Origin of the sequence: Archangium lansingense (genome assembly GCF_026626635.1) — a bacterium.
Classification (GTDB): Bacteria; Myxococcota; Myxococcia; order Myxococcales; family Myxococcaceae; genus Archangium; species Archangium lansingense.
Genome location: NZ_JAPNKA010000001.1, coordinates 13,461,781 through 13,517,947, shown reverse-complemented (window position 1 = coordinate 13,517,947; position 56,167 = coordinate 13,461,781). Strand labels below are relative to the sequence as shown.

Here is a 56,167-nt window from a genome sequence, read left to right as displayed (position 1 = left end):
CCTCCCGGTGTAGACGTAGTCCTGGTCGTGCGCCAGTCCGCCAAGGATGCGTCGTTGACCGAGCTGTCGCGCGCCTTCGATGGTGTCACCCGCAAGCTGCAGAGGCTGTTTCCGTCCGGCCCCCGGGAGTCCGCCCGATGAGCCCTCTCGCTCGCCTGCTCGCGCTGCCCATCCGCCTCTACAAGCGGTTCCTCTCGCCCCTGCTTCCTCCGGCCTGCCGCTTCCATCCTTCTTGTTCCTCGTACGCCTTGGAGGCGCTCCACAAGCACGGAGCCCTGCGCGGCGTGCGCCTCATCGTCTGGCGCTTGTTGCGCTGCCAACCCTTCCACCCTGGCGGCTTCGACCCGGTGCCTTGACCGCCTCTGGCTCTCCCCTATGAACGATCTGGATCCGCTCTCGCCCAACTCGGCTGACTCCCAGCGGCGACTGATGATGGCGCTCGCCCTCGCGATGGCGCTCACCTTCGCCTACACCTACTTCTTCGCCCTGCAGGGGCCACCGCCCGGAGCTGGGGTCGCGGATGCGGGGCAGGTGGCCACGGCCGATGCCGGCACCCCTGCGCCTGGCGCCGGGATGGAGACGGCCGGGACGCCGCCGCCCGCGGGCTCGGGCACGGATGTTTCCGGGACCCCCTCCGAGGCCACTCCGCCCCTGCCGGTGCGCACGCTGGAGTTCGAGCGCCAGGTGGCGCACTACGCCTTCTCCACCCAGGGCGCGGGCCTGACGTCGGCCGAGCTCAAGGGCGAGAAGATGCGCGAGCAGCAGCAGGTCTCCATCGCCGATGGCTACAAGCTGCTCTTCGGTGGCAACGTGAAGCCGCCGCCGCAGATGAACCTGGCGCAGCCGGTGCCGGGCCAGCCCCTGCCGCTGTCCGTCTCCATCGCGGGCCCCTCGCCCCTGTCCGCCGACGCGCGCTACGCGGTGGCCGAGACGGGCAACACCGAGAATGGCGCCACGTTCACCGCGCGTCAGGGCCCGTGGGAGGTGACCAAGAGCCTCCAGTGGCCCAAGGAGGGCTTCGAGCTCATCTACACCCTCCAGGTGAAGAACACCTCGGCGCAGGCGGCCACCGGCGAGCTGCAGCTGCACTACAACCGCGCCATCGACCCCAACAACGAGCACGCTCCGTCCTTCTTCGGCGGCGTGGGCAACCTCAGCTACGCCTCGTGCCGCGTGGGTGAGGAGAAGCACAAGCTGGCCCCCGAGCAGGGCCTGCCGGACGCGGAGGACACGCGCGGCCTGGTGCACTACTTCGGGATTGATCAGCAGTACTTCCTCTCGGCGCTCTACCCGCTGGATGGCCCCATGCAGGGCCGCTGCGAGTTCGTGGCCACCGACAAGGCGCGCGCCGTCACCGCCAGCTTCCCGCTCACCGCGGCCCCCGGCGAGACGGTGACGCTGCGCTTCGGCGGCTACTTCGGGCCCAAGGAGGATGACCTGCTCGCCTCCGTGCCCAGCCAGGTCCTGCGCGACGCCACCGGCCTGGGCGCCACCACCTACAACCCGCAGCTCACCGAGACGATCGACTACGGCATGTGGGCGGTCATCGCCAAGCTGCTGGTGAGCATCATGAAGTTCTTCCACGGCCTGGCCGGCAACTGGGGCGTGGCCATCATCCTGCTCACCGTGCTGGTGAAGCTCATCCTCCTGCCGCTCACCCACCGCTCCATGGTCAGCATGGAGGCCATGAAGAGGCTCCAGCCTCGCATCGAGGAGCTGCGCAAGAAGTACGCGGACGACCGCGAGCGCCAGAACATGGAGATGATGAAGGTCTATCAGGAGGCCAAGGTGAACCCGCTCGGCGGCTGCCTCCCGATGCTCATCCAGATGCCGGTGTGGATTGCGCTCTTCACCGCCCTGCGCAACAGCTACGACATCTACCAGGAGCCCTTCTTCGGCCCGGTGTGGCGCGACCTGACCTTCAAGGACCCGACCTACATCCTGCCGCTCGCGCTGGGCGTGAGCATGATCATCACCCAGAAGCTCCAGCCGCAGATGGGCGATCCGACCCAGGCGAAAATCATGACCTGGTTCGTCCCCATCATCTTCACCCTCACGCTGCTCAACTACCCGGCGGGGCTCGCGCTCTACATCTTCACCAACAACATCCTCTCCATCGCCCAGCAGTACGGCCTGAGGAAGTGGCTGGAGCGGAAAGGCGGGGGTGACGGCGGACTGCCGGCGGGCACGGCCACGGCCACCGCGGGAGGCAAGCGCAAGTGAGCGACGTGCAGGCACCTGAGTCCACTCCGGCTCCCGGCGGCGGCGCGGACATCCGCCCGCGCGCGGAGCGGCTGCTCACCGACATCCTCGGGCTGATGGGCTTCCCCGCCCGGCTCGACTTCAAGGACGCCAGCGATGGCAGCCTCTCCGTCGCCCTGCACTTCCAGGGCGAGTCGCCTCCCGGCGTGGAGCCCGGCAAGCGCAGCCAGGTGGTGGACTCGCTGCAGTTCCTCCTCAACAAGATGCTCCACCGTCCGGGCAACGAGCGGCGCTTCCTCCTGGTGGGTGTCGGCACCCACCCGGAGCCCCGCAGCGAGCGGTTGAAGCGCGAGCAGGCCGCTGCCCAGGCCGCCGCTGCCCAGGCCGCAGCCCAGGCTCCCGCGCCCCAGCCGTCCGCGCCGGCTCCGGCCCCCGCACCGCGCCAGGCCAAGCCCGCTCGGGGACAGTCGGCTGCCGCCCCGCAGCAGGCTCGGACTCCCGCGGCCCCGGCCCGTCCGGGTGAGGCCGATGAGCGCACGATGGAGGTGGCCGAGGACCCTGCCCTGCGCGAGATCGCCCGCAAGCTCGCCGAGAAGTCGGCCTCGCTCGGCCGCTTCTACGCACTCGTTACACTGAAGCAAGATGACCGCGCGCGCGTCCTGAAAGCAGTAGAGGGTGTGCCGGGGGTGAAGGTCTCTTGCGAGGGCGAGGGCCGCAACCGGCGCGTGGTGTTCACTCCGGAGAAGCCTGCCCCGCTCCCCAAGCGGAGCATGCTGCCGGAAGACGATGACGAGGATGACCTCGAGGGCTGAGCCGCCCGCGAGGCTCACCAACGAAAGGGCATTCAATGGGCAAGGCCAAGTCGCTCAAGGACAAGCTATACGGCGCGGCCGTGATGAAGATGAGCTTCCGGCTGCGTGGAGACGAGGAGTCCCCGGCCTTCAAGTTCGTCTACCCCGGTGTGCTGAGGGACCTGGAGCTGGAGGACGCCGCGGTCGAGAAGTACATCGCAGAGAACCGCGAGACCGTCGAGCGCGCCGCCCGCGGCTCCATCCCCGCGCAGGGCTCGCGCAGCTGAGGTCCCCGGGGCGGTGCCTTCCGGTCTGATGCCCTGGAGTCGGGGGCCTCTGTCGGTTGGCGGGCTCGTCCCTTCCGCGGGCGCCGCTGGTGGACGTTCCGACGGCGCCCGCTCTCCGCTCGGCTGGACGCGGAGCGAGGGCACGCGTAGTTCCTGGAGGCTTCCGCCGGAAAGGTCCGGCGAACCGTGCCCCTCGGGCACAGGAGGGCCTCTCCATGCGGCACCTGGTCGTGCTCCCCATGTGCATCCTGCTCGCCTCCGCCTCCGGTTGTGAGGGGACCAAGGGAGACCCCGGGCCGCAGGGAGACCCCGGACCCGGGGGCGAGTCCCTCCCCGGTCCTCGCGGCGAGCCCGGGCCCAAGGGAGACCCCGGGCAGATGGGGCCTCCCGGCAACTTCGCCCGCATCCGCGTCGTGCCCCCGGGGGACAACCCCCTCCTCGGCGGCGAGAACCTGCGCAACGCCCTCCAGTCCATCACCAAGGTCTCCGCCGAGGAGCCCTGGCTCCTCTTCCTCGAGCCCGGTGTGTATGACCTCGGCTCCCAGGGCTTGCAGCTGCGGCCCTACATTCATCTCCAGGGCTCGGGGCAGCAGCTCTCCACCGTGCGCTCCCACGCTTCGGGTCCGACGCTGGTGACCGCGGACCACACCGAGCTGCGCTCGCTGACCGTCGAGCACGTGGGGGGTCCCGGTGAAGTCGTGGCGCTCTCCAACGCTTCCCCCCTGTTCCGTGCCCGAGATGTGGTGTTCTCCGCCCGTGATGGTTCGCAGCGCACCGTTGCCCTCGTGTCCTCCGCCGGCCCCGGCCCTGGAGGTTTCGAGCGCGTCCAGGCCAGCGCCTCCTCTCCTCAGGGCGACACCGTGGGCTTCTCGTGCGAGGGCTGCTCCGTGAAGGTGTCCGGCTCCACGTTCCTCGCCCAGGGTGGGGAGCGGGCCGTCAGCGTCGCTGTGCGAGACGGCACCGTGGAGCTGTGGGACTCCTCCGCCACCGGTCAGGGGGGTCGCTCGGAGGCCGTGGGGGTGCAGGCCGAGGCCTCCCGGCTCGCGCTCGTGCGCGCCGAGGTCTTCGGCGTGGAGGGCGGACTGTCCCTGGGCGTTCGCCTGGCCTCGACCCCCGCCACCGTGCGGGACAGCACCCTCTCGGGCTCCGGCAATCCGGGCCAGCAGGCCCGCGCCCTCGAGGTGCTTCGTTCCGACTCCGGCCCCCTGCTCGTTGATGTGCAGCGCTCGACCCTCGTCGGCGCCTCCCAGACCGTCCGTGCCGCCGAGGGTTATTCCATCCGCATCAGCGGCTCCCAACTCCGTGGTGGTCAGGTCGATGGCAATGGCATCGTGTCCTGCACCGGTTCCTACGACGAGAACTTCCACTCCCCCGCCTCTCCCGCCTGCCCGTAGCCCTTCCGTCTCTCTGGCGGGGCGCGGTGGGCGCCGAGGCCCTCCGACGCATGAGCTCTCCTCCCGCCACCCTCGCCGCGCTCGCCACCGCTCCCGCCGCCGGTGCCGTCGGCATCCTCCGCCTCTCCGGCCCCTCGGCCCTCGAGGTGGGTCGCCTGCTCGCTCCCGGCGTGCCGGCTGCGCCCACGCCTCGGCACGCCTACCTCGCATCCTTTGTCGATGCCTCCGGATCCGTGCTCGATGAGGGGTTGTTTCTGTTCTTCCGCGCACCCCACTCCTTCACCGGCGAGGATGTTGTCGAGCTTCAGGCTCACGGCAGCCCGCGTCTCCTGCGCATGCTGCTCGCTCGCGCCCTCGAGCACCCCGCTGTGCGTCCCGCCGGGCCCGGTGAGTTCACCCGCCGCGCGTTTCTTCATGGTCGCATGGACCTCACCCGCGCCGAGGCTGTTGCCGACCTTGTCGCCGCGGACTCCGAGGCTGCTGTCCGGGCCGCTGCCGCGGGTCTCGCCGGTGCGTTGTCTGCTCGTGTCCGGGAGCTGGAGGAGCCGCTTCGCTCCCTCCATGCGGACTTGGAGGGCGTGCTGAATTTTCCCGAGGAGGCCGAGGGCGCCGATGAGGGCGCGCAGGCTCGTGTCTCTTCGCTTCGCGCCGCCGCGGATTCTCTGCTCGCCGAGGTGGGGCGTGGACGGCTCGTGCGCCGCGGTGCTCGGGTTGCTCTCTATGGGCCTGTGAACGCGGGCAAGTCCACGTTGTTCAACAGGCTCGTGGGGGAAGCGCGCGCCCTCGTCGACGAGGAGCCCGGCACCACCCGCGATGTGTTGGAGGCTCGCGTCGAGTGGGAGGGGCTCGGTGTGTCTTTGCTCGATACCGCCGGGCTCCGTGAGTCTCCCGGTCGGGTGGAGGCGCTGGGCATTGCTCGGACTCGTGAGGTGCTCTCCTCCGTGGACCTCGCTGTGCTCGTGCTTCCTCCGGAGGCCAGTGATGGGGAGGCACGGCGGTGGCTGGGGGACGCGGGCGGGACTCCTGTTCTCCTTGTGGCCGGGAAGTGTGATGTCCGGCGCTCTCGGGACGGCGTTGACCCTCACCCTGACCCTCTCCCAGAGGGAGAGGGGATTGACTCGGGCTCAACCCGGGATGCGGATACCCTCACCCCGTCCCTCTCCCGGGGGGAGAGGGGTGGTGTTGGCGGTGGTGGTGTTGTTGGCGGTGGTGTTTGCTTAGAGGGTTCTGGAGGGTCGGCACTGCTCGTCAGTGGGCTTACCGGGGCGGGCGTTGAGGTGCTTCGCTCCCAGGTGCTCTCGCGCTTGTGGGGCGGTGGTGCTCCCTCCGCCGTCGCCCTCGTCTCCGAGCGTCATGCCGATGCCCTTCGTCGCACGGCTGATGCACTCTCGCGCGCTGAGAGCGCCTGCCGTTTTTCCACCCTCGAGGTCGTCTCCGGTGAGGTGGGGCTCGCCCTCGAGTCCCTCGGCGAAGTGTCTGGCACTTCCGCTTCCGAGGCCCTCCTCGACGCCATCTTCCAGCGCTTCTGTATCGGCAAGTAGACACCTGCCCGGCCGCCCGGCGCATGTCAGACCCCTCCCTAGAATGCGTCCCCTGCCCGGCCCCCACTCACCAGGGCCGGAGGAGGACAGGGTGATTCCGATGTGCAACAGCCAGGCTGCGTACTCGGCTCTCGAGGCGCTGCCCTTGGGATGGGTTGGGGAGATTGTCGACGAGGAGCTGGTGGCTTCGCCCCGGCCGGCGCCAGGTCAGGCCCGTGCCGCCTTCATGTTGGGAGTGGAACTCGGTGAAAGGTTCGATCCCCGCCGCGGGGGGTCCGGCCGGTGGTGCTTCCTGCGCGCCCCCGAGCTGCGGCTCGGCCGCGATGTGCTCGTCCCCGACCTCGCCGGCTGGCGCCGCGACAGGCTCGCCGAGGCTCCCACGCCCGAGGAGCCCTTCCTCACGCTCGCGCCGGATTGGATCTGCGAGGTCCTCACGCCGTCCACCGCCGCGCTCGACCGCACCCGCAAGCTGCCTGCCTACGCTCGCGCCGGTGTCTCCCACGTGTGGCTCATCGACCCCGCCGCTCACACGCTCGAGATCTTCCAGCGCGTCAAGCGCGGCTGGCTCCTCGTGGACACCTTCGAGGGCGAGGCCATTGTCCGCGCCGAGCCCTTCTCCTCGCTTCCGATCGAGCTCTCCTCGCTGTGGATGCCCACCGAGAGCCTCCTGGAGCTGGTGCGCTGAGCGCGTAACGTCCGAGGCGCCTCAGCCCGCAACCCGGAGCTGGGGCGTCTCGCCCGTCGCTCGCAGTCGCTTCGCCGAGGTCAGGAGCGGGGACGTCTCGCCCGCCGTGCGCAGCAGCCGCCTCACCGCCCGTAGCATCAGGTCCGTGTCCAGCGGCGCCGCCAGGAAGCCGCGTGCTCCCAGCGCCTGTGCCCTCACCACGTCCAGCTCCGGCACCTTGCCCGCTACCAGCAACTGCGCCACCGGCTTGCGCCGCAGCGCCTCCAGCGACGGCAGAGGTGAGAGCACCACCGCCCGCTCGTCCGCCGCCAGCACCTGCTCCGTGCTCGCCACGCTCGCCCGGAAGCCCGCCTCCCCGAGCACCCTCACCAGCCCCGCCGCCGCCGCCGCGCCCCAGCCATAGATGAGCACTGGGCTCGTCTCCGGCTCCGCCAGCTCCGTGAGCTCCAGCAGTCCCGCGAGCTCCTCGACGTCCAGCGGCTCCAGCAGGGGAATCTCCAGCGTCTCGCGCTCCGGGCTCAGGTCCGGCAGGAGGATGCCGCGCACCGTGTCGAAGCTCCCTCCGTCCGTCAGCGCCGCCATGCAGTCCTGGTGCAGCGCCATGTCCGCTTCCACTTCGGGCAGCGTGATGGCCTCCACCTCCGCGCGCCTCGGGGTCGCCTCCGCCTCTCCTTGGTAGAGCCGCTCGATGGCCCGGCCAATCGCCGCGTCCGTCGCCAGCCTCGGCACCACCCGCGCCTTGCGCGCCACGCTGCGCACCGCATCCAGCGAGTGCAGGCTCGCCGGCGCGGCAATGGCCACCACCAGCACCATGTCCCGAGGGCCTTCCAGCCGCAGCGGCACCACCCGGTGCATCTCCGCGAGCCGCCTTGGCACCAGGTCCGCGAGCTCCGGATTCATCCGCTCGGCGTCCAGGTCCATCGCCGGCACGCCCGTCTGGTGCGCCAGCGCCTCCAGCACCTGCTCCGCCGTGCAGAAGCGCAGGTCCACCACCACCTGTCCCAGCGGCACGCCCCACTTGCGCTGGTACGCCAGGGCCGACTGCAACTGCAACCCGTCCATCACCCCTAGTTCCACTAGGATTTCGCCCAGCCGTTTCTTCGTCTGCATTGGCCGCTCCCCCTGCGTGCGCGGCTCAGTAGAACATTTCCATTCGGGCTGTCTTGTCAGTTCGCGTCATCTGGTTGCAACTGGGCGCCACCCGTTGTCTGCCTTCAGGGGCTGTCTGGTTATCCAGGGCGCGCGACAGGCCCCGTGTCCACTGCCCGACGCTGGGGGGGGGGCAGGTGGTGGAGGGCCTCGGAAGACACCCTGGCCACAAACCCGGATGCGGGGGACCTTCCGGTCGCACGCGGCTCGAACTGGTCCGACCATCGGACCAGTTGCGCGAACTCGCGCCCGGAAGCCGCCTCTCTCCTCTGCGGGACTCTGTTCAAGAACTTCGAGGACACTCCTGGAGCGGGCCTCGGGAGCCGAGGGGGGCATGGCGTGCATGACCCCGGTTCCTGCGCGGGGGCCGCTCAGTACTCGAAGCGGTTCGTGAGAAGCCCACCGAAGAGATAGGAGGCCGAGCTGTCGTTGGTGTGCACGTAGCCCTTGAAGTAGTCGTACCCCAGGTCCGCGGTGCTCACGTAGAGGTAACCCTTGCACCCGGCGCACAGGGCGCCGCCATTCTTGTTCACGTCCCACTCACCGTAGACCTCATCGGCGGTGGCGGAGCTGAGGCGCACCAGCTTGAACTCGAAGGTGTCGGTCTGGGTCTTCACCTGCAGGTTGCCGAAGCCGTGGAGCGTGCCCTCCTGCCAGCTGAACGTCGCGTTGCCCCCCGTCGCCGTGTGGTAGGTGAACTGGGACCCGACGTGCTCCTCCACTCCGTTGACGGACTGCGACTGGACGTTGTGCACCCGGGGCAGGGTGCTCCACGCCACCACGGGAATGGCCACCGTCAGGGCCGCCAGGCCGTTGAAGACAGACTTGGGCATGTTGCTCAGCATGGGTCTCTCCTTGGGGGGTGAGGGCCGACGGGCTCCCGCCGGCCACCATGCTGTCTGTCTTTGTCACGGTCAGGAAAAGCACGCAATACGTGATTTTCCTGACCCGGGGCCGGAGGACTACCAGGTGGTGTCGGGCACCGGGGCGGACAGCACCTGCCGGCGCTCCTCTCCCACCACGCCGAGCTGCGTGCCCAGCCGGTACAGCGCCCGCGTCTGCTCGAGCACCGGCTGCCACGGCGCCGTCATCCGCACGCCGGCCGCTTCGTCCTCGCTGTTCTCTCCCTGCTTCTCGCCCAGCATCGACGAGAGCACCTCCGCCGCCCCCTTCTTGCGCGGGAACACCTCCACCCGCACCGGGCCCTCCAGCTTCGCCGCCTCCTTCGCCAGCTTCAGCGCCATCGGGAAGCCGCCCAGCTCGTCCACCAGCCCGCGCTCCTTCGCGTCCTCTCCCGTCCACACCCGCCCCTTGGCTACCTCCTGCATCTTCTCCAGCGGCATCTTCCGGCCCGCCGCCGCCCTCGACGTGAAGTCCGCGTACACCCGGTCCAGCGACGCCTCGTTCTTCGCGTGCTGCTCCGGCGTGAACTCCGCGTCCGAGCTGTACATCGTCGCGTTCTTCCCCACCCCCAGCGCCTCCCAGTTGACGCCCAGCTTCTCCCAGAACTCCGCCGTCACCATCTTCCCGTTGTAGACGCCGATGCTCCCCGTCAGCGTCCCCGGCTGCGCGACAATCTTGTCCGCGTCCATCGCCACGAAGTACCCACCGCTCGCCGCGTACGTCCCCATCGTCACGATGACCGGCTTGCCCTTCTCCCGCGCCCGCTGCACCTCGCGGCGCACCGTGTCGCTCGCCACGTAGCTGCCTCCAGGGCTGTCCACCCGGAAGACAATCGCCTTCACTCGCGAGTCCTCCACCGCCTTGCGGAACGCCGCCGCCACCGTGTCGCTCCCCACCGTCACGTCACCCGACATGGGGTTGGCTCGGCTCTGGCCTCGGGCAATCTCCCCCGCTCCGTAGATGAGCGCCACCGTCGGCGTCGTCAGGCCTCCCTGGTTCGGCCGCCCCGCCCGCTCCAGGTACTTCTCCAGGTACAAGAGGTGCGCGCCCTCGCCCGCCGCCTCCTTCACCTTCGCGTACACCTCGTCGCGGTACAGCAGCCCGTCCACCAGCTTCGCCTCCAACGCCTCCGAGCCTTGCAGAGGTGCCGCGTCCACCGCCGCCTTCACCTGCTCCTCGCTCAACCCCCGGCCCTCGGCCACGCCCTTCACCATCTGCCCGAAGAGGCTCGTGAGGAAGCGCTCCGTCTCCTCGCGGTGCGGCTCCGTGTACGTCTGCTCCAGGTACGTGTTCACCGCCGCCTTGTACTCGTGGCGCTTGCTCATCCGCGGCTTCACCCCGAGCTTCGCCAGAGCGTCCCGCGCGAACGGCGTCTCGATCGCCAGGCCCGTGATGGACAGCTCGCCCGAGGGCTGCACGTACACCTCGTCGAACGCCGAGGCCAGGTAGTACCCCCCCATGGCGTTGCCCGTCTCCCCGAAGGTGTCCGCGTACGCCACCGCCTTCTTCCCCGTCGCCCGGAAGGCCTTCACCGCGTCTCGCAGCTCCTGCACCACCGCCGTGCTCCCCGGCGGCCCGTTCACCTTCACCACCAGCCCCTTCACCCGCTCGTCTCCCCCCGCCTTCTCCAGCGCGTCCACCACGTCCCTCACCGTCAGCTGCTCCGAGCCGAACGCGCTCGCCAGCGAGTCCTCCGGCACGTACTCCACCAGCCGCTCGTCCAGCTCCAGCTCCAGCACCACCTGCTCTGGCACCCCCGGCTTGCTGGAGGCCCCGAGGATGAGGAGCACGATCAGGCCTCCGAAGAAGAAGATGCTCAGACCGCCCACCACCGCGAGCGAGCCAATGAAGAAGCGTTTCATGTACCAGGCTCCCGACACCTGCGTGTCCGTGTACGACGAGGGCTTACTACTAACCGCTCCACGTGACGACGCTTGCCGCTCGTGCCCCCCGGTGAGCCAGGCGGCCAGTCGTCAGCTGCTGCTCACTCTCTCGGCCCGCCTCCTGCAAGCAGGCGCTTCCCTTCGGCCTTCCAGGAAAGCGGATTGTCCACGGCTAGACCGGTATCCGGACGAAACTCACTTTCAATGAGAATTCCGGGGATGGGGGGGCTCCCGCATGTGCGGGGGATGCCTATTTCTAGGGAGGTCACCTACCAGACCCCCACAGGACCGCTCCCATGATGGACGAACTCCTCTCCCCCTCCGTGCAGATGCCTTCTCCGATGGCGCGGCCCCGCCAGGGTCCGGCTTCGACGGTGCTGGAGCCGCCCAATGCGTGGAGAGACCCGGAGAACGAGTCGCCCTTCTTCGAGCCCATCCCCGTGCGCGTCCATACCGTCGAGGGCGCGGGCGGCGTGGCGCTGCGCGTGTACGACGCGGGGGATGAGTACGGGCCGCCGCTGCTCTTCGTGCACGGCTTCTCCCAGTGCCACCTGGCGTGGCGGCGGCAGTTCCAGAGCGCCCTGGGCCTGGGCTTCCGGCTGGTGGCGCTGGACCTGAGAGGGCATGGGAACTCGGACAAGCCGCATGGGGCGTACGGGGATGGCCGGGTGTGGGCCCGGGATATCCAGGCCGTCATTCGTGCGCTCGACCTGGAGCGGCCCCTGCTGGTGGGCTGGTCCTACGGCGGCATGGTGGTGGCGGACTACCTGCGCCACTACGGCCAGGAGCAGGTGGCGGGCGTGCACTTCGTGTCGGCCATGGTGAAGAGCGGCTCCGAGGAGGCCTTCAGCCTGCTGTCGCCCGAGCTGCTCGCGCTCGTGCCGGGGCTGTTCACCGAGGAGTCCGGCGAGAGCCGCGCCACCTTGGAGACCTTCGTGTCGCTGCTGCACCACCAGCCGGTGTCGCAGGAGACGCGCCGCAGGGTGCTGGCGTACACGGAGCTGGTGCCGGCGTACGTGCGCGGGGCACTCGGCTCGCGAGTCGAGGATTATGACGACGTGCTGCACCGGCTCACCGTGCCGGTGCTCGTCACCCACGGGCTGGAGGACCGGATGGTGCTGCCCGAGTCCGGCCGCCACATCGCCTCGATGGTGCCGGGGGCCCTGGTGTCGCTGTACCCGGGCGCTGGCCACTCGCCCTTCTGGGAGGACTCGCGCCGCTTCAACCGCGAGCTGGCCGCCTTCGCCGCCCGGTGCTGGTAGGGCGCGGGGGAGGCTTCATACTTCGATGAAGCGCGTGCCGGTGATGCCCTCGCGCTCCAGGGCCTGCTTGAGGTCCTCGGAGATGATGAGGGCCTCTGGCCATCCCCAGGGACGGAAGAGGTGGGCTCCTTCTGCTTTCGACGGATCGATGCGCATTCCCCGCACGTACTTGTACTCGCCTACCTTCTCCGGCTGGCCGTCCTCGGGTGTGAAGTACCGCACCTCCGCGCTGCGGGCATCGTCGATGCAGCGGAGGGTGCGCAGCGCATTGAGGATGAACCAGGAGCCTGTATGACCCTCTATCTCGGCGGGGAGGAACTGAACGTCCTGGATACCCAGTCGCTCGAAGAGTTGGACGAAGGGGCTGTTAACCACGGGGATGGAGAATGAGGCCCAACTGAAGTCGAGCTCCACTCCGTCAGGTCTCACGGGGAAGCGGATGACTCCCAGGGGCTCGAGCCGCAGGCCCTCGGTGAACTGCCAGGGATTGAGCTTCTGCCCGTGCTCATCTACCGGAGTTCTCAGGTGCCAGCGTCCGGGGTGATGCAGGTCGTCTCTCAGTTGATGGTACCTGGACATGTCCTTCGCTTCGAACTCAATCCTGTGACTTCGTAATCAGCCGGTTGATGTGTGAGCCGGGAGTGCAGATTTCATCCGCGAGTTGCTTGAGGGCTGATACCAGCTTGCTCCTGCATTGAGCGATGGACCCGCAGTTCCTCATTGCTCGTTGGAGCCTGTCATATACCTCATCATGGTACTCCTCAGGATGAGGACCCTTGTGGCCCTTGAGGTAGATGAGGTTCTCCTTCGCATCCAGGCTCATCCCCGCCATCTCGAAGAAGTCCTCGAATCGGGGAGTCCACGGGCCACCTCTCAGGTTTGAAATGTCATTCTTGTTGGTGGCGAGATGGTGCCAGCGGTAGCCATCCATCTTCTCGGAGCCATCGGAGCAGGCGCTGCCCGCCGAGGCCGCCGCAGTGCCCGCTGCCACGCCCGCCACGACGACGGTGCCGTCGGCCACCATCTTCACCGCGGAGGCGCCCTCCAGTGTCACCCCCTCGGGCAGGGCGAAGCGTGGAGCGCGCAGCAACGTGGCGAGCCCACCCTCGGGCACCTGGGGCAACCCCCGGGCCACGCCCAGGCTGGCCACCAGCATCAGCACCCGCAGCCCCGTGCCGCCCAGCGCCTTGCCGAAGCGCTCGGCCACTGCCTCGAGCTCCTCGGGAGTCCTCGCGGCCTCGGCTTCCTGGTACAGCCGCACGCACGCCTGGGCCACCCGTGTGAGCTCCAGCACGCCCACCACCAGCGCCAGCCGCAGGGTCAACATCGCCGCGAAGGCCTTGGTGAACACCGGCTCGGGCACCAGCCAGGCGGAGAAGTAGAGGATCACCGAGAGGCCCACACTGGTGAGGAAGACGGGTGAGGTGAACAGCTCGCGCGCCGCCTCGCGGACGCCCGCGCCCATGTAGCGAGGGGATAGCTTCAGGGCCTGGAAGACAGGGCTCGTCTCCAGGGACTCGGGCAGGGGTAGTGGGGACGGACCGAAGCGGGACAACAACTCCTCACGCAGCCGCGACTGCCACCCGCCAGGGAGCGCACCGCCCGGGGCCGTCGAGGCCAGGACGAGCTGGAGCCGGGCTCCGTCCTTGAGTAGTGGGGACGCGTGCACGTCCGCGAGCACCGCCCGGGCCTGCTCCACCCGCAGCCGCTCCAGCGCCGGGTCGGGTGCCACCGGCTCGAAGGAGAGCCTCAGGCCACCTCCGGGCAGTGGACTCGTCCGCACCTGCTTCGGTTCCACCTGCTGGCGCCTGCCCTCGGGCGCTCCGGCCCGGAGAGGTGGCACATGAAGCGGACAGGATGAACCACAGCGCGAGCACCACGCGAGGCACGCCAGGAGCGTTCTTCATACCCCAGCAGCATGCGCGATATCCTGTGTGAGGGGCACTCGAAGCCTCATGTCTCCTCTGGCTTCGCCCGGCGAGCGAACACCCTCACCCTGGGAGGCTTGCCCCCCTTTGAACGACGGGGGGCTCCTCTCCCAGAGGGAGAGGGGATGGCACGAGTGCTCCCCTGGTCACTCTCGCTTCCCCGCTTCGTTCAGCCCTGGGCTTTCTTCCCCCACGCTTCTCCATTGGGAAGATGGCCGAGGCATGCCCGGTTGGTAGCCTCCAGATGCCTATGACCTTCCCCTCCCGCTTCCGCCTCCTCGTCGCGGCCCTGCTCGTCGCCTCCGCTCCCGCGCTCGCCAAGGGGCCCACCCCCGCTTCGCCCCCCGCCAAGGTTGCCTCCCAGCCTCGCGGCAAGGCCCAGGCCGGCTCTCCCTTCACCAGCGTCGAGGGCATCACCGAGTACCGGCTCGACAACGGGCTGCGCGTCCTCCTCTTCCCCGACCCCTCCAAGCCCACCGTCACCGTCAACGTCACCTACTTCGTCGGCTCGCGCCACGAGGGCTATGGCGAGACGGGCATGGCCCATCTCCTCGAGCACCTCCTCTTCAAGGGCACCCCCACCACCCCCAACGTGCCCCAGGCCCTCACCCAGCGCGGCGCCCGCCCCAATGGCACCACCTGGTTGGACCGCACCAACTACTTCGAGACCCTCCCCTCCTCCGACGAGAACCTCCGCTGGGCCCTCTCCTTCGAGGCCGACCGCATGGTCAACAGCTTCATCGCCAAGAAGGACCTCGACAGCGAGATGACTGTCGTGCGCAACGAGCTGGAGCGCGGTGAGAACGATCCCTCGCGCATCCTCTTCCAGCGCGTCATGAGCGCCGCCTTCTCCTGGCACAACTACGGCAAGTCCACCATCGGCAGCCGCGCGGACCTCGAGAACGTCCCCATCGCGCGCCTCCAGGCCTTCTATCGGAAGTACTACCGGCCCGATAACGCCATGCTCGTCATCGCCGGTGCTTTCGAGCCCCAGAAGGCCCTCGCCGAGGTGCAGAAGACCTTCGGCCGTCTGCGCAAGCCCTCCGAGCCCCTCCCCGCTACCTACACCGAGGAGCCCACCCAGGATGGTGAGCGGCTCGTCACCCTGCGCCGCGTGGGGGATGTGAGCGCCCTCGCCGCCGTCTACCACGTGCCCGAGGGTGCTCATCCCGACTTCGCCGCCATCGACGTGCTCACGCACATCCTCGGCAACGCTCCCTCCGGCCGCCTCTACAAGGCCCTCGTCGAGCCCAAGAAGGCCTCCAGCACCAGTGCCTCCAACTTCCAGCTCCACGACCCCGGCGTCCTCGCCTTCTCCGCCGAGGTCCGCGAGGGTCAGTCCCTCGATACCGCTCGCGACACCCTCCTGAAGACGGTCGAGGAGGCCGCCCGCACTCCCTTCACCCAGGACGAGGTGGACCGCGCGAAGACGGCCCTGCTCAAGTACGTGGAGCTCATGCTCAACAACTCGGAGAGCGCCGCCATCCAGCTCTCCGAGTGGGCCGCCATCGGCGACTGGCGTCTGTTCTTCCTCCACCGCGACCGCATCGAGGCCGTCACCGCCGCCGATGTCACGCGCGTGGCCGAGAGCTACCTCAAGTCCTCCAATCGCACCCTCGGCCAGTTCATCCCCACCGCGAAGCCCGAACGCTCCGAGATGCCCGCTCGCGTGGACATCTCCGCCATGCTCGAGGGCTATAAGGGCCGTGGCGAGGTCGCCGTGGGCGAGGCCTTCGACCCGTCCCCCGCCAACATCGAGAAGCGCGTGCAGCGCTCGCAGGCCGCTGGCTTCAAGCTCGCCCTGCTGCCCAAGAAGACGCGCGGCGAGATGGTCAACGTCACCCTCAACCTGCGCTGGGGCACCGAGAAGGCCGTCTGGGGCCGCTCGGACGCCGCCGACTACGCCGGCATGATGCTCATGCGCGGCACGAAGAAGCACACCCGCCAGGAGTTGCGCGACACCTTCGACAAGCTCAAGGCCCGCGTGGGCGTGGATGGCGGTGCCACCGGCGCCAGCGTCTTCATCGAGGCGCCTCGCAAGAACCTCCCCGAGGTGATGAAGCTGGTGGCCGAGGTGCTCCGTGAGCCCGCCTTCGACGCCAAGGAGTTTGCGCTCCTCCGGGAGGAGCGGTTGGCCGCGCTGGAGGCTCAGCGCAGCGAGCCCAACACCCAGGGCCGCATCGCCTTCTCTCGCGCGCTCTCGCCCTACCCCTCGGGCCACCCGTACTACGCGGAGACCCTGGACGAGTCGCTCACTGGCGTGAAGGACACCACCCTGGAGCAGGCTCAGGCCTTCTACCGTGAGTTCTATGGCGCCTCGCAGGGCGAGCTCGCCGCGGTGGGTGACTTCGACGCGAAGGAGCTCGAGCAGCAGGTCTCCGAGCTCTTCGGTGGCTGGAAGAGCCCCGCGCCCTATGCGCGCATCCCCGCGCAGCCGTACAAGGCGGGCACCCAGGCGCTGATGCTGGAGACGCCGGACAAGGCCAATGCGCTGTTCCTCGCGGGCCAGGGGCTCGGCGTGCGTGACGACAACCCGGACTATCCCGCGCTGGTGCTCGGCAACTTCCTGCTCGGCGGTGGCTTCCTCAACTCGCGACTGGCCACGCGCGTGCGCCAGCAGGACGGTCTCTCCTACTCCGTGGGCAGCTCGCTGAGCGCGGGCTCCTTGGATCCCGTGGGCTCGTTCTCCACGTTCGCCATCTACGCGCCGCAGAACGCCGCGAAGCTGGAGACGGCGGTGCGCGAGGAGCTGGAGAAGGTGCTGAGCAAGGGCTTCACCGCGGACGAGCTGGAGAAGGCGCGCGCGGGCCTGCTGGAGTACCGGCGCACGGGCCGCGCGGATGACGGAGGACTGGCGCGCACGCTGGCGTCGTATCTGTATTACGGGCGCACGCTGGAGTTCGACGCGGCCTTCGAGAAGCGCATGAGCGAGCTCAAGGCCGAGGACGTGCGCACGGCGCTCTCGAAGCACCTGGACTGGAAGAAGGTGACGGTGGTCAAGGCCGGCGACTTCGCGGGAGCGGAGAAGAAGGCCAAGGCCCCCGTCTCCACGCCGCCCGCGCCGTAGTCGTCGTCTCGCCCACGGTGGGCACATCCACCGTGGGCGCATCCACCGTGGGCATTTCCCTTGCGGCCATCTCTCCTGCGGCTATTTCCCCTCTCCCCCTGGGAGAGGGACGGGGTGAGGGTAGAGCGGACCCCGGGTTGAGGGGTGGACGTTCGTTGACCTTATCGGATAGGTTGGCCCGCGTCATGCGGAACATCTTACCTCTCCGGTCTGCCCTGCTGCTCGTCCTGATTGCGTCCGTGGCCGTGGCCAAGGGGCGCGACGTCAATGTGCGGAGTATCTACCTTCACGGCAGCCAGAACGAGCGGGTCGAGCAGGTGTACGTGACTCCCGATGTGACAACCGTGCTTCGGTTCGAGCAACCCTGCGTCGCGGCGGGAACGAAGATGGTGGGGTGGGAAGGCCGTTTCGAGCCGGTAGCGTGTGCCGGAAAGAGCGTGTTGATCGTGCCGCTCCAGCGGTTCGAGCCCGAGGACCGTTTCATTCTGGCGGTGATGCTCGCGGATGGGACTGAAGTGCCCTTCACCCTCTTGGGTGCCACAAGGAAAGCAGGAGAGTGGCCAGACCAGCAGGTGAACGTCTTCATCCAACCGGATACCCGCGAAGCACTCCAAGCGCAGCTCAAGGAAACCCGCGAGCGGGAGCGATTGCTCGAGGAATCAGCCTGGCGTCGCTACCAGGAGGACACGGCAGACCACGCGATCGCGAAGCTCCTGGTGTCGGGTGACATCAAGCAGACCTCGCTCGTTCAATGGGAGCAGCGGGTCCTCAAGGGGAGGTCCGCGCGAATCATCGCTCGGGTCTACGGAGGCAAGAGGAAAGCAGCGGTTCTCTTTACCGTGACGAACCGCGACCCCTCCAAGTCCTGGAGTCTGGCAGAGGCCCGCCTGCGGACCATGCGCCCGGGAGAGGACCAGCGCCCCCCCTTCTTGTTTGGCGAAGAGAGACCGTTTGCCTTGCGCGCCGACCGCGACGAGCTCGCCCCGGGCGAGACCGGGACCCTGGCGGTCGTCGTGGACCGGAACGCGTTCGAGACGGAGAGCGGGCTCGTGAAGACCCTCGCTCTGGAGATCTACCGCCAGGATGGCCTGCTGGATGCCCACGTCATCCTGGATCGCCGGCTTGTCCGCGAGTAAGAGCGCCTGACATGCCACCGACCCGAGCACCGCTCTTCCCTTGTGTGGTTCTCCTTCTTTCGACGGCCGGTTGCCCTGCCGGGAGCGTGCTCCTGCGGGCGGACGGTAGCCCCAGCTCGGAGAAGTGCTCGGAAGAAGCCCTGAAGACGATGCGGATTCTTCGCATGCACGTGAGTGACTCCGCGGACGTGGAGCTCGACGCCAATCAGTTCGACGCGAGCCCCATCACGCTCTACGACGGGCCCGTGGAGAGCTTCCTGGTCGGGTCGCTTGGCACGCTCGATCCAGGAACGCGCCTGTATGGACGCGTGTGGACGAGCGGGCCCCTGGTGGTCGTCCGGTATTACGAGGCGAAACCCCCGGACGGAGACACCGTGCCTATCTGTGCGGTGGCGCGGCTCGGCAAGGGTCAACTCGCGAAGCTCCCGGAGTCAAAGCCCGGGACTGCCATTCTCGATTACTCAGGCGCCTCGGTCTTCGTGGTGGACTCGTTCCGCTGAGTCCAATCCGCTCGGGACATTCCGCCTGCGCACGCCCGGCAGCCGTGCACCTTCACTCCGCTAATGCCGTCCCAGCTCCCTGTGCCAGGCCCACAAGGGCCCGCCCACCGCGTATAGATAGGCGCTGGAAACATCCTCGAAGTCCTCCGGGGGAAGCGCGCGGAGGCGCTCGCGCAGGAAGTCCGGGTCGCGGAGCGCCTCGCGGTGCTTCAAGTCGGCGTCCCTCTCCACCACGACAGGCATCACCCGGAGCACGGCCTCCATGCACTCTTCGCGGGTAGCGCGAGCCATGTGCTCCACCGTCAGGGCGAGGTGCTCGCGGACCGGGGCCGGGCCTCCGGGGCACCATGCCTCCAGGGTCTTGCCGTAGATTTCCTCCATGAGCTCGTCCAGCGTGTACTTACTACCGGGCCAGAACGCGTAGCGAGGGCCCTGGAGCACCTCCCAGAAGCGGAGCACCGAGGCGAGCTGGTTCGCCATGTGCACAGCGCTATGCGGCGGGAGCGGAGAGACGGCACGGTAGAGAGCCCCCCACGGAGTGCTCAGGCAGAAGGACTCGAACGCCGCTTCCATGCGTTGCCGCTCCTCCTCCGGGACACCTTCATTCAAGCCCATGAAGACTTCGCCGAACATGTGCAACCACCAGCGGGTGCGGCCCAAGTCGAATTCGCCCCCCGAGCGCACCACCAGCAACTCGCCGGGCAGCACCTGGCGCATCTTCCGGGGCTGGGGAAAGGCACCGGTCTCGAGGTACTCCCGGGCCCACCAGTGGCCCTCGGCTCTCACCTTGCGGAGGATGGCGGCGGTGGTGCCGTGGAGCCACGCTGGAAACTCGAGCACCGGGGACTGGTCCGTGGTCATGGCTTTTCGCGCTACCACAGCAGTCAGATGCCCCTCAAGCGCCAGGCACTTCGCGCGCACCAAGGGCAGCGGACGCCTCCCGTCCGCTTAGCGGCAGTCCACAGGCAGGTAGACCTGGCCCTGGAAGCCCTTGGGGCGTTCGCTCCCTTCATAGGCGGCCCGGATCGCCTGCTCGGCCAGCTCACCGCGCTGTTCAATTTCTTCCCTGGGCAACTCCTCTGCCTTCTGGGCCGCCCGCTCCTTCCAGGAAGCATTGGGCTTCTTGCGCCGGTAGCTCCAACGGTACAGCGTCACTCCGGGCTCTGGCGTGCGCCAGGACAACTGCCAGAGTGCTCCCCCGTTCTCGAATTCGAGGAAGAGAGACCCCTCGAAGCCGGTGCCTCCCACGAGCTTCTTGTCAGGTCCGGCAACCGCATTGAGCGCCGCCAGGTAGCGCTCCGCCTGTTCTGCATGCGCTGGAGCAACTCCCGAGCCTCCTCGGCCTCCGGAGCGTGCAGCTCGATGAGTTGCCGGAGTGCTTCCACATGACGCAGGTGCCTCCTGCGTTGCTCGGCCAGCTCATACGGACGCGGGTGGACCTCCACGGACGCGCCGCTGGCCCCGCTCCAGAGGGGAACCGACCCCCACGAGGACCCCGCCGAGCCGGCGTAGTATCGGGCTCATGCGCGCTTCCCAGAGATCGGCGGGCGCTCCACTCCCTGAAGCTCGGCACGGCTGCGAATCGTTGCTTCCCCGCGTGCGTTGCCGTCCACCGCGTAGGGCACTTCTTCACGGAACGAGATGAAGGCCTCGGGGTCGTCCACCGCGGGGTCGAGCAGCAGCGGGTCTTCCGCCGTCACATCCTCCTTGTGGCTTCGAGCCCGCCGCGCGGGGGCCTGTAAGGGGAAGAGGTTCTTCTTGAACTGCTGATTGCAGAGCGTGCAGGCCAGGAACAGGTTTGCCCACTCGTAGGCGAGCCAGTAGTAACCGGGCCGGTTCAATGACTCGCTTTCCTCCTGGCGCCACCCCGCCTTGGGGCGGAAGTGCTCGACGTCGCCGTAGGAGAGATGAGCGACCTTCGATTCGCAGAAGGCGCATTTGCCGTGCTGTGCTCGCAGGATCGCCTGCTTGACGCTCTCATGGGCGTAGATGCCCGGGTCGAACTCGAATGACTGCTTGCCCTTCTCGTAGCTCCGGGGGGCTCGCGAGTACGCCGTGCTCATGGACCGCCGGGCTCGCTCGCCTTTCGTCCGGAGGATTTCGGGCGGCTCAGCTGGCTTGCGGACGCGAATCACTTCCGGCCATCCCTCATGCGCTCGGCGGCGCGCTGGATGAGGTCGAGGGCTTCGCGTTCGGTCTTCGTCTCTCCCGTGGGCAAGGGACCGATTTTGGATTCCAGTTCCCGCAGTCTGGCTTTGTCCTTGGGCGTCAGCCGGGGTTTGGAGAGGAGCGCGGTCCGCTCCTCGAGGAGTTTCTCGAGCTGGGGAGGCCGGGCCGTCTCCAGCCCGAACAAATCGCTCGTGAGGATCTGATCCACCCGCCAGCCCCGGATGGATTCCACATCGTTGTCGATGACGACGTGATCGCCCTCCCGCTTCAGGATCACGATGTTCGCATCCGTAGCGCTCTGGACGACGAGCGGACTGTGCGCCGTCACGATGAACTGGGTGTTGGGGAAACGCTCGGTCAGGTAGCCGATGAGCTGGCGCTGCCACGTCGGATGCAGGTGGAGATCGATTTCATCGACGAGTACCACCGCCGGTTCGGCCAACGGGTTGGGGCTCTCCGGGTAGCGCTCGAACAGGCGGCTCGCGAGGTCTACCATCCAGGCGATGAGCGTGCGGTATCCCAGGCTCAAGCTCCGCATCGCGACCCACCCGTACGGAGTCTGGACCTCCACCCTGGCCGCCGGGTTACTCGCATCGGGAAGCGCGAAGCGCAGGTCGGTCACCTCGGGGAGAAGGTCGATCAGGAGTTGCTTGATGCGATCGCGCCGCTGTGAGGCTCCGCCCTGTTTGGGTGACTCCTTGCTGGCGGCGTAATCGGCCTGCAAGAGCCACTCTTCCGCGTTCCTCAGCGGTACATCCTCGAAGAAGAGGCTATCGCTGGGATGGGATTTCTTTGGAGTGGATAACGAGCCAGCGCCCATGCGGCGGGTGGCCGCATAGCCATAACACACAAAGGCGTGAATGGGCTCGACGGTACTCCTTGCACCGGTTGGGCCCTTGGGGCTCAACTGATAGTCTATCTGGACTTGGCGTCCATGGGGCTCAACGGCAGTCAGCAGTTGCCCAGCATTGAGCTTGGCGAAAAACCAAGCGTTTTCCGTAGGGTGCCGGACTGGCCACCATGGCAAACGCTCGTTCTGGAGGTATCCCCGGGGGAATAAGGCAGGGCCGCCGAAGAGCTCATCCCTGGCAGGCTCGACGGAGCTGAGTGCTTGGAGCAGGGTCGTCTTGCCCAGGCCGTTGTTGCCGAGAATCACCGTCCATCTCGCCGGGCGCCCCTTTTCATCCGAGAGCTTCAGCGTCTGCTTGGGCCCGAAGCAGCGCACGTTCTCAAGGGTCAACGAAAGGAAGTACACGGGCAGAGGCCGAGCGGGCGTCTGCTTTCGCGAGCCGGCCCGCACACGCTTCGCCTGCTGCGCTCTTCCCCGTGTCTTCGTGGCCATGTCTCTCCTCGAACGGTGTCCACCTCGGCGCCAGACGCGACCGGTGTACCACGGCACTCGCGCCTCGAAGCGGCCCTCGCTCGATGAGCCCCTCTCGCACGAAGGCCCGGCCACCTCCTCGGTGAGCCGGGCCTCTTTACTCCCGTGCTTCTTCCGCGGACGTCCGCGCTACCCGCCCATCTTCTCCATGCGCCGCTGCATCTCCTCGGGCGACACGTCTTCCACGTGCTGCGCGAGCGTCCACTTGTACCCCTCGGGGTCCTCCACCTGCGCCGTCCGGTCCCCGTAGAACTGGTTCTCCAGCGGCCTCACCTGCTTGCCTCCCGCCTTCAGGAAGCGCTCGTTCAGCGCCTCCACGTTCTCCGTGTAGATGCACAGCCCCACCGGCGTGCCGCCAAAGTCCTTCGCGCTCTTGTTGCCCCACTCCGGCATCGAGTCCGCCACCATCAGCCGCGAGTCCCCAATCTGCAGCTCCGCGTGCGCCACCTTCCCTCCCGGCATCGGCAGCCGGTACAGCTCCGTCGCGCCGAGCGCCGCCTTGTAGAACTCGATCGCCTTCGCCGCGTCCCGCAGCGACAGGTACGGCGTCAGGGTGTTGTATCCGTCGGGAATCGCCTTGGGCATGTGTTCTTCTGGGTGAGCCCCCGCTCCATTGCAGGGGGCCGCGAGACTGTGGGGCACTCGGCTCCGGGGCAAGCCTGCTGCCCTCCCCCCTCCGGCCGGTTTCTTGACGCTCCCTCACCTCGGCCGCTACGCGCCGCCCCCGCGCTTCGCCGTCCCTCCCCCCTCCCCTCTTGTGGCCACTAGTGGACACTCCGGGTCCAGGGTATATGGGTGGAACGCACCTGCTTCCGCACACATGTCGGATGAGAAGCCGAGAACATTGTGGGCTGGGGATTTTGACCTTCACGTAAAAATACACTATTACTGCTGTTGGCTGGTGATTCGGCGGGGGGATGCAGCAGGAGAGTCGCAGTCTTCTGAACCTTGAACCTCATCGAACCGGTGTCGGGAACGACCCGTTGGAGTGGAAGCCATGAAGCGCATTTCGGAGCGGATCGAAAAGAACAAGCAGAGCCTGGCGCAGACCGCGTTGATGCTCTTCGTCCAGGACCGCAGCATCGATCCCCGCCGCCGCTTCAGCTTCGTGCCCTGTATGGCCCCGTTCGTGATGGGCTTCTCGGACGTGAACAAGTACGGCCTGCGCGATGACGCCTCCGAGGACCCCGTCCAGCAGCTCATCAACGCGCACACCCGCGAGGACGACCACCACTGGGGCATGTACCTCAAGGACCTGCGCACCCTGGAGCTCAACTCCAGCCTGGACCTCAACGGCGCGCTGCGGATGCTCTGGGGCGAGGACCGCAAGAAGACCCGTCAGACTGTCTACGGGCTGATGGCCCTCATCGAGGACACGCACCCCGGTGTGCGCATGGCCGTGGTGGAGGCCATCGAGGCCACCGGCGATGTGGCCTTCACCCACTTCAGCCAGCTGGCCGACGAGTTCAAGGAGTCCACCGGCCAGGAGCTCTGCTACTTCGGCCACATCCACAAGGAGCTGGAGACGGGCCACGCCATGGGCACCGAGGACATTGAAGCCAAGCTGGAGGAGATTGCCCTCTCCCCCGAGCTGGAGCAGCAGGCCCTGGCGCTCGTGGACAAGGTCTTCGCGCTCTTCGCCAGCATGTTCGAGGAGTGGATGGCCTACGCCCAGCGCGGCACCCAGGTGCAGGTGCGCGCCTCGAACCTCCCGCTGCAGGTTCCCGCTCGCACGCAGCAGCCGCTCAGCGCCTAGGCGCAACCCCCGCCACTCCCCGGGTGCGCCCTACCTCCAGTTGATGGTGTAGGTGCAGTAATCGGCGCCCCGGGAGCGGCACCCCGCGGTCGAGTGCACCAGCGTGGCCGTGGGCTCGAAGCGCTGGGCCATGGCCAGCAGAATCCCCTCGTCGAAGCCGCACGGGTACGGGGTGTCGCACTTGCTGACAATCTGCTTCTTGCCCGCCACGCGCTCGAAGCCGTAGTGGCCGATGCCCTCCAGCATCTGCCCCGTCTGCGGAGAGAAGAGCGCCTTGCCCCCGATGGCGTGGTTCATGTGGTACGCCACGTCCACCGCCTGAAGGGCCGTGTCGATGTTGATGACGCTGGGCGGGAAGAGCGCGTTCTTCGGGATGGCCGAGCCCACCTGCCGCAGCGTGTAGGCGCCAAACTCCTTGGTGATGCGCTCGAAGGCCTTCAGGAAGGGATTGAGCGGATACCACTTGTCCTTCTGGAAGTGGGCCACTCCGTCCTTCTCGGTCCCCAGTCCCGAGTCCAGCAGCACTCGGCTGGCGATCAGGCTGAAGCTTCCAAATCCATCCATGATGGCTTGGAGGTTTGCCCCCAGCACATCGACCTTCGCGAGCTTGTCAGGTGTCCACATCTAGAACGGCCCCTCCGTGACACGGGATGGCACATTCCAGCACTCCCTGGGGTGATTCCCAAATCATGAGACCGAATAGGGCCCGGAGATGGGACGACCCTGGCTTATGCACCCACCCGGGCGGAGTCCACCGGGCGGGATGACGGGCTGCGTCGTGGCTCAGTTGGGCAGCACGGACTTGGGGTGGAGCCCCGCGCCCTCGGAGACCTGCCGGACGAGCGCGGGCTCATCCGCCACCGGGGACTCGAAGCAGGTGGCAATCATGAAGCCCGAGTCCGTGGGGGTGCAGCGCACCACGGCCATGGAGGTGGGGGGCACCTGCAGGTCAGGGATGCTGACCTCGAGCAGCGCGCCCGCCTCGACCCGCAGGTGGGCCATCAGCAGGCAGCCGCCCACCGAGGCATTGAGGACCTCGGCCTCCACCTCCTCGAGGCCGTGGCGCAGCCGGGCCCGGAGCCGCAGGGGGTAGCGCCGGAACTGGCGCCGCTCATGTTCGGACGACATGCGGGATTCTCCTGGGCTGCGGGCCGGAGCGGTTCCGGCGCGGACAGCCTACCCCATCCCCCTGCACGTCACCCGGAAGCGGCTCCCTTCCGTGGGAGCGCGGGCGGGGAGCAGGGCCTTGGCGGCCACCTTCGCACCGCTCCCCGCGCCGCGCGGTCCGCTTCAGGAGACCACGAAGGTGCCGTCTCCCGTCAGGTTCACCTCCGAGTACGTCTCGAGCTGCCGGGTGGTGGGGACAATGAAGCCCGGCGTGCGGGTGGTGATGCCCAGGGTCTTGATGGCCACGCGCTGGTCCTTGCCCGTGATGAGGGCGTTGGGAATCAACACGCTGAAGAGGATTCCCTCGGCGTCCGCCGCGTTCGACTGGAGGACGATGGTCACCAGCGTTCCGATGCCCACGTCCACCTGACGAATCTCGTCGCCGCGCGCGTTCACCTCGCGGCGGCGATCCCGGTAGTGCATGAGCGGGTCACCGGTGATGCTGGTTGTCGAGAAGCTCACGCGAATGTCCTTCCCGCGCAGCTCGAACTGGTTGGGGGCAACGGAAGAAACGGCCCCGCGCTCCGCGATGGGTTCCATCTGGTCCATATGGCTGCCTCTCCTGGCTGGGCGGCGTCCTCCACGAGCGGCGCCGCGGGTTACGCCGAGTCAGAGATGGCTCGCGGGATTCGTGACGGGGGCCGGGCTTCCGAGTCAGCGCTGCCAGAGCAGGCCCAGCTCCAGCCGCAGGGGCGTGAAGGGCTCGGCATGTACCTGTGCCTGGCCGGTGTGCGTGCCCAGCGGCTGCCAGCGGTTGCCCTCCAGGGCGTAGACCTCCAGGGACTGCCGCAGCGGGTCCACCAGCCACAGGTGGCGCACGCCCGCTCGGCCGTAGAGCTTCATCTTCTTCTCTCGGTCCAGAGCCGCCGTGGACGGGGAGAGCACCTCGCAGAGCCAGTCGGGGGCGAGTGTGAAGCCCACCACGTCGGGCATCTCCGGCATGCGCTCCCGGCGCCAGCCCGCGATGTCCGGCACGAGCACGTCCTCGCCGAGGTGCAGCTCGGGCTCGAAGAGGAGCAGCCAGCCGCCCGGGCCTCCCCTCCCCTGGTGGAAGGGGTTGTAGAGCTCTCCATGCAGTGCTGCGTGCGCGAGCGCATGGCGCGAGGCTGGCCGGGGGCTCAGGTACAGCTCGCCGTCCACCAGCTCCGCCACGAGGTGTGGAGGGGCCGCCTCCAGGTCCGCGTAGGTCGCTTTGCGTCTCTGGCCTCCACCCATGTCCCGAGCATGGGCAGCCGGGCGTGCTTCTTCAAGGGGAGTCCAGGGGACGCTGCTGGATTCAGGGTGCATGCGAGAAGACTACACCCTACTTCTGACATCAGGTAGTCCAGAGGGTTCTGAAACGTTGGCCTCGTTCTGGTGTCGTGAACCCTATGCGCTCGTGGTCGGCTGTCTCCCTGCCAGATGGTTCGAGGCCGTGGCTCCCGACCCGGCGGCTTGACGGGCGCATGGGTGCTTCCGTGTGATGTGTCCCCCGTTGTCCAAGTGAATGATTGGAGAAGGTGCAGCTTGTCTCCTCGTCTCAGTGGCCCGTACTCGACGGGCACGCGGCATCGCTCGTGGTCTCTCCTGCTCATTCCGGCGGTTCTCCTGCTCCAGTTCGCATGCGCCACCGACTCGGCTTGGGTCGCGTTCCCGGCCGGCATGGGCCCTCGCCCGGGTGGGGTTGGAAGGCCCCAAGGCGTCCCCTCGCGCTACGAGCAGTCCTGTGCGCTCAGCCCCGCATGCGCGGCTCCCACGGCTAGCGGAGAGCTCGTCGTTCCAACGGTGCACAAGTTGGTGGAAGTGACGCAGGTTGTTCGGGGCCTCATCACCCTCAAGGACTTCCTCGATGAGGCGGACGTGGCCCGTGTCGAGCAGATCCTCGTGGATTGCGTCAAGACGGCGGATTTCCAGGGCAACGAGCGGGAATATGGCCGCGGCAAATCTCCCAGCGATGCCGAGTGCGACCGGGTGGTCGACCATGACAAGAACGGCGAAGAGGTGACGCGTGCCATGCAACTCGGGACGATGAAGCATGCGGTGGCCTTCGCCTGCGTCGAGCAAGCGCTCGGCCCGGAGTTCTCGGGCCACGTCACCCGTGAACCGCGTTACGGCAAGAACCCCTCGACGGGAGAGTACGCTCTCACTGACAAGCTGAAGAGCTCGCTCGTCCCTGATGTCGTTCTGCACTTCATCCGCGACGCCAACAGGATTCAGCTCCTCTACGACTTCTACTTCCCCTGTACCTCGAACAAGAAGAGCAACCCTCTTGGGACGGCGGGGCGGACGCTGCGTGAGAAGTTGGATAAGTACGAGTCCCTCCGGGGACAGAAGCGGCCCGCGCTCGTCACCCCGCAGCTTGGAGTCAGCCGATGACCGGGCTCCCTCCCCGAATCCGTCAGTACCAGCGAGACGTGGTCAGGCTCGTGCTGCACCTGCCCTTCGACCATCATGACCTCGCGGACCGGGTGAGCCGTGCGTTCGAGGTGTACCTACGCGCTGTCGGCACGGGACGGGGAATCTTCTCCGAGTACTCCCTGGGCTACGAGCCCAACCCGTTGCGAGAAGACAGTTGGGAGCGGATCCGTGCCGCGCTCGCCCCTCCTCGTGGGGAACGTTTCCTCGATGACGAGCAGGACGAGGAGTACGTCGAGCGGCGGGTGAAAGCGCAGTGTCAGCGGACCGTCGAGCTGTCGAGCGGCGACGCGAGCGTCAGCGGCCATGGTTTCTTCTACTGGGCCCGCTTGCCCTGGCGTACTCCCGTGCAGGACGAGGTCAGCCTGGTGAGCTTCTCCTGGCCCACGGAGTACCTCGACGAGCATGGCCCCCAGCGGATGCGTGAGTTGGCCCTGGAACTGGCCTCGCTGCTGCCCTTCTCCTCCGGGCACGCGGGGCTCGCCTTCTATTCTCCCAACCTCTCCGGCGCATCCCTGGAGGGGATTCACGAGGAGGCCTTCCGCTATCCGGGGATGGATGTGACTCACGGCAGCAGGTTTCTCGGGCCCCGCGTGGACGGCGTGCACTGGCTCAACTTCCTGGGCCCGCCGGTGCTGGGGGAACTGGGCGCCGCCGCCGGCCTGCGTGCCCGGCTGCATTCCCCTGGAATCACTGTTCAGGAGATGGAACAGGAGCGGGTGCTGGTGTCGTTGGGACTGTGGCCCGAGGCCGGGGATTTGTCTCGGGGCGACAACCTCCCCGCCTACCGTGAGCTCGCGCGCGTGCTGGAGCCCTGGCTGTCCGAGTGCCCCAGGCAGCACTCCTTCCACGGCTCTACCTCCGAGGAGACCCGGCGGTGGTGGCGCCGGTTTCTCGATTGAGGCCACGTTGGTGGGCTTGGGTGTTGCTTCAACCGTGGGGATTCATGGGTCGTCAACGAACTCGTCGTGCAGTTTTTGGAGAAGATCCGAGCGGTTGATGCTCTCCCATGCTTGTCGTGCAGCGGCGACGTGATGACGACGCGCTTCGATGGCGAATGCTAGTCGGGCGAGTTTCCGATGTGTCTGCCCGATGGAAAAAGACTCTGGGATGAGTTCGTAAAGGGAAAGCGATTGCTCAAAGAGGAGCTTGGCTTCCTTGGCCTGCGAGAGTGCAAGGGCGATGTCGCCCAGACACTGGAGGCAGTTGGCTCTCCCGAGTACATCTCCTACCTGAGCGTAGAGGGTCAGTGCTTTCACACACTTGCGTTGAGCTTCCTCAGGCTGCGAGAGCGCAAGGGCGACGTCGCCCAGGCTCTGGATACAGTTGGCCTGCCCGAGTACGTCCCCTACCTGCTCGTAGAGGCGCAATGCCTCCTCATACCTGCGCCGCGCCTCCTCGTGCTGCGAGCGCATAAATGCGATGTCGCCCAGGCTCCTAATGCAGTTGGCCCTCCCGAGCACATCACCCACCTGCTCATAGAGAGGCAGCACCTCCTCGTACCTGAGCCGTGCCTCCTCATACTGCGAGCGTGAAAGGGCAATGTTGCCCAGGCTTCTGATGCAGTTGGCCCGCCCGAGCACGTCCCCCATCTGCTCATAGAGGGGTAGCACCTCCTCGTGTTTGCGCCGCGCCTCCTCATACTGCGAGCGTGAAAGGGCAATGTCGCCCAGGCTCTTGATGGCGTTGGCCCGTCCATGCACGTCCCCCACCTGGTCGTAGAGGAGAACTGATTCCTCGTACCTGCGCCGCGCCTCTTCATACTGTGAGCGCGACAGGGCAATGTCGCCCAGGCTGAGGGTACAGTTTGCTGCGCGTATGACATCCCCCTTTTGTTGGGCTGAACTGCGGGCTTCTTGAAGCACTCGCGCAGAGCCATGCCCGGAGAATCGCATGAAGGTGGACAAGGCCAGCGCGGCATCGATAGAGACCGCAGTTTTCTGCCCACCCAACTCTGCTTCAACAAACCTCTCGATGTTTGTTATCTCGTTGATGAGGAGGTTCACTGCCGCGTCTCCTCCTCTGCGGCCCACCTTCTTCCCGTGCGCCGAAGGCAGCCCGAGGTAGTAGGTGCTCATGCGCTCAAGGTCCTCCGGCCTTGGAGGCCGCGAGCGCTGTACGCGTTCGCGAATGGGCGTCAGCATTCGCAGACGTTCCTGCTCGAAAGATGCGAGCCCGATTTTGGAGAGCACCTGCGCAGCCCCGAGCCCCAGGCCCGGAAGGAGGCGATCCAAATCCTCCTGCGCCATCCCTCCAGGCAACCACGCCAGCATCGACAGCAGCCGTCTGGCTTCCTCTGTCATGCGCGGGCCCTTGACGGAGACCTCGAGCGAGGTGGCGAGGCTGGATTGTGCATCGGGCCTGCCCTGCCGTTCGTAGAGCGCCGCTCGCTCACGTTTCCAGAGCTGCCAGCTGTTCTCGAGCGAGGAGCCCTCCGCCGTCAGGGCGAGCAGCTTGATGGCGAGTGGGAGTCCATCTTGTTCGCTCAATAGCTGCACGAGGAGCGGAGCATTCCGGTCGACCTGCCAGGCGATGGAGCAGAAGAGCTCGCGAGCCGCCTCTGTATCGAGTCGCGTCACCTCGATGGTTGTGCTGCTTCGTGGCAGGTAGGGCCGCTCCCGGCCTCGTACGGAACAGATGAGCGCCAGTCCTGGAATGTCACCCAGTTCGGCCAGCAGGGCCTCCGTTCCGGTGCGATCCGCTTCCCAGGGGGTCTCGACGTTGTCGAGCACGAGCAGCGCTGGAGCCCCTCGCAGAGCGTGTTTCACTGCTTCCCACAGGTGGGTCTCCGATTTGATGCCGAGGGCCGCTGCCACGGCGCTGACCACCATGTCCTTTGAGGTGGCGCCATCGAGCCAGACGAAGTAGCGGCGGCTTCCGTACCGCTGGGCCACCTCGGGGTCGTGGTACGCCTCGATCGTCAGGGTGCTCTTGCCGATGCCCGGAGGTCCGAGCACCATCGTCGGGCGTGGCTCGTTGGCCAGTACCGCCGAGACGAGCCGGTGCGTCAGCTCCTCGCGGCCGAAGCAGTCCCTCCGCGTCGGGGGGGCCGCCGGTGCCGCTGTGCTGACAGGAGCAGGAGCAGCGGGAGTGCTCGTGGTGGTTCCCCGTGGGGAGCTGGCGAAGTCCTCGGGTTTGAAGAGCGGCCTCCGCGTCTGGTCGAGCTCCGCGAGGCTCCTCATCCGTGCACCGGCCTTCTCCCAGATGGCCGCGAAGGCACTCTCAATCGCGGGCTGCGGGCCGTGGCGGACGACGATGTCGTCGAACTCCTCGACGTGCTTCTTCTTCTTGTTCGCGTCGAGGAAGGCGACCTCGTAGGCGTCCTTGACGCGCTTCACGGCGAGGGCACCTGACTCGTAGCGCACATCCTGCCGTATCAGCCACGAGGCCAGGAACCGGTTGAGAATGCTGGCTCCCGCGCTCAGGGGGAACTCGTCCCGGCCGTTGAGGACGGCCGTGGTGTCCTCTCGTAGGTCCTTCCGGAGGCGCTCATCGAGCTCCTTGGGGACCGGAAGTCCCTTGTAGTGCCGGAAGAAATCCCGCTCCTGAAGCTGGCCCTTGAGGAAGGAGTCCTCCAGCTTCAGCAACTCCCTCCTCGCCTCTTCCAATGAGGCATCCTGGAGGTACTTCTCGACGATTCGCTCGTGACGGAAGTCCCGGAGGCGGACGCGAAGCAGGTCAATCAGCCCCCCGTCTCCCGTTCCCGAGATGAGATACCGCTTGGGCTTGTGTGGCGCTTGCAGGAGACGATCCAGGTCGTCGTTGGCCCAGTACGCCCGGTAGGGAGCTCCCTTCAGCTTCTTCTCCGAGCCGAAGCCCACCGCCAGGATGACGGCGTCGAACTCTCCCTCGTCGAAGTGCTTCGTGTTCCATGTGAGCCTGCGCCTGGGACCAGTACCGGCTGGAATCTGGAGTCTCCGAACCCCCCGGTGGACCTTGATGCCATACCGCTGCTCCAGTGGCGCCCACTGCGCGAGGAGCCGCTCCGCCACGCTCCCTGCGACGTCCGCCTCCCAATCGAGCACCGGTAGATTCGCGCGCTTCTCCTCCGAGCCCTCTTTGGGCCAGTCATAGATGTAGGGGTGGAGCCAGCGCTGCCGGTTGTTGCGGAACATGGGCAGCAGGTCGTGCGACTCCTCGAACAGAGTGACCTTGCTCCCACGGATGGCGGCTCCCGCCGCGGCCGTCAGCCCCGCAGCGCCCCCTCCGATGACCGCCAGCGCCGAGCCTTCCTTCTGCTTCTCCTCGGCGAAGAGCGCGTGGATGAGGTTGAGGGCTCGGACCTGCTGGGTGTAGAGCGTGATGCGCCGCTCGAAGCACCCGAGAACGTAGACTCCGGGTTCCTCGCGGACGGCCATCTGCTGGAGGATGTCGTGCGTCGTGAGCATGCCCTCTTCTCCGAGGAGGGACGCTACCAGACGCCCCCAGGCGGATCCTCCAGCCTGGTTGTCTTCAGCTCGCTCCACGCCTTCCAAAAGGTGTCCGACTGTTGGACACCTTTGTCTGGAGCGCGCGGCTAGCGCGACTGCTGCGTCTGGTTCGCCGCGGCCTTCTCGTCCTCAATCAGCTGTCCACTCGCCGCCGTCGCCGCCCCGAGCAGCGACGCTCTCGTCTGCGCGTCCTTCGGCTCGCACACGCACCCGGCCGAGCTGCTGATGATGACCATCGCCGTGAGCTTCATCCCCAACGCCTCGCAGTGCGATGCGCACTCGGTGGCGCGCTCCCTCGAGACCGAGCCATAGGTGGCCCTCGCCGTGGTGCAGCCAACGGACAGCAGACAGAGCAGCGGCAGAAGTTTGTTTCGCATGTCCGCCCTTCTCTTCGGGCCGGCTCGTACCGTCAAGGCTGGGCCTGGCGCTCCCAGTCCCTACTTGCTCGAATTCGACGGATAAGGGCCAGCCCCCAGGACCCCCCGTCGGGTGCGGCCTTCCGGAACAGGGGGTGCTATAGCCCGCTCCGTCCTCCGTCTCGCAGGGAAGGAAGTCATGAGCACCGCTCCCCAGTCCTCCATCACGCCCGCCTCCGATTCCTCCGCGCCGCGAGGGGGCTCGGGCGCCATGTTCGACATGATCGCCCCGCGCTATGACCTGCTCAACCGGTTGATGTCCTTCGGCGTGGATCAGCGCTGGCGCAACAAGACGGTGGACGCGCTCGAGCTCAAGCCCGGTGCCCGCGTGCTCGACCTGGCCACCGGCACCGCGGACCTGGCCCTCAAGGTGCTCCAGCGTCACCCGGACACGAAGGTGGTGGGCGTGGACCCCTCCGAGCGCATGCTCGAGGTGGGCCGGAGCAAGGTGGCCGCCAAGGGGCTCACCCGCGTGTGCGAGCTGCAGGTGGGTGACGCGCAGCAGCTCCCCTTCGAGGACAAGAGCTTCGACGGGCTGTGCATGGGCTTCGGCATCCGCAACGTGCCGGACCGCGCCCGCGCCCTCCGCGAGATGGCTCGCGTGGTCCGGCCCGATGGGCGCATCGCCATCCTCGAGTTGGGCGAGCCTCGCAAGGGTCTGCTCGGGCCCCTGGCTCGCTTCCAGATTCGCACCGTGGCGCCCTTCCTGGGCCGGCTGCTGTCCGGCGCCCGCGAGTACCGCTACCTCCAGCAGTCCATCTCCACCTTCCCCGAGCCCGAGGTGTTCGCCGGCATCATGCGCGACTCGGGTCTCGAGGTTCTGCGCGTCACGCCGCTCACCTTCGGCGTGTGCTGTCTGTACGTGGCTCGGCCGCGCTGAGCCTCGCGGCCCTGTTCGCCGCTCCAGTCAGCAGTCGCTCGCGGTTCGACAGTGACAGCGCGCCTGGAGCCGGCGCGCGTGCTCCTTAAGGAAGAAGACGTTTGGGGTGACGTCCTGGCAGCGGCTCGGCGGGGGACCTGTACGCGTGGGGGGAGGCGCAGTGTAGCGTCCACTCTCGGTACCGCACGCGGAAGGGGGGGCTGATTCATGTCCGTCGTCTGGCGGTTCGTCGTCCTCGTCCTCTCATTGATGCTGCTCGCGCCAGACGCGGTGGCCCGGGGGACTCCGGCGGACAGGCCCATGCGGGTGGTCTTCCTCGACAGTCTGGTGCCGGGCAATCCCTGGCGGCAGAACGTCCTGGCGGCCATGCGGGCCGCCGCGCGGGACCTGGGCATCGACTTCATCCACCAGCCCGTTGGCCACTGGCCGGGGGATATCCTCGAGCGGGCGCGCGAGGTGATGACCGGGCCCGGCAAGCCGGACTACGTCCTCCTCTCGATTCACCGGGGCGTTGGCCCCCGCCTCCTCGAGATCGCCGAGGAGAAGCGCGTCCCCGTCTTCGTCATCAACGCCGGGCTGCTGCCCGCGGACGTGGTGCGCTTCGGCGGACCTCGCGGGCACTTCCCGCACTGGCTCGGCCAGATGCTGCCGGACGAGAAGCACGCCGGCCAGGTGTTGGCCCGGCTCCTCCTCGAGGCCGCCACCCGGGGCCGCCCTCCCGGGGCTCCCGTGGGACTCGTCGCCCTCCAGGGGCAGTTCGGAGATGGCTCCTCGCTGGGGCGCACCGCGGGGCTGCGCCAGGCCGTGGTCGGGTGGGACGGCGCCGTGCTCCTCCAGGAGGTCTCGGCTTCCTGGCGGGAGGACGTGGCGCTGAGCAAGATGCGCCTGCTGCTGCGCCGCTACCCGGAGCTCCGGGTCATCTGGTCCGCCAACGACAGCATGGCGCTGGCCGCCCTGCGCGCCGTGGAGGAGGTCGGCCGCCACCCCGGCCAGGACGTCCTGGTGGGTGGCATCGACTGGACACCCCGCGCCCTCCAGGCCGTGCGCGAGGGCCGCATGGTGACGACGCTCGGTGGCCACTTCCTCGAGGGCGCGTGGGCCCTGGTGCTGCTTCACGACCACCACCATGGACGCGATTTCGTCTCCGAGGGGCTCGACTGGCGCACGACGCAGGCCCCCGTCTCGCGCGACAACGTGGAGGCCGTCCTCCGCTTCCTCGGCGAGGGAGACTGGGAGTCCATCGACTTCCGCGCCTTCTCCAAGGTGGCCAACCCCTCGCTGACTCACTACGACTTCTCCCTCCGAGCCCTGTTCGCTCAGCGGCACCTCCGCTTCCCGGACCACCTCCTGGATGTGTATGGATTCGCGCGCCCCGTCCCCTCCGAGCGCAAACCCTGAGGCCGTGGCTCCTCCTCGCTCCAGGCGCTCCTCGCGGGGGTGGTGGTTGAGTCCCGACAACCGGCTCGGCCGCCGGCTGCTCGTCGCCATCATGCTCTTCAGTGCTGTGGTCAGCCTCGCCAGCACCACCGTGCAGCTCGTCGCCGACTACCAGAGCGAGGTCCACGCCCTGGAGGCGCGGTTGGAGCAGATCCGCTCCAGCTACGCCCAGGGCCTCGCGCAGAGCCTCTGGTCGCTCGACGAGGAGCCGCTGCGCATCCAGCTCGAGGGGATTACGACCCTGCCGGACATCGTCCAGGCCCAGGTGGACAGCTCCTTGGGCACCCACTACGTGGCGGGTCAATCGCCTCCCCCGGGGAAGGCGCTGGAGCGCTCCATTCCGCTGCACCACGGGCAGCGCTTCCTGGGGACGCTCCGGGTGCGCGCCACCCTGGATGACATCTACTCGCGCCTGTGGGACCGGGTGCTCATCATCCTCGCCACCCAGGCCGCCAAGACGTTCCTCATCGCCCTGTTCGTCCTCTTCATCGTCCAGCGCATGGTGACGCAGCACCTGGCCACCATGGCGGCCTACACGCGCGGGCTCAATCCGGCGCACCTGAGCTCGCCCCTGGTGCTGCACCGCGGGGAGCGCGAGGGCGCCCTCCACGATGAGCTCGATGAGGTGTGCTCGGCCATCAACGAGATGCGCGAGTCGCTGCGCCAGGAGCTGGACGTGCGCCAGCGCTCCGAGGCCGCCAATGCCTTCCTGGCCCAGGCTGGCGAGGTCCTCCTCGCCTCGCTGGATTTGGAGAAGGTGCTGCCGCGTGTGGCCTCGCTGTGTGTGGGCCAGCTCTGCGACTGGTGCATCATTGATCTGAATGAGGACGGAGAGGTGCGTCGGGTGAGCGGAGCGCACGCGGACGCGGCGAAGCGGCCCCTGCTCGAGGAGCTGCAGCGTCGCTACCCACCCGGCCCCGGCTCGAGGTCCCTTCCGGGCATCGTTGTGCGCACGGGCCAGTTGAGTCTGGAGCCCCACGTCACCGAGGAGAAGCTGCGCGCCATGTGCGCGGATGAGGAGCACTTCCGGCTGGCGCGGGCGCTCGGCATCCAGAGCCTGCTGGTGGTGCCGCTGGTGGCCCGAGGCGCTCCGCTGGGTGCCATCTCACTCGTCTCGGCCACGCCGGAGCGCTACGGGCCCGCCGAGCTCGCCCTGGCTCAGGAGCTGGCACGCCGCGCCGCCATCGCCATCGACAACGCGCGGCTGTGGCGGCAGTCCGAGCAGGCCATCCGCCTGCGTGACGTCTTCCTCGCTGTGGCCGCGCACGAGCTGCGCACTCCCCTGCTGCCGCTGCAACTGCGCCTGCAGAGCCTGCTGCGGCGCGCCCGGAGCGGGGCCTCCGTGGAGCTGCCCCGGCTCTTGGACGAGGTGGTCTCCGCCGAGCGGCAGACGCGGCAGTTGGGGCAGTTGGTGGACCAGCTGTTGGACGTGTCCAACCTCAGCGCGGGCTACCCGTTGGAGCTGCGCCGCCAGCGGGTGGACCTGGGCGAGCTGGTGGCCGGTGTGCTGGAGGGGATGCAGCAACAGGTGGCAGCCAGTGGCTCCGAGGTACGGCGCGAGCTGGGCACGGCGGCCGTGGGCTGGTGGGACGCGCGGCGACTGGCGCAGGTGGTGACGGGCCTGCTGCACAACGCGCTGAAGTTCGGACAGGGCCGCCCCATCGACGTGCGCGTGACGTCGCGGGAGGGCTCGGTGCTCCTGGTGGTGCGGGACCACGGCCTCGGTATGTCGGAGAGCGAGACGGAGCGCATCTTCGAGCGCTTCGACCGAGGGGTGCCGGAGCGGCACTATGGCGGGCTGGGGCTCGGGCTCTACCTGGCGCGGCGACTGGTGGAGGCCCACGGAGGAAGCATCTCCGTCGAGAGCCACCCGGGCGAGGGCTCCACCTTCACGGTGGTGCTGCCGCTGGGTGAGGCCCCGGGCGTGGCGAGCGGCTCGAACGCTGTGGGTTGAGGGGCCTTCCGGGCGCGCGAGTCGCCAACTGGTCCGACCATCGGACCAGTTGCTCGAGCTCGGGCCCGGAGGGTCTCCCCTCCTCTGCTCCCTCCCTCGCGGAAAGGGAGCCCGCGCCTCACTTGGCTTGCCTTCCCGGGTGCTCCGCGTGAGAAGTGGGGCTCCCCTCTTCCCCTCCCCTGCCGACATGAAGCACGAGTACGACGTCATCGTGGTGGGCCTGGGCCACGCGGGCTGCGAGGCCGCCCTGGCCTGTGCTCGCATGGGCCTCTCCACCCTGGGCCTCACCCTCAAGCGCGAGCGCGCCGCCGTCATGAGCTGCAACCCCGCCGTCGGTGGCACCGCCAAGGGCCACCTGGTGCGCGAGCTGGACGCGCTCGGCGGGGAGATGGGCCGCGTGGCGGACCAGGCGGGCACGCACTTCAAGACGCTGAATGCCTCGAAGGGCCCGGCCGTGCAGGCCACCCGTGTGCTGTGCGACCGGGAGGCCTACGCGCGCACCATGCAGTCCGTGCTCTGGGCCCAGCCGAACCTCACCGTGCACGAGGCCGAGGTCTCCGCCGTGGTGGCCGAGGGCGGACGTGTGGCCGGCGTGGTGCTCGGGGACGGCACGCAGGTGGCGGCGAGCGCGGTGCTGCTCACCACTGGCACCTTCCTCCAGGCCCTCATGCACGTGGGCGAGAAGAAGGAGGTGGGCGGGCGGCTCGGCGACGAGGCGGCGAAGGGGCTGTCGGACTCGCTGCGCTCGCTCGGCTTCTTGCTGGGACGCTTCAAGACGGGGACGCCCGCGCGCCTGGTACGCGACAGCATCCACTGGGCCGCGATTGAGCCGCAGCCCGGAGACTACCCGCCGCGCCCGCTGTCTCTGCGCACGCGGTGGGGGCTCGGGGGCGGAGCGTTTCCGAACCAGCCCGCGGTGACGTGCGCGCTCACGTACACCACGGCCGAGACGCACCGGATTCTGCGTGACAACATCCACCGCTCGCCGCTCTTCCAGGGGGAGATTGTCGGGCGAGGCCCGCGCTACTGCCCGTCGCTAGAGGACAAGGTGGTGCGCTTCTCGGCTCGCGAGCGGCACCTGGTGTTCCTGGAGCCCGAGGGCCCCGAGTCCCCGCTGGTGTATCCGGCGGGCCTGAGCACGAGCATGCCGGCGGAGGTGCAGCTCGAGTTCCTGCGCACGCTGCCGGGGTTGGAGAAGGTGGAGGTGGCGCGCTTTGGCTACGCGGTGGAGTACGACTACGCGCCGCCCACGCAGCTGAAGGAGACGCTGGAGACGAAGCAGGTAGAGGGCCTGTACTTCGCGGGGCAGCTCAACGGGACGAGCGGGTACGAGGAGGCGGCCTTCCAGGGGTTGTTCGCGGGAATCCAGGCGGGGCTGAAGGTGAAGGGCGAGCCGGCGCTGGTGCTCGGCCGGGACGAGGCGCACGGAGCGGTGCTGGTGGACGAGCTGGTGACGAAGGGGGTGGACGAGCCCTTCCGCATGTTCACGAGCCGCTCGGAGCATCGGCTGAAGCTGCGCGAGGGGAACGCGGAGCTGCGGTTGGCGAGGCACGGGGCGCGGGTGGGGCTGGTGTCGCGCGAGGTGCTGGAGCGGGTGGAGGAGAAGCGGCGAGCGGTGGCGGACGAGGTGGCGCGGCTGAAACGGACGGGGCTGGCGGCGAGGCTGAAGAGGCCGGAGGTGACGTACGCGGCGCTGGCGGCGGAGAAGCCGGAGGGCTGGCCGGAGCTGCTCGGGGAGGTGGTGGAGGAGGTGGAGGTGGAGGTGAAGTACGAGGGCTACATCGTGATGGCGGAGCGGGCGGCGGCGCGGGAGGCGGAGGCGTGGGATGGGTGGAGGATTCCGGGGGACTTCGCGTACGCGGGGGTGAGGGGCCTGTCGGCGGAGGCGGTGGAGAAGCTGGAGAAGGTGAGGCCGGCGACGGTGGGGCAGGCGAAGCGGATACCGGGGCTGACGCCGGCGGCGTTCTCCCTGGTGCTGGTGGCGCTGAAGCGCAGCGGGTTGGGGAGTGGCGAGGGCCCTGGAGGATGCGGGGTCTGATCGCAAAGGGGGGTGTGGACAAGGTGTGGAGAAGTTTCAGGCACCGAAAGGTGCGAGACATTTCAAGGACTTGGAGTCCGAGTAGGGAGAGGTGGCTGTGGATAACGCGCGCTTCGGCGATCTGATTGGGCAGGGGAGCAGGACGTTGGGGGTGACGTTGGGGGAGGACGTGCCGCCGCGGCTGCACCGGCTGATGGGCGAGCTGTTGAAGTGGAACGCGAAGGTGAACCTGACGGCGATAACGGCGGAGGAGGAGGTGGTGGAGAAGCACTTCCTGGACTCGCTGGCGGTGCTGCCGGAGGTGGAGGGAGCGGGGAGCGTGCTGGACGTGGGGGCGGGGGCGGGCTTCCCGGGGTTGCCGCTGAAGATGGCGAGGCCGTCGTTGGCGGTGACGATGGTGGACGCGGTGGGGAAGAAGGTGGGGTACCTGAAGGCGGTGATTGCGGTGGCGGGGTTGGGGCTGACGGGGACGAAGGCGGTGCACACGCGAGCGGAGGGCAAGCCGGAGGCGGAGGGGCTGCCGAGGGCGGACCGGGTGATCGCGAGGGCCTTCATGGACCTGCCGGACTGGCTGGACCTGGCGCCGACGTACCTGGCGGAGGGCGGGCAGGTGGTGGCGATGTTGGGCAAGGCGCTGAGCGAGGACGAGCTGCGAGCGCAGGCCGAGAAGCGGGGCCTGAAGCTGGTGTCGGCGAGGGCCTACCGGCTGCCGTTCTCGGGAGCGGAGCGTCAGGTCGCCGCGTTCGCGAAGCAGTAGAGAAGGAGGGCGCCGCGGAGCATCAACCCCTCTCCCTCTGGGAGAGGGTCAGGGTGAGGGTATAGAGGTCCCCGGGTTGAACCCGAGCGAGACGCTACCCTGTCCTCCACCTTACGGAAGCGTCGCGAAGAGGCCCGTCACTGCGCGGTGACGGAGGCCGGTGCGCTCCCAAGGACTTAGACTTTTCAAGCACCGATGGGAGTGGCCGGAGGCTCGAGACAGGAGCCGGGCCAGCCCGTGAGTCGTCGGTTGCGTTCACAGGGGGGAACGCGACATGAGCACAGCGCCGGCGAAGGAGGCCATGGGGGGTCCCGAGCGGGACAGAAACAGCGGTGGCTCGAGCCGGGGCCTGGCGCTCTGGTCCGGCATCACCTTGGTGGTGGCCCAGGTGCTGCTGGTGGCCCATGCGTGGGGCAGGTGGGCCGCGGTGGGGGCGCTGTGCACGCTCTTCGCGCTCCGCTTCGGGCTGAACACGTTCATCTTCTCCCGAGCGAAACGGCTGGGGCGCATGGGGCGGGTGGAGACGTGCGTGGTGTTGCTCGGCAACATGGCCGCGAGCACGGCGGAGTCGCAGCTGATGCGGTGGAACCTGATGGGGTGGCTCACCGTGCTGCTCCAGGCTGTCTTTCTGAATGCCTTCCCCTCGAGGGACGCGCTCACGGAGAGACGGGTAGGGCTGGGCCTGTACCTGGCGGTGTCGGCGGGGCTGGGGCTGCGCGCTGGGGTGGAGCCGGGGACGGTGGGCCTGTTCTGCCTGGCGGCGTGCGCCTTCTACGGACTGGGAGAGGCGCGCTGCCTGCTGCTGAGCGATGCGCTGGAGGCCTCGAGGGAGAGTCACCGACGGCTGCAGCGGATGCAGCGCGAGCTGGTGACGCACGAGAAGCTGTCGAGCCTGGGGCTGCTGGCCGCGGGGGTGGCGCACGAAATCAACAACCCGATGGCCTTCGTGACGAGCAACGTGCGGTCGCTGAGTCGTGACCTGGCGGCACAGGAGGAGCTGCCGGAGGAGCTGCGCGAGTACGTGGACGACGTGTTGCCGGCGACGCTGGACGGAATCCGGCGGGTGAACGCGATTGTCGCGGACCTGAAGCGCTTCGCGCGGAACGACCCCGAGGAGCCGGTGGAGTTCGATCTGAACGCGGAGGTGTCCTCGGCGCTGAGGCTGTCACAGGGGGAGCGGAGGGGGCGCTGCCAGGTGGAGCTGGAGCTGGGCGAGCTGCCACCGGTGATGGGCCAGCCGAGACAGATAGGGCAGGTGGTGCTGAACCTGCTCGTCAACGCGGTGCAGGCGGTGCCGGGGCAGGGGGGCGTGGTGAAGGTGAGGACGCGAGCGGAGGAGGAAGAGGTGGTGGTGGAGGTGCGGGACAACGGGGTGGGGATGTCGAAGGAGGTGCTGGGGCAGCTCTTCCAGCCGTTCTTCACGACGAAGCCAGTGGGGGAGGGGACGGGGCTGGGGTTGGCGGTGGCGTACGGCATCATCACGGGACATGGGGGCCGCATCGAGGTGGAGTCAGCGCTCGGGAGGGGCACGTGCTTCACGGTGCGGTTGCCGGTCGCGGCAGAGGAGCGAGTCACCACCCCTCTCCCGCCGGGAGAGGGACGGGGTGAGGGTCTCCCGGCCCACGGGTTGAGCCCGCGCGAAGCCCCCTCTCCCGCTGGGAGCGGGCTGGGGTGAGGGTCTCGGCTCAATGCTGGGGGCGGAGGGCTCGGTGAAGGTGCGGAGGGCGGGGTGATGGCCTTCTCCCATGCGTGGTGTGCCCGGCGTGGATGCGCTTCGATGAGGCGGGCGATCCGGAGCGCCGAAACGTGCTCAGCCTGGGGCTCTCCACTGGGCTACGCCTTTCGAGTGAACGCGGGCCTGCGCGTCATGTCGGGAGTGGTGGTGGTGATGCCAGTGGAGCCGCGAGTGCAGGGGCAGTGGGTGCTGCTGATGAACGGCGAGCCGAATCTGCAGCCGGGCCTGGCCTTCCTGTTGGACCCGGTCCGCTGAACACGGCGCGAATCGATGGGTGGAAGGTGCTGCTCCTCATTCTGGTCTCCTTGGGAGCGGGTTCGTTCGTCTTCCGTCTGAGCCTGGAGGTTGCCTTGGCGCAGGAGGGCTCCGCGGAGTCCGGACCCGAGCTGTCGAGGGGCGGCTCGCAGCGGGCTCGCCCCGAGTCAGCGCGGTAGCAGGGCGGACGGCTCGGCGTTTTCCGGTGGCGCTGCCCCGCGAGGAGTACGGGGGGCTGCTGTGGATGCAGCAGTTTCCGGCGGGCCGGAAGCTCACGGGAGAGGCGCGACTTGGGGGCACGGGCGAGCTGCTCGGGTGCTCGGGGGTGTTCCACGTGGAACATCCGGTAGACCGGCTCATGCGAGGTCCGAGCGCGAACGGCGGGCGAGGGGAGGCAGAGTCGCTTCTGGGCACAAGTCCGGTGCAAGCCCCGGCGTGGGCCGAGGACGGATGGAAGGCCGGGGGGCTGCACGGAGCGCGACTCCGGATGGAGGGGGCCCTCATGGAACCGCGGTCCTCGGCCGGGTGGAGCAGGGGAGGGGAGTCGACGGGGTTCCTCTGGCGGGAGGAGAGGCTTTCGGGCCGGGGGATGTTCCACGTGGAACGGTGGACCCGACTCCAGGGCGGGCGGAGGGTCCACGAAGTCTTTGGACATGGTCCGAACCCGTGGATGTCCCCTCTCCCGCTGGGAGAGGGCTAGGGTGAGGGTCTTTCCGACGGTTCCGTGCCGAATGCGAGCCGGGTCGAGGAACACGAGGGAGACGACCCTCACCCCCCGCCCTCTCCCAGAAGGAGAGGGAGCATGCGCAACACGACCAGGTCCACGAACTCCGTGGACACTCCACTAGGGGGTGTTTCGGGCAGAAGGCTGGAAGCCAATCTCCTTCGGGGCCGTGGCAGAAGGGGAATGGGGCTAGTGCCAGGGAGGGGGGACCACATGCGCCCAGGGCCAAGCCGTCACAGACGTACTTGAAGGGGTCTCATCCCCTCTCCCGAGGGGAGAGGGGAAACTGTGTCAGCACAGGTTCCGAGGGGCACTCCTTCGCAGGTCTGCCTGATGGGAATGGGACGCGAGCCTTTCCGGCCAGGACTGTTCCACGTGGAACGTGCCGGTCTAAGTGTCTGTCCTCGGCACTGAGTCGGACGGCTCGGCCGGAAGGCCAAAGCAGACCCTTTGGGGCCTTTCTGGGGAGGGGTGTTCCACGTGGAACAACGGACCCTGGCAGGGCCGAGGTGGAGCAGGGTCTATCCGAGGACAACCCGAGGCCGGAAGACAGGCTCTCTGGCCAGAAGATGTTCCACGTGGAACGTGTCTGCTTGGGGGAAGGAGGCCGATCCCCGTGAGAGGCCTTTCTGGGCGTGGAGCGTTCCACGTGGAACAACGGGCTCTCGGCCAATAGGGGCGGGCGGAGTCGCTCCGGGGAAGGCTCCGAAGGGGGGGAGGAGCGGCTCGCGGGCCAGAAGATGTTCCACGTGGAACGTGTCTGCGTTGGGGAGCGCGGCCGGTCCGCGTGAGAGGCCTTTCTGGGCGTGGAGCGTTCCACGTGGAACAGCGCGCCTGGTTGGATGCGCAGGGCAGGGGGCTTCCCATGGCTTTCTGGCCGCGGGACTTGAGGCGTGTAGGCCAGGGCTTGTTCCACGTGGAACAGCCCCGTTCGGGTCCGGGGTCCTGTGTCCGCTGGCTGCTCCAATCCCTCACCCCAGCCCTCTCCCAGGGGGAGAGGGGGCTTCTCGCGGCTCCAACCCGGGGGCCTGGCACCCTCACCCCGTCCCTCTCCCGGGGGGCGAGGGGAGTCGGGCGCGGGGCGTTCGACGGGCGGATGTCAGGCAGGCGAGCTAGAAGTCTGATCCGGTCGCGGACTGGATCAGCCGACGATTTGATGGATCAATACGGGAGTCGGTACATGCCTCCCCCGCAGAGCCCCCGGGCACTCCCGGGGCGTCGCAAGGATGGGCCACGTGGGTCGAATCATCTGCATCTCCAATCAGAAGGGCGGCGTCGGTAAGACGACCACCGCTATCAACCTCGCCGCGAGCCTCGCTGCCGCTGAGCGCAAGGTGCTCCTCGTCGACATGGACCCTCAGGGCAATGCCGGCAGCGGGCTCGGGCTCAAGCGCGAGCAGCTCCAGGGCACCGTCTATGATGCCCTCCTCGGCGGCCGTCCCATGGGCGAGCTCCTCCACCCCACCGAGCTGCGCTTCCTCCAGGTGGTTCCCGCCACCCCGGATCTCACCGGCGCCGAGGTCGAGCTCGTAGGCCAGGAGCGTCGCGAGTACCGCCTCCGCGATGCCCTCCGCCCGCTCGCCGAGCAGTACGACTACATCATCATCGACTGTCCGCCCTCGCTCGGGCTGCTCACCCTCAACTCGCTGATCGCCGCGGACTCCGTCCTCATCCCGCTGCAGTGCGAGTACTACGCGCTCGAGGGGCTCTCTCAGCTCAACCACACCATCGATCTGGTGCGGCAGGCCTTCAACCCCGAGCTGAAGATGGAGGGCATCCTGCTCACCATGTTCGACTCGCGCGCGAACATCGCCAACCAGGTCGTCGCGGACGTGCGCGGCTACTTCAAGGAGCAGGTCTTCACGTCCGTCGTCCCGCGCAACGTGCGCCTGTCCGAGTGCCCGTCCTTCGGCAAGCCCATCCTGCTCTACGACATCAAGTCCAAGGGCTGTGAGAGCTACCTGGCGCTCGGCCGCGAAATCATGCAGCGCGAGCCCAACCCGCCCCCTGCTCGCAAGGTGGCCTAGCCTCCGGGCCGCCTCCCGCCCGCATCCTTATATATGCGGGGCGCGGAGCAGCCCTCCCTCGTCTGGCCGGGACTCATGGTTCCCACCTGCCGAGGGGCTGTCGAAGTGTTGAGCCGAGCTGGAGCGGGGTCCCCGTTCCGCTCGCCCCCGCCGGGCTCCCGCGTCCCCCCGGTCGAGGTGGTGCTGTTCAGGGACGTGGCCACCCGGTCCCTCTCCGGGCGGTTGTGCCGGGCCCTCCCGGCGGAGACGACGCAGTGCTGAACGGTGACAAGCAGAAGCGGGCGTTGGGCCGTGGCCTCTCCGCCCTCATCCCCCAGGCCGCTCCTCCTCCCGCTGCTGCTGCCGCGGTGGCGGTGGTGGCTCCCGAGCCCCCGGCTCCTCCCAAGGGCAGCGTCTTCAAGCTTCCCATCGAGGCGATTCATCGCGACACCCTCCAGCCGCGTCGCCACTTCGACGAGGAGAAGCTGCGCGAGCTCACCGAGTCCATCAAGGCTCAGGGCGTCCTCATGCCCATCCTCGTGCGCAAGGACGGTGAGGGCTTCAAAATCATCGCCGGTGAGCGTCGCTGGCGCGCCTCGCAGCTCGCGGGCCTCCATGAGATTCCCGCCATCGTCCGCGAGGTCTCCGAGGTCGAGGCCTTCGAGCTCGCCCTGGTGGAGAACCTCCAGCGCGCGGACCTCAACCCCATGGAAGAGGCCGAGGGCTATCACCGCCTCGTCGAGGAGTTCGGCCTCACTCAGGACCAGGTGGCTCAGCGCGTGGGCAAGGAGCGCTCCACGGTGGCCAATGCCCTGCGTCTGCTCGGCCTGCCCCCGGAGGTGAAGGGCATGGTGGCCGAGGGCAACCTGAGCGCCGGCCATGCTCGCGCGCTGCTCGGAGTGCCCCGCATCCCGGAGATGACCGAGCTGGCCCAGCAGGTGGCGGCGCGCAAGCTGAGCGTGCGCGACACCGAGAAGCTCGTTCAGCAGGCCAAGGGCAACAAGGCGAAGGACTCGGGCAAACCGGCCAAGCTGAGCCCGCAGGTGAAGGCCCTGACCGAGGAGCTCCAGCGCATTCTGGGCACCAAAGTGCGTTTGGTGGAGAAGAGCAGTGGAAAAGGCACCATCGAAGTCGACTACTTCTCGTACGATGACCTCGATCGCATCCTGAAGGTACTCAGGAAGGAGTAGCTCGTGGCGCTCCTCGGCAAAAAAGAAGAGAAGACCAACGTACCGCTTCTAGGCAGACGGGAGGATGAATCCGTGGCAACGCGTCCGGGTGAGGTTCACACGCTGCTCGGTAAGGGCAGTGAGTTCGAGGGGAAGCTCACCTTCGAGGGACAGGTTCGTATCGACGGGAAGTTCAGCGGGCAGATCATCACCAAGGACGTGCTCGTCATTGGGGATGGGGCCCGTGTGCAGGCGGAAATCAACGCCGGCACCGTCATCATCAACGGCACCGTGGAAGGCAACGTGCGCGCCGCGCAGCTCATCGAGCTGCACGCTCCCGCGCGCGTGAAGGGCAACCTGGAGAGCCCCGCGCTCACCATGGACCGCGGCGTCATCTTCGAGGGCACCAGCAAGATGGAGAACCTCGGCAAGGGTGGAACGCCCCCGCCTCCGGGTGGTGAGGGCAAGAAGTAGTGCGCCGCGCCGAGCGCCAGCCCGTGCACGCCGCCCTGGTGGCGCTGTGCGTGCTGGCGGCCGGCTGCGGTGGTTGCAAGCAGCAGCAGGAAGAGCCGCCTGTGACTCCGGAGGCCGAGGCCCCGGAGCAGCGGTCCGCCCCGCAGCGCCGCGTGGGAGTGAAGGTGCCCATGCCGCCGGGGTGGACGGCCCAGGTGGCGCAGGATGGGAGCTTTCAGTTTGGCCCTCCCGGCCGCCCGGTGTTGCGCGTGGACCTGCGCCCCGGCCAGGGCACCACGCTGCCTTCCCCGGAAGCGCTCGCCGAGTCGGTGGAGCAGTCCTTCGGGGGCTCCGTGCACTCGTTGGAGCAGCAGTCGGGCGGCGCGGACTACTCGCTCGTGCGGGTGATGCTCGAGCCGAAGCTCGAGGATGGGGGCCTGGGGGCGCGCTACCCGGCGCTTTTCGGCGCTCGGCGCGTGGAGAAGGACCTCTTCCTGTGCGCCACCTTTCCCGGCGTCAGCACTGACGAAGTGCTCCAGGCCACCGAGGCCTGCCGCGGCATCGAGTTCCAGCAGCCGCGCTGAGCAGGCGAGGCCCCGCAAAGACATCGGGCGCAGTCACCCGGAGCCCCATGTTCTCCGAGTGCGCGCCCGATGCTTCCCCCCTCGCACCAGGGAGCCGGCCCTTCCCCCCGGACGGCCGGCACTCTGGCGGATGCATGAACTCCGGACCACTGCGGGTGGTGGACGACTGAGTGTCTCGCGCGGGTTCCGCGCTTCGGGCTGACTTCGACAGGTGTGTGCGCCCGCGGACGCTCGCCGCGAGGTGGCTCTCCTGGAATGTCGGGTGGCCTTCGCTTCCGCCCTCGCAACGCCGAGCGGGCGGGCGTATTCCGCACCGCGCGTATGAGGGCGTCCGGAGTCGGCATGCCGTCCGGGTATGGCGCTCAGCTGTGAGACACCTTCACGTAGACGGCGTGGCGCTCATCGTCGACGACGAGCGTGCCGCCATTGGCGTCGCAGGTTGTCGCCGGGTCAGCCCCGGGCACCTGCCAGCCTGGCGAATGCCTTCGCCCCGGAGCTTGGGGCCCTGGGCACTTCAGGGAGCAGGACCTTCCGGGCACGAAATCGCGCAACTGGTCCGATGGTCGGACCAGTTGGAGAACTGCGCGCCCGGAGGGTCTCCGGGTCTCTGGGGTCATGGCGCGGGTGTGCTGTGCGGATGCCCTGGCGCAGCGCGTTGCCACAAGAGGTGGGTTCAACCCGCGTCCGAGCGGTGGCCGTCTCTCACGGGAGCGGCCTTGAGGCTCGCGAGAAGGTGCTCATCGCAGGCAAGCAGGAGTGGAGAGAGGTCTCGCCTCAGTGCCTCCACATCCCGGTCAAACAGCCAGCTTAGCGTCTGTTGGGACCAGTCGAGGACAGCCTCGGACGAGAGGAGGGGCCGCACGACTCCTGCCATTCCCTCGAAGGCCCGTTCCAGCGACTGGACGAGGAGGAAGTGCCCGGGACGATTCGCCACCCCTGCGGCCATCCGCAGCATCGCGAACTCCTGTTCCACCCAGCGCTTGGAGCCATCGTCCCAGCGTGCGCTCTCCCGAAGCATGAAGCAGGCATCCTGGAGTGGCCTGAGCTCATTCTCGGAGGCGTGCGCGCAGGCGTGCACAAGTAGCCCGACAGCGGTCTCCCGCTTGAGCGCGAAGTACCCCTCCAGCAGGCGGAGTCTCTCGGGACGTGCGCTACCCCATGCATGGAGTGCCACGCCCACACTCTCGAGCGTCACGGCTTGCTCGATGGCGACCGCACGAGCCTGGCGCCCCTGTCTCCGGACGATCAGCCCGCGCTCGGCGAGACGCAGCAGCGCCTCTCGGATGGTCCCCCTCTCCACGCCATAGCTTCGCGCCAGCATCCGCTCTGAAGGAAGACCCCCGCTCGCGGGGAGCCTTCCCTGCGAAATCATGCGCTCGAGGTCCTCCTCGATGCACACGACTCGCTTCATTCTCTCCCAATGCTCCATCGCCGCCTCCTCCTGCTGGCTGGCCGTGCAGCAGGCGGGCCAGTCAGGCGGGAGGGCGTGGAAGCCGCCCTGGTGCTGAGCCGCTTCCTCATGGACGAGCTCCAGGGATGGCGCTTGCTCAGTCGAGGTGGCATCCATGTCCGTCGACTTCACCGGATGCCCATCCACCGCTGAGATACGGCGCGAGAGACAGTTCGTCCGGACGCCAGAGGCCTGGGGGCTAGGACTCCCTTCCGGGCGCGAGCTGCGCCAACTGGTCCGATGGTCGGACCAGTTGAGCGGGAACGCGCCCGGCGGGTCTCCCCCCTGGGCCTGGCGTGCGCTCAGCGCTTGAGAGCCAGCGAGAGGGCGAAGTCGCCCGCCGCGTCCGTCCAGCGCTCCGCCAACCGCAGCCCCGCGACCGACAGCTCCGCCTCCACCTGCTCCGGGTGGAACTTGCAGCTCACCTCCGTGCGCAGCACCTCGCCCGGGGCGAAGTTCACATAGCGCTTCACCGCCGGCAGCTTCACCGCCTGCGCCCGTGTGGAGATGAGCCGCATCTCTATCCAGCCGTTCTCCTCGTCGAAGGGCGCCAGGTGCTCGAAGGCCTCGGGCTCGAAGTCCGCTCCCAGCTCGCGGTTGAGCACGTGCAGCACGTTGCGGTTGAAGGCCGCCGTCACCCCCGCCCCGTCGTTGTACGCCGCGAAGAGCCGCTTGCGGCACTTGAGCAGGTCCGTCCCCAACAGCAGCCCCTCTCCCGGCTCCATCCCCGAGGCCAGCTCGGCGTAGAAGCGCGCGCGCTCGGCCGGCTTCAGGTTGCCGATGGTTCCTCCCAGGAAGGCCACCAGCCTGCGCCCTCCACGAGGCAGCCGCCCCAGGTGCCGCTCGAAGTCCCCCACCACCGCGTGCACCTTCAGCTCCGGGTACTCGCCCGCCACCGCCCTCGCCGCCTGCCTCAGGAAGGACTCGCTCACGTCGAAGGGGACGAAGCGCCTCAGCCTCCCCGTGCTCCGCAGCGCGTCCAGCAGCAGCCGCGTCTTCTCGCTGCTCCCGCTGCCCAGCTCAATCAACGTGTCCGCCCCGCTCGCTCGGGCGATGTCTCCCGCGTGCGCTACCAGGATTTCCCGCTCGCGCCGCGTGGGGTAGTACTCGGGCAGCCGCGTAATCTCGTCGAAGAGCTGGCTGCCGCGCTCGTCATAGAGCCACTTGGGTGACAGCTCTCGGGGCCTGCCCTCTCCGCACAGCCCGGCCAGCACCTCCGCGCGCAGCGCCCGCTGCGCGTCCCCCGGCTGCACGTGCACCTCCACCGTCACCTCGGGCGCGCGCTGCCGACCCAGTCCCGTCCCGCCCATCCCGCCCCTCCGTTCCATGAGTCACCTCGCGTCGCGCGCGCATCTGAAGCCGGCGAAGATTTGCCGCCGGATGGGGTAGTCCCAGTTGCGGAAGCTGTTGCGCACCGCCACCGGCGCGCTCGCCCACGCCCCACCCTTCAACACCCGGTACTCCGTCCCGAAGAACACCTCCGAGTATTCACGGTAGGGAAAAGATTTGAACCCCAAGTAACCGTCAAAGGTGCTGGAGGTCCACTCCCAAACATCTCCGAGCAGTCCCCAGACGCCGTCAGCGCTCTGGCCCGCAGGGTAGCTGCCCACGGGCGAGGGGCCCCAGGTGTCACCGCCGAGGTTGGCGTGGCTGGCGTCCCCAGGCGCGTCGCCCCAAGGGTGAACGCGGGGCCGCCCGTCCGAGCCCGCCGCGGCCTTCTCCCACTCGGCTTCGGTGGGCAGCCGCTTGCCGGCCCAGCGCGCGTAGGCGTCCGCCTCGTACCAGCACACGTGTTGCACGGGCTCGTCCCGCGGCAGAGGCTCCACCCAGCCGAAGCGCTGCCTCAGCCAGGCGCCGCCCTCCTGCGGCAGCCAGAAGAGTGGGTGGCGAATGCCCTGGGCCTGAATCCACTCGAAGCCCTTCGGGTCCCACCAGCGACTGTCTTCGTAGCCGCCGGACTCGACGAAGACGACGAAGTCCCCGTTGGTGACGGGGTGCGAGTCCAGGAGGAAGTCCTGCACGTGTACGGTGTGGGCGGGGCGCTCGTTGTCGTAGGCCCAGGGTGCGTCGCTGCCCAGGAGCACGGGGCCGCCGGAGAGGAAGACCTCGTATTGGGCGGCGCGGGCGGGGCGGGGACGGGGGAGCGCGGCGGGCCGGTACTCGTGGCTCGTCATGAGCTGCAGCGTGGCGGCGAGCGTCTCCAGGTGCTGTTGCTCGTGCTGGGCCACCATGCCGAAGACGAAGCCGCCGCGGAGCAGCGGTGCGGGAGCGTCCTCGGGGAGCTGCTGCATCCACTCGAGCGAGGCCTGGCGCACGCGGGAGGCGTAGGCGAGGGCCTGCTCGGGGGAGAGCAGGGGCAGTTGGACGCGAGAGGCGCGCGGGTGGCGGAAGGCGTCGTAGAGGGCGTCGAAGGCCGGGTCGGTGAAGGCGGGGGCGCCGAGGGCGCGCAGCAGCCATTGCTCCTCGTAGTTGGCCATATGGGCCACGTCCCAGACGATGGGGGACATGAGGGGCGAGTGCTGGCGGGTGAGGGCGTCTTCGGGCAGGCCCTCGAGCATCCGCAGCAAGCGCGAGCGCGCGGCGGTGAGCTCGGTGACAGCACGGGCCTTCCAGGGACGAGGCTCCTGCTGGCCCGCGTCCCGGCGGGCCTCGAGGGGACTGCGCATTGTGCCTCCAAAGTTAGGGAGTGAGGGGCGGTGGAGGGAGTGCCCTCGTCCTGGCGCGCGAGCCGCCCGTGAGACACCGTACGCCGAGGACTTGGGATGTTGGGAGCACTACAACCCCTCTCCCTCCGGGAGAGGGACGGGGTGAGGCTACCAGGACCCCGGGTTGAGCCCGTGCGAGGGTGTCGAGCGCAGCACGAGAACCCAGTGCTCACGGACGTGGCTGACCTGGCTGGCGGTGGGGCTGCTGGCGCTCGCGTGAGCCGCACCGGAAGCCCTGTCCGCGCGAGACTGTGCACCCCGGACGCAGACTGCCCGCCAGCAGCCGAGGGAGCACACACGAGGGAAGAGACGCGCGGCCAGAAGTGTTCTCCCGTGTTGCCCGGCTGCCCCGCGGCGGCTCATGAGTACGCGGGAGCCCGGAGCGGGGAGAGTGTCGATGGGACAGGCCCGGAACGGCCGTTCGGAGTGGTTCGAGTTGTCGGAGGAAGGCTGGAGGCGCTCCAACCGTGCCCGGCCGCTCGGTCAGCTCGTGCGGGAAGCGCTGCAGAACGCGTTCGATCAGCGAGCGCGCCGGGTGAAGGTGCGCCTGGAGGCGGACGAGGTCCGCATCGAGGACGATGCACCCGCGGGCCTGGCGCGAGACGAGTTCGCCTTCACGGTGTTCCTCGGAGAGAAGGACACGCCGCCCACGTGGCGGGGGCGCAAGGGCCGGGGCCTGAAGGAGATGATTGCCGCGAGCGACCGTGCCGAGGTGGAGACGGTGGGGCGCACGCTCGTCTTCGACGACACGGGGCGGCACGTGAAGGCCAACACGCGGCGGGTGGGCACCTGCCTGCGGCTCTTCCGCCGTACGAGCGAGCACGAGCGCGACGAGGCCGTGCGGCTCCTGCGCCTCACCATTCCTCCGCCGGGAGTGGAGCTGCTCCTCAACGGGCGTGCGGTGAGGCCGCCGAGGGCGAAGGACTCGCTGGAGGGCTGCCCGCTGGAGACGGTGGAGCTGCACCGCGGGGTGGAGCGGTACGTGGAGCGGGGAGCGCGGGTGGACCTCTACCATCCGAGGCCGGGGGAGACGCCGCACCTCTTCGAGCTGGGGCTGCCGGTGGAGCCGCACCACCTGCCGTGGCACGTGGACGTGCAGCAGCGCATTCCGCTGGCGGCCGAGCGGGACGCGGCGAGGGACGGGTACAAGCGGACGCTGGCGGGAATCATCCTCGAGTCCCTGGCGCCGGAGCTGAGCCGGCAGGAGCTGACGGGGGCGTGGGTGACGGAGGTGCTGGCGCACTTCACGCTGGGGGAGGTGGCGCTGGGGGCGTACGTGGAGAAGGTGCTGCCGGCGAGGGCGGTGCTGTCGGTGGGGCCGAGGGAGGATGACCGGGCGAGGCAGCTCGGGGCGAAGGTGGTGGACCTGAGGGGGATGCCGCTGACGGCGCTGGAGCAGCTGGAGACGGTGGTGGAGAGCGCGGACGCGTACGTGGAGCGGATGGAGGGCCCGCCGAAGGACGTGGTGGTGCAGCCGGGGGCGAGGGCGGAGCGCCTGGTGGGCGTGGTGCGCTGCCTGTCGCGGGAGCTGACGGGGAGGGAGGTGGGGGTGGAGTTCTTCGAGCGCAAGGTGAGAGACCCGAGCGCGCACGTGGATGCGGAGTACGACAGCGAGCGCCGCCTGCTGCGGGTGAACATGCGGGGAGCGGTGCGGCTGGACGAGCCACTGGAGCCGGGGACGCTCGGCATCATCCTGCACGAGCTGGCGCACGAGGCGGGGGACGAGCACGACTTCGCCTTCATCGATCGGCTGGAGGGCTTCGCGGGGAAGGCACTCCGCTGCCTGGTGGACCGGCCGGACCTGCTGGCACCCTATGCGAGCCCGAAGAAGCGGACGGGGTAGAGGGGCCCCGCGGAATCATCCAACGACAGGGAGAGGGACATGAGGCGAGTGGTCGTCTTCAACAATGTGTCGCTGGACGGGTACTTCGTGGACGCGAACGGCGACATGAGCTGGGCCCACGGCGTCGCGCAGGATGACGAGTGGAACGAGTTCGTCTCAGGGAATGCCAGTGGTGAAGGCGAGCTGCTGTTCGGCAGGAAGACGTACGAGATGATGGCGAGCTTCTGGCCGACACCGCTTGCGGCGCAGCAGTATCCGGCCGTGGCCGAGGGGATGAACAAGCTGCCGAAGGTCGTGTTCTCGAGGACGCTGGACAAGGCGACGTGGAGCAACACGAGGCTGGTGAAGGGCGGCCTGGAGGATGAAATCCGGAGGATGAAGGGTGAGCCCGGAAAGGACATGACGATTCTGGGAAGCGGCACCATCGTGTCGCAACTGGCGCAGGCGGGATTGATCGACGAGTACCAGCTCGTGGTGAATCCCATCGTGCTGGGCCAGGGGCGGACGATGTTCGAGGGCCTCGAGGAGAAGCTGCCCCTGAAGCGGACCCAGACGCGGGCCTTCGGCAATGGGGTTGTCCTGCTGTGCTACGAGCCGGCGCCATGAAGGCCAACGTCCTGCTCTGGAGCGGCATCTCCGCTGCCGGACGTCGAGTCCATGCCTGGAGCGGACAGGAAGGGGCGCGGCGGGTCGCTTCAATCGGGAGACCTGTCGTGCGGAGTCCGGCCCGCGACTTGCTGTGTGTCGTGCCAACGCCAGCGGCGAGCCGCGGGCGGAAGGACCTCGGGAAGCGAGGTTGGGCGGGTGACGGGAAGGGCGCGAGGAGGTTGACCTGGGAGGTCACCCGCCTCACGCTCCCAAGGTATGGCGCACGATCGGCGGAGTGACGTGGATGCCTTTCCCCGAGCCCCCACACAGGAGGAGTGGGAGGCGATGAGCATGGAGGAGAGGGAGCGGGTGGTGGAGTCTCTTCCCGCGGAGGTGACGTGGGATGAGATGGCGATGCCGGAGGGGGACCTGCACTCCGAGGGGAAGCGGCAGGCGTTGGGTGCACTCCGGGGCTACTTCAAGCAGCAGCGGCGCCGGGTGTACGTGGGGACGGAGTTGCCCATCTACTATCCGGGGGAGAGGCGCTTCGCGCCGGACCTGCTGGTGGTGTTGGACGCCGACCCGCACCTGCGCGGCAAGTGGGTGGTGAGCCGCGAGGGCAAGGGGCTGGACTGGGTGATGGAGGTGCACGTGGGCGGCGACCGCAAGAAGGACGCCGAGTACAACGTGCGTCGCTACGCCCGGTTGGGAATCCCCGGATACTTCATCTACGACCGCGCCAGGGAAAGGCTGGAGGCGTATCGGCTGCCTTCACCGGAGGCGAGGGAGTACGTGCGGATAGAGCCCAGGCACGGCCGGTATCCCTCGGAGGTGCTGGGGCTGGAGCTGCAACTCGACGAAGAGCGGCTGCGCTTCTGGGCGGGCAACGCCCTCCTGTTGGAGCCGGAGGAGATGAACGAGCGGCTGCGAGGGATGCTGGACGGGGCGCAGCGGCGAGCGGACGAGGAAGCACGGCAGCGCGCTGAGGAGGTACGCCGGCGCGAAGAGGCAGAGCGCCGTCTCGCGGAACTTCAGGTCGAGCTGGAGCGGCTCAAGTCCCGTGGGGAGTGAGGCTCTCGGGCCCCCACTCCAGCCGTGTCACTTCACAGGCTCGACGACCATGGCGCTTCCACCCCCGCGGCGGGTGGGCTCGGCGGCGGCGGTGACGGTGCCATCGGGGTGGAATCGGATGGCGGTGAGTGCGCCAATCTGCCCCACATTGGTGAACCCATGCCCCATGGCCGCGAGCGCGGTGGCCTCGGGCGAGGCGATGAACGCAGGCTCGGCCTGGCTCTTGTTGTCCGGCGAGTTGCGCTGGGACACGCGAGGCGCGGCCAGGGCCTGGTCAATGGGCATACCGAAGTCGAGGTGATTCACGAGCGTCTGGCCCACGGTGGTGATGATGGTGGAGCCGCCGGGGCTGCCGAGCGCGAGCACGGGGGCTCCGTCCTTGAAGACGAGCAGGGGGCTCATGCTGCTGCGGGGCCGCTTGCCCGGGGCGGGGGCGTTGGGGTGGGGCGCGTCCACGGAGGCAGGCAGGTCAAAGTCCGTCAGCTCGTTGTTGAGCAGGAAGCCGTAGCCGGGGACGACCATGCCGTTGCCTCCCTCGCCCTCGATGGTGCACGTGTACGCGACGAGGTTGCCGGCTGCATCCGAGGTGGTGATGTGCGTGGTCTCCTTATCAGGCACCGTCTCCTCGGCGGAGGGCCGAGCCACCTCGGACAGGGGCGCGGCGGTGGAGCCCTCACCCTGAAAGGGAAGGGGATTGCCGGGGGCTGCGGTGGTGGTGGAAGCCCGGGCCACGCTGAGCGCGGAGCGGCGCTGTGCGGCGTAGTCGCGCGACAGCAGTCCGGCCTCGGGGACGGAGACGAAGGCGGGGTCGCCGAGGAAGGCATTGCGGTCGGCGAAGGCGAGCCGCGAGGCCTCCAGGTAGCGGTGGAGGAAGGCGGTGCGAGACACGGACGCCGGCTCCTGGGCCTCGAGCAGATTCAAGGTGAGGGCGAGCGTGACGCCGCCGCTGCCAGGCCCGCCCATACCGTAGAGGGTGTAGCCGCGGTAGGTGCTCGTCACGGGGGGGCGGACGAGGGCCTCGTAGCGCTCGAGGTCGTCCAGCCGCATCACGCCGGGGCGCACCTTGCGCCAGGCACCGGGGACGAGCGGAGGCCGGGTGACGGTGTCGACGATGGCCTGGGCAAGCTCGCCCCGGTAGAAGACGGGGACGCCGCCCTCGGAGACGAGCCGGTAGGTCCTCGCGAGGCCGGGGTTCTTGAAGGTGGAGCCGACGGGCCAGGGCTGCCCATCCGGGCCGAGGAAGAGGGCGGCGGAGCTGGTGAAGTCGCGGAAGCGCTCGACGTTGTGACGCGTCTGCGCGACGAAGGTGGCGTCCACCTCGAAGCCCTGCTCGGCGACGTGGATGGCGGGCTGGAGGACGTCGGCGAGGGAGCGCGAGCCGTAGAGGCGGAGGGCCTCGCTCCAGCCCATGAGGGAGCCGGGGACGCCGACGGACAGGCCGCTGGTGACGAACTCGCCGAAGGGCAGGGGCGCACCCTTCTCGTAGAGGCGTGAGCGCTCCAGGGCCTGGGGTGCGGTCTCCCGGTGGTCGAGCGTGACGACGCGCTGGTCCGCGGCGAGGTAGACGACCATGAAGCCACCGCCGCCGATGCCACAGGAGTACGGGTCGGTGACGCCGAGCACGCTGGCCGCGGCCACGGCGGCGTCGACGGCATTGCCACCGGAGCGCAGCACCTGAATGGCTGCGGAGGTGGCGCGCACGTCCACGGTGGCGGCGGCGCCTCCGCGTCCGGTGGCGGTAGAGGCGGGGGGCTGCCGAGCGTCGGGCTTGAGCGCTGAGGAGGTGGCACAACCGGGGCCGAGTCCCAGGCACAGCGCTGCACTGACGGAGAAGAGAATCCTTCGCATGGAGGCGAAGCCTATCAGCCGTCCTCACCCGAGCTGTGTCCATTTCCAGGCGCTCTCCTGGCTTGGCATGCGAGAGGAATTCCGGAGGCGCACGCTGACGGTGAAGGACAGCCGTACCCGAGGGCGCGCGGATGCCAGACATTGCACAGGAGCGCCGCGCGTGTGTCGGCTTTGTGGCGACGCGCCTGCAGGGCTGATTTGTCGGGCTCGACAGCGTCCCTACCATGCC

Annotated in this window: 48 protein-coding genes and 1 pseudogene (1 of these 49 cut by a window edge); 29 read left to right on the top strand and 20 right to left on the bottom strand. The window is 68.3% G+C overall.

Annotation, left to right across the window (positions count from 1 at the left end; genetic code table 11):
* The 8 genes from rnpA to OV287_RS54730 all read left to right on the top strand — a co-directional run.
* Nucleotides 1-141 carry the 3' end of a ribonuclease P protein component gene (rnpA, locus tag OV287_RS54765; protein ID WP_267542060.1) on the top strand. 261 nt of this gene lie to the left of the window's left edge, so 141 of the gene's 402 nt are visible here — the last part of the coding sequence; its start codon lies beyond the left edge, outside the window; it ends in the stop codon at nt 139-141.
* Nucleotides 138-356, top strand: a complete 219-nt coding sequence (gene yidD / locus OV287_RS54760; RefSeq protein ID WP_267542059.1) for a membrane protein insertion efficiency factor YidD — start codon at nt 138-140, stop codon at nt 354-356. The genes rnpA and yidD overlap by 4 nt, the downstream gene beginning before the upstream one ends.
* Before the next feature lie 19 nt (nt 357-375).
* Nucleotides 376-2,223, top strand: coding sequence for a membrane protein insertase YidC (yidC, locus tag OV287_RS54755; RefSeq protein ID WP_267542058.1), 1,848 nt, complete (start codon nt 376-378; stop codon nt 2,221-2,223).
* Nucleotides 2,220-3,014 (top strand): hypothetical protein, encoded by a 795-nt coding sequence (locus tag OV287_RS54750; RefSeq protein WP_267542057.1) that lies wholly within the window; start codon nt 2,220-2,222, stop codon nt 3,012-3,014. Before yidC ends, OV287_RS54750 begins: the two co-directional genes overlap by 4 nt.
* 35 nt (nt 3,015-3,049) lie before the next feature.
* On the top strand, nt 3,050-3,280 hold the full coding sequence (locus OV287_RS54745) for a hypothetical protein (RefSeq protein ID WP_267542056.1): 231 nt from the start codon (nt 3,050-3,052) through the stop codon (nt 3,278-3,280).
* 215 nt (nt 3,281-3,495) lie between these two features.
* The gene (locus tag OV287_RS54740; RefSeq protein ID WP_267542055.1) at nt 3,496-4,674 is read left to right on the top strand and encodes a hypothetical protein; all 1,179 of its coding nucleotides are present in this window, start codon (nt 3,496-3,498) and stop codon (nt 4,672-4,674) included.
* Between the two features lie 50 nt (nt 4,675-4,724).
* Entirely contained in the window at nt 4,725-6,215 is a 1,491-nt protein-coding gene (locus tag OV287_RS54735) for a tRNA modification GTPase (protein ID WP_267542054.1), read from the top strand.
* 100 nt (nt 6,216-6,315) lie between these two features.
* A complete protein-coding gene (locus tag OV287_RS54730; protein WP_267542602.1) occupies nt 6,316-6,900 on the top strand; it encodes a Uma2 family endonuclease in 585 nt (194 codons plus the stop codon).
* 21 nt (nt 6,901-6,921) lie between these two features.
* Here the strand turns inward: OV287_RS54730 and OV287_RS54725 are convergent, their stop codons facing one another.
* From OV287_RS54725 to sppA, 3 genes are all read right to left on the bottom strand, one after another.
* Complete coding sequence (locus tag OV287_RS54725; protein WP_267542053.1) at nt 6,922-8,010, bottom strand: GspE/PulE/PilB domain-containing protein; 1,089 nt, start codon at nt 8,008-8,010, stop codon at nt 6,922-6,924.
* 410 nt (nt 8,011-8,420) lie between these two features.
* Complete coding sequence (locus OV287_RS54720; RefSeq protein WP_267542052.1) at nt 8,421-8,894, bottom strand: hypothetical protein; 474 nt, start codon at nt 8,892-8,894, stop codon at nt 8,421-8,423.
* A 117-nt stretch (nt 8,895-9,011) separates the two neighbouring features.
* Nucleotides 9,012-10,814, bottom strand: coding sequence for a signal peptide peptidase SppA (gene sppA, locus OV287_RS54715; RefSeq protein WP_267542051.1), 1,803 nt, complete (start codon nt 10,812-10,814; stop codon nt 9,012-9,014).
* A 317-nt stretch (nt 10,815-11,131) separates the two neighbouring features.
* On the opposite strand from sppA, the gene OV287_RS54710 reads away from it, so the two are divergent.
* Nucleotides 11,132-12,097, top strand: a complete 966-nt coding sequence (locus OV287_RS54710; RefSeq protein ID WP_267542050.1) for an alpha/beta fold hydrolase — start codon at nt 11,132-11,134, stop codon at nt 12,095-12,097.
* A 15-nt stretch (nt 12,098-12,112) separates the two neighbouring features.
* On the opposite strand, the gene OV287_RS54705 is transcribed toward OV287_RS54710, so the two are convergent.
* Nucleotides 12,113-12,676 carry an imm11 family protein gene (locus tag OV287_RS54705; protein WP_267542049.1) on the bottom strand — a complete coding sequence of 188 codons (564 nt, stop codon included), beginning with the start codon at nt 12,674-12,676 and terminating at the stop codon, nt 12,113-12,115.
* Between the two features lie 16 nt (nt 12,677-12,692).
* A pseudogene (locus OV287_RS54700) lies at nt 12,693-14,004 on the bottom strand (AHH domain-containing protein).
* A 271-nt stretch (nt 14,005-14,275) separates the two neighbouring features.
* Here OV287_RS54700 and OV287_RS54695 point away from each other — a divergent pair.
* The 3 genes from OV287_RS54695 to OV287_RS54685 all read left to right on the top strand — a co-directional run bounded on the left by OV287_RS54695 (nt 14,276) and on the right by OV287_RS54685 (nt 18,728).
* Entirely contained in the window at nt 14,276-17,092 is a 2,817-nt protein-coding gene (locus OV287_RS54695; RefSeq protein WP_267542047.1) for a M16 family metallopeptidase, read from the top strand.
* Nucleotides 17,093-17,277: 185 nt separating this feature from the next.
* Nucleotides 17,278-18,228, top strand: coding sequence for a DUF2381 family protein (locus OV287_RS54690; RefSeq protein WP_267542046.1), 951 nt, complete (start codon nt 17,278-17,280; stop codon nt 18,226-18,228).
* Nucleotides 18,229-18,377: 149 nt separating this feature from the next.
* Nucleotides 18,378-18,728 (top strand): hypothetical protein, encoded by a 351-nt coding sequence (locus tag OV287_RS54685; RefSeq protein ID WP_308809817.1) that lies wholly within the window; start codon nt 18,378-18,380, stop codon nt 18,726-18,728.
* Between the two features lie 60 nt (nt 18,729-18,788).
* Here the strand turns inward: OV287_RS54685 and OV287_RS54680 are convergent, their stop codons facing one another.
* The 5 genes from OV287_RS54680 to OV287_RS54660 form a co-directional block, all read right to left on the bottom strand.
* The gene (locus tag OV287_RS54680) at nt 18,789-19,589 is read right to left on the bottom strand and encodes a hypothetical protein (protein ID WP_267542044.1); all 801 of its coding nucleotides are present in this window, start codon (nt 19,587-19,589) and stop codon (nt 18,789-18,791) included.
* 87 nt (nt 19,590-19,676) lie between these two features.
* Entirely contained in the window at nt 19,677-19,976 is a 300-nt protein-coding gene (locus tag OV287_RS54675; protein ID WP_267542043.1) for a hypothetical protein, read from the bottom strand.
* A gap of 272 nt (nt 19,977-20,248) precedes the next feature.
* Nucleotides 20,249-20,791 (bottom strand): HNH endonuclease family protein, encoded by a 543-nt coding sequence (locus tag OV287_RS54670; RefSeq protein WP_267542042.1) that lies wholly within the window; start codon nt 20,789-20,791, stop codon nt 20,249-20,251.
* A 68-nt stretch (nt 20,792-20,859) separates the two neighbouring features.
* Nucleotides 20,860-22,239 carry an AAA family ATPase gene (locus OV287_RS54665; protein ID WP_267542041.1) on the bottom strand — a complete coding sequence of 460 codons (1,380 nt, stop codon included), beginning with the start codon at nt 22,237-22,239 and terminating at the stop codon, nt 20,860-20,862.
* A 168-nt stretch (nt 22,240-22,407) separates the two neighbouring features.
* A complete protein-coding gene (locus OV287_RS54660; protein WP_267542040.1) occupies nt 22,408-22,863 on the bottom strand; it encodes a VOC family protein in 456 nt (151 codons plus the stop codon).
* 412 nt (nt 22,864-23,275) lie between these two features.
* Between OV287_RS54660 and OV287_RS54655 the strand changes: the two genes are divergently transcribed.
* Nucleotides 23,276-24,034 (top strand): hypothetical protein, encoded by a 759-nt coding sequence (locus tag OV287_RS54655; RefSeq protein WP_267542039.1) that lies wholly within the window; start codon nt 23,276-23,278, stop codon nt 24,032-24,034.
* A gap of 30 nt (nt 24,035-24,064) precedes the next feature.
* Here the strand turns inward: OV287_RS54655 and OV287_RS54650 are convergent, their stop codons facing one another.
* From OV287_RS54650 to OV287_RS54635, 4 genes are all read right to left on the bottom strand, one after another.
* Nucleotides 24,065-24,658 carry a hypothetical protein gene (locus tag OV287_RS54650; protein ID WP_267542038.1) on the bottom strand — a complete coding sequence of 198 codons (594 nt, stop codon included), beginning with the start codon at nt 24,656-24,658 and terminating at the stop codon, nt 24,065-24,067.
* Nucleotides 24,659-24,817: 159 nt separating this feature from the next.
* Nucleotides 24,818-25,162 (bottom strand): PilZ domain-containing protein, encoded by a 345-nt coding sequence (locus OV287_RS54645; protein WP_267542037.1) that lies wholly within the window; start codon nt 25,160-25,162, stop codon nt 24,818-24,820.
* A 162-nt stretch (nt 25,163-25,324) separates the two neighbouring features.
* Nucleotides 25,325-25,750: a hypothetical protein gene (locus OV287_RS54640; protein ID WP_267542036.1), complete on the bottom strand. Its 426-nt coding sequence runs from the start codon at nt 25,748-25,750 to the stop codon at nt 25,325-25,327.
* Between the two features lie 105 nt (nt 25,751-25,855).
* Nucleotides 25,856-26,416, bottom strand: coding sequence for a Uma2 family endonuclease (locus OV287_RS54635; RefSeq protein WP_267542601.1), 561 nt, complete (start codon nt 26,414-26,416; stop codon nt 25,856-25,858).
* Between the two features lie 291 nt (nt 26,417-26,707).
* Here OV287_RS54635 and OV287_RS54630 point away from each other — a divergent pair, with 291 nt between their 5' ends.
* Both OV287_RS54630 and OV287_RS54625 read left to right on the top strand, forming a co-directional pair.
* Complete coding sequence (locus tag OV287_RS54630) at nt 26,708-27,556, top strand: hypothetical protein (protein ID WP_267542035.1); 849 nt, start codon at nt 26,708-26,710, stop codon at nt 27,554-27,556.
* On the top strand, nt 27,553-28,497 hold the full coding sequence (locus OV287_RS54625) for a type VI immunity family protein (RefSeq protein ID WP_267542034.1): 945 nt from the start codon (nt 27,553-27,555) through the stop codon (nt 28,495-28,497). Before OV287_RS54630 ends, OV287_RS54625 begins: the two co-directional genes overlap by 4 nt.
* Before the next feature lie 42 nt (nt 28,498-28,539).
* On the opposite strand, the gene OV287_RS54620 is transcribed toward OV287_RS54625, so the two are convergent.
* A complete protein-coding gene (locus OV287_RS54620) occupies nt 28,540-31,983 on the bottom strand; it encodes a tetratricopeptide repeat protein (protein WP_267542033.1) in 3,444 nt (1,147 codons plus the stop codon).
* Between the two features lie 128 nt (nt 31,984-32,111).
* Nucleotides 32,112-32,402 carry a hypothetical protein gene (locus OV287_RS54615; RefSeq protein ID WP_267542032.1) on the bottom strand — a complete coding sequence of 97 codons (291 nt, stop codon included), beginning with the start codon at nt 32,400-32,402 and terminating at the stop codon, nt 32,112-32,114.
* A gap of 178 nt (nt 32,403-32,580) precedes the next feature.
* Here OV287_RS54615 and ubiE point away from each other — a divergent pair, with 178 nt between their 5' ends.
* The 11 genes from ubiE to OV287_RS54560 all read left to right on the top strand — a co-directional run bounded on the left by ubiE (nt 32,581) and on the right by OV287_RS54560 (nt 46,433).
* The gene (ubiE, locus tag OV287_RS54610; RefSeq protein WP_267542031.1) at nt 32,581-33,321 is read left to right on the top strand and encodes a bifunctional demethylmenaquinone methyltransferase/2-methoxy-6-polyprenyl-1,4-benzoquinol methylase UbiE; all 741 of its coding nucleotides are present in this window, start codon (nt 32,581-32,583) and stop codon (nt 33,319-33,321) included.
* 207 nt (nt 33,322-33,528) lie between these two features.
* Nucleotides 33,529-34,719 carry an ABC transporter substrate-binding protein gene (locus OV287_RS54605; protein WP_267542030.1) on the top strand — a complete coding sequence of 397 codons (1,191 nt, stop codon included), beginning with the start codon at nt 33,529-33,531 and terminating at the stop codon, nt 34,717-34,719.
* A 46-nt stretch (nt 34,720-34,765) separates the two neighbouring features.
* Entirely contained in the window at nt 34,766-36,712 is a 1,947-nt protein-coding gene (locus tag OV287_RS54600) for an ATP-binding protein (protein ID WP_267542029.1), read from the top strand.
* 187 nt (nt 36,713-36,899) lie between these two features.
* Nucleotides 36,900-38,750 carry a tRNA uridine-5-carboxymethylaminomethyl(34) synthesis enzyme MnmG gene (gene mnmG / locus OV287_RS54595; RefSeq protein WP_267542028.1) on the top strand — a complete coding sequence of 617 codons (1,851 nt, stop codon included), beginning with the start codon at nt 36,900-36,902 and terminating at the stop codon, nt 38,748-38,750.
* A 97-nt stretch (nt 38,751-38,847) separates the two neighbouring features.
* Nucleotides 38,848-39,507 (top strand): 16S rRNA (guanine(527)-N(7))-methyltransferase RsmG, encoded by a 660-nt coding sequence (gene rsmG / locus OV287_RS54590; RefSeq protein WP_308809854.1) that lies wholly within the window; start codon nt 38,848-38,850, stop codon nt 39,505-39,507.
* 274 nt (nt 39,508-39,781) lie between these two features.
* Nucleotides 39,782-41,182, top strand: a complete 1,401-nt coding sequence (locus OV287_RS54585; RefSeq protein WP_267542026.1) for a sensor histidine kinase — start codon at nt 39,782-39,784, stop codon at nt 41,180-41,182.
* Between the two features lie 102 nt (nt 41,183-41,284).
* Entirely contained in the window at nt 41,285-41,497 is a 213-nt protein-coding gene (locus OV287_RS54580) for a hypothetical protein (RefSeq protein WP_267542025.1), read from the top strand.
* A gap of 1,959 nt (nt 41,498-43,456) precedes the next feature.
* Nucleotides 43,457-44,248, top strand: coding sequence for a ParA family protein (locus tag OV287_RS54575; protein WP_267542024.1), 792 nt, complete (start codon nt 43,457-43,459; stop codon nt 44,246-44,248).
* Between the two features lie 254 nt (nt 44,249-44,502).
* Nucleotides 44,503-45,417: a ParB/RepB/Spo0J family partition protein gene (locus OV287_RS54570; RefSeq protein ID WP_267542023.1), complete on the top strand. Its 915-nt coding sequence runs from the start codon at nt 44,503-44,505 to the stop codon at nt 45,415-45,417.
* 3 nt (nt 45,418-45,420) lie between these two features.
* The gene (bacM, locus tag OV287_RS54565; RefSeq protein ID WP_267542022.1) at nt 45,421-45,870 is read left to right on the top strand and encodes a bactofilin BacM; all 450 of its coding nucleotides are present in this window, start codon (nt 45,421-45,423) and stop codon (nt 45,868-45,870) included.
* A complete protein-coding gene (locus OV287_RS54560) occupies nt 45,870-46,433 on the top strand; it encodes a hypothetical protein (protein WP_267542021.1) in 564 nt (187 codons plus the stop codon). The genes bacM and OV287_RS54560 overlap by 1 nt, the downstream gene beginning before the upstream one ends.
* 673 nt (nt 46,434-47,106) lie before the next feature.
* On the opposite strand, the gene OV287_RS54555 is transcribed toward OV287_RS54560, so the two are convergent.
* The 3 genes from OV287_RS54555 to egtB all read right to left on the bottom strand — a co-directional run bounded on the left by OV287_RS54555 (nt 47,107) and on the right by egtB (nt 50,549).
* Nucleotides 47,107-48,015, bottom strand: coding sequence for a GntR family transcriptional regulator (locus tag OV287_RS54555; RefSeq protein WP_267542020.1), 909 nt, complete (start codon nt 48,013-48,015; stop codon nt 47,107-47,109).
* Nucleotides 48,016-48,185: 170 nt separating this feature from the next.
* Nucleotides 48,186-49,193, bottom strand: coding sequence for an L-histidine N(alpha)-methyltransferase (gene egtD, locus OV287_RS54550; protein ID WP_267542019.1), 1,008 nt, complete (start codon nt 49,191-49,193; stop codon nt 48,186-48,188).
* A 21-nt stretch (nt 49,194-49,214) separates the two neighbouring features.
* Nucleotides 49,215-50,549, bottom strand: a complete 1,335-nt coding sequence (gene egtB, locus OV287_RS54545; protein ID WP_267542018.1) for an ergothioneine biosynthesis protein EgtB — start codon at nt 50,547-50,549, stop codon at nt 49,215-49,217.
* A gap of 436 nt (nt 50,550-50,985) precedes the next feature.
* Between egtB and OV287_RS54540 the strand changes: the two genes are divergently transcribed.
* The 3 genes from OV287_RS54540 to OV287_RS54530 all read left to right on the top strand — a co-directional run bounded on the left by OV287_RS54540 (nt 50,986) and on the right by OV287_RS54530 (nt 54,090).
* On the top strand, nt 50,986-52,431 hold the full coding sequence (locus tag OV287_RS54540; RefSeq protein WP_267542017.1) for an ATP-binding protein: 1,446 nt from the start codon (nt 50,986-50,988) through the stop codon (nt 52,429-52,431).
* Between the two features lie 39 nt (nt 52,432-52,470).
* Complete coding sequence (locus OV287_RS54535) at nt 52,471-53,037, top strand: dihydrofolate reductase family protein (protein ID WP_267542016.1); 567 nt, start codon at nt 52,471-52,473, stop codon at nt 53,035-53,037.
* 327 nt (nt 53,038-53,364) lie between these two features.
* Entirely contained in the window at nt 53,365-54,090 is a 726-nt protein-coding gene (locus OV287_RS54530) for a Uma2 family endonuclease (protein ID WP_267542015.1), read from the top strand.
* A gap of 27 nt (nt 54,091-54,117) precedes the next feature.
* On the opposite strand, the gene ggt is transcribed toward OV287_RS54530, so the two are convergent.
* The gene (gene ggt / locus OV287_RS54525; protein WP_267542014.1) at nt 54,118-55,938 is read right to left on the bottom strand and encodes a gamma-glutamyltransferase; all 1,821 of its coding nucleotides are present in this window, start codon (nt 55,936-55,938) and stop codon (nt 54,118-54,120) included.
* Nucleotides 55,939-56,167 lie beyond the last annotated feature (229 nt).

What these genes read in the sequence shown, in the direction of transcription:
- yidD (WP_267542059.1), top strand. Translation starts at nt 138, where the DNA reads ATGAGCCCTCTCGCTCGCCTGCTCGCGCTGCCCATCCGCCTCTACAAG.
- yidC (WP_267542058.1), top strand. Translation starts at nt 376, where the DNA reads ATGAACGATCTGGATCCGCTCTCGCCCAACTCGGCTGACTCCCAGCGG.
- OV287_RS54745 (WP_267542056.1), top strand. Translation starts at nt 3,050, where the DNA reads ATGGGCAAGGCCAAGTCGCTCAAGGACAAGCTATACGGCGCGGCCGTG.
- OV287_RS54740 (WP_267542055.1), top strand. Translation starts at nt 3,496, where the DNA reads ATGCGGCACCTGGTCGTGCTCCCCATGTGCATCCTGCTCGCCTCCGCC.
- OV287_RS54735 (WP_267542054.1), top strand. Translation starts at nt 4,725, where the DNA reads ATGAGCTCTCCTCCCGCCACCCTCGCCGCGCTCGCCACCGCTCCCGCC.
- OV287_RS54730 (WP_267542602.1), top strand. Translation starts at nt 6,316, where the DNA reads ATGTGCAACAGCCAGGCTGCGTACTCGGCTCTCGAGGCGCTGCCCTTG.
- OV287_RS54725 (WP_267542053.1), bottom strand. Translation starts at nt 8,010, where the DNA reads ATGCAGACGAAGAAACGGCTGGGCGAAATCCTAGTGGAACTAGGGGTG.
- OV287_RS54720 (WP_267542052.1), bottom strand. Translation starts at nt 8,894, where the DNA reads ATGCTGAGCAACATGCCCAAGTCTGTCTTCAACGGCCTGGCGGCCCTG.
- sppA (WP_267542051.1), bottom strand. Translation starts at nt 10,814, where the DNA reads ATGAAACGCTTCTTCATTGGCTCGCTCGCGGTGGTGGGCGGTCTGAGC.
- OV287_RS54710 (WP_267542050.1), top strand. Translation starts at nt 11,132, where the DNA reads ATGATGGACGAACTCCTCTCCCCCTCCGTGCAGATGCCTTCTCCGATG.
- OV287_RS54705 (WP_267542049.1), bottom strand. Translation starts at nt 12,676, where the DNA reads ATGTCCAGGTACCATCAACTGAGAGACGACCTGCATCACCCCGGACGC.
- OV287_RS54695 (WP_267542047.1), top strand. Translation starts at nt 14,276, where the DNA reads ATGACCTTCCCCTCCCGCTTCCGCCTCCTCGTCGCGGCCCTGCTCGTC.
- OV287_RS54690 (WP_267542046.1), top strand. Translation starts at nt 17,278, where the DNA reads ATGCGGAACATCTTACCTCTCCGGTCTGCCCTGCTGCTCGTCCTGATT.
- OV287_RS54685 (WP_308809817.1), top strand. Translation starts at nt 18,378, where the DNA reads ATGCGGATTCTTCGCATGCACGTGAGTGACTCCGCGGACGTGGAGCTC.
- OV287_RS54680 (WP_267542044.1), bottom strand. Translation starts at nt 19,589, where the DNA reads ATGACCACGGACCAGTCCCCGGTGCTCGAGTTTCCAGCGTGGCTCCAC.
- OV287_RS54670 (WP_267542042.1), bottom strand. Translation starts at nt 20,791, where the DNA reads ATGAGCACGGCGTACTCGCGAGCCCCCCGGAGCTACGAGAAGGGCAAG.
- OV287_RS54665 (WP_267542041.1), bottom strand. Translation starts at nt 22,239, where the DNA reads ATGGCCACGAAGACACGGGGAAGAGCGCAGCAGGCGAAGCGTGTGCGG.
- OV287_RS54660 (WP_267542040.1), bottom strand. Translation starts at nt 22,863, where the DNA reads ATGCCCAAGGCGATTCCCGACGGATACAACACCCTGACGCCGTACCTG.
- OV287_RS54655 (WP_267542039.1), top strand. Translation starts at nt 23,276, where the DNA reads ATGAAGCGCATTTCGGAGCGGATCGAAAAGAACAAGCAGAGCCTGGCG.
- OV287_RS54650 (WP_267542038.1), bottom strand. Translation starts at nt 24,658, where the DNA reads ATGTGGACACCTGACAAGCTCGCGAAGGTCGATGTGCTGGGGGCAAAC.
- OV287_RS54645 (WP_267542037.1), bottom strand. Translation starts at nt 25,162, where the DNA reads ATGTCGTCCGAACATGAGCGGCGCCAGTTCCGGCGCTACCCCCTGCGG.
- OV287_RS54640 (WP_267542036.1), bottom strand. Translation starts at nt 25,750, where the DNA reads ATGGACCAGATGGAACCCATCGCGGAGCGCGGGGCCGTTTCTTCCGTT.
- OV287_RS54635 (WP_267542601.1), bottom strand. Translation starts at nt 26,416, where the DNA reads ATGGGTGGAGGCCAGAGACGCAAAGCGACCTACGCGGACCTGGAGGCG.
- OV287_RS54625 (WP_267542034.1), top strand. Translation starts at nt 27,553, where the DNA reads ATGACCGGGCTCCCTCCCCGAATCCGTCAGTACCAGCGAGACGTGGTC.
- OV287_RS54620 (WP_267542033.1), bottom strand. Translation starts at nt 31,983, where the DNA reads ATGCTCACGACGCACGACATCCTCCAGCAGATGGCCGTCCGCGAGGAA.
- OV287_RS54615 (WP_267542032.1), bottom strand. Translation starts at nt 32,402, where the DNA reads ATGCGAAACAAACTTCTGCCGCTGCTCTGTCTGCTGTCCGTTGGCTGC.
- ubiE (WP_267542031.1), top strand. Translation starts at nt 32,581, where the DNA reads ATGAGCACCGCTCCCCAGTCCTCCATCACGCCCGCCTCCGATTCCTCC.
- OV287_RS54605 (WP_267542030.1), top strand. Translation starts at nt 33,529, where the DNA reads ATGTCCGTCGTCTGGCGGTTCGTCGTCCTCGTCCTCTCATTGATGCTG.
- mnmG (WP_267542028.1), top strand. Translation starts at nt 36,900, where the DNA reads ATGAAGCACGAGTACGACGTCATCGTGGTGGGCCTGGGCCACGCGGGC.
- OV287_RS54585 (WP_267542026.1), top strand. Translation starts at nt 39,782, where the DNA reads ATGAGCACAGCGCCGGCGAAGGAGGCCATGGGGGGTCCCGAGCGGGAC.
- OV287_RS54580 (WP_267542025.1), top strand. Translation starts at nt 41,285, where the DNA reads ATGAGGCGGGCGATCCGGAGCGCCGAAACGTGCTCAGCCTGGGGCTCT.
- egtD (WP_267542019.1), bottom strand. Translation starts at nt 49,193, where the DNA reads ATGGGCGGGACGGGACTGGGTCGGCAGCGCGCGCCCGAGGTGACGGTG.
- egtB (WP_267542018.1), bottom strand. Translation starts at nt 50,549, where the DNA reads ATGCGCAGTCCCCTCGAGGCCCGCCGGGACGCGGGCCAGCAGGAGCCT.
- OV287_RS54540 (WP_267542017.1), top strand. Translation starts at nt 50,986, where the DNA reads ATGGGACAGGCCCGGAACGGCCGTTCGGAGTGGTTCGAGTTGTCGGAG.
- OV287_RS54535 (WP_267542016.1), top strand. Translation starts at nt 52,471, where the DNA reads ATGAGGCGAGTGGTCGTCTTCAACAATGTGTCGCTGGACGGGTACTTC.
- OV287_RS54530 (WP_267542015.1), top strand. Translation starts at nt 53,365, where the DNA reads ATGAGCATGGAGGAGAGGGAGCGGGTGGTGGAGTCTCTTCCCGCGGAG.
- ggt (WP_267542014.1), bottom strand. Translation starts at nt 55,938, where the DNA reads ATGCGAAGGATTCTCTTCTCCGTCAGTGCAGCGCTGTGCCTGGGACTC.